Genomic DNA, 57,671 nt, shown 5'->3' on the forward strand with positions numbered 1-57,671 from the left:
CCGCCGCTCGGTCCGACCCCGTTAGGGGCAGGTCACCTGAATCTCGAAGGGCTTGGTCACCGGCTGCATCGGGTTGGCCATGTCCACACCCGTCGCGGTCCCGCTGATCTTGTAGGTGTTGCCGTCCTTGGTGGCCGTGGCGTTGGCCCCACCCGGCACGCCTGCCGTGTAGCCCAGCGTCACGCCGTTGACGTTGCCGAGGCCGACGGACTGCACCGTGGAGGCGTCGGCGGACAACACCGCGGCGATGCCGGTGGTCGCCTCGCCGATGGCGATGTTGATGTTGCCGCCCGCATTCGCGCAGACGACCTGACCCTGGATGTTCTGCGGCTGCCCGTCGATCGTGACGGTGGCGCTGCCGGGCCCGGCGGTGGCGCTGGCGGATGCGGACGCCTCCGCGCTCGTCGTCGCGGCTGCGGAGGTAGTTGTCGCGCTCGTCGTCGACTCAGTCTTCTTCTCGTCCTTGGAACACCCGGACAGTCCGGCCACCAAGATTGCGGCGCCGGCAACGGTCACCACCAACCCACGCTTCACCGATGTCTCCTTATGTTGGCGTGATCCGTCGCCATTGACGGATCATCGAGAGAAAGTATGGGTGTCGATTTGTCTCTGGTGGCAGATTTGGACGAAAAATTCGCCTGAGGGCCAACTGGCAGAAAGCGTTTCCCGCGGCGCGGCAAATCCCGACCGGCGCAGGGAAAGTCGGTATCTTCACCGGTATGCAGACAGTGCGCACACCCGATGACCGATTTGCTGAGCTCCCCAATTTCCCTTATTCGCCAAGCTATTGCGAGCTGGACGACGACGAGGGCGGTCGCGTCAGGGTTGCCTGGATCGACGAAGGATCCGCTGATGCCGACCCGGTCCTGTTGCTGCATGGCGAACCGTCGTGGTCGTTTCTGTACCGCAAGATGATTCCGGTTCTGGTTGCCGCCGGACATCGGGTCATCTGTCCGGATCTGGTCGGATTCGGCCGCTCCGACAAACCGACCCGGCTCGAGGATCACACCTACGCGCGCCATGTCGAGTGGATGCGCGCCTTGGCATTCGACGTCCTCGATCTGCATCGGGTCACGCTGTTCGGCCAGGACTGGGGCGGGTTGATCGGCCTGCGCCTGGCGGCCGAGAACCCCGACCGGTTCGCCCGAATCGTCGTCGCCAACACCGGGTTGCCGACGGGCGATTTCACCATGCCGGAGGTGTGGTGGCAGTTCCGGGAGGCGATCCAGACCTCGCCGAGCATCGACGTGGGACGGTTCGTCGAGTCGGGCTGTCAGCGGCCGATGGGCGATGCCGTGCGGGCGGCCTACAACGCGCCCTTCCCCGACGACAGTTTCTGCGCGGGCCCGCGGGCCATGCCCGGGTTGGTGCCGACCTCGCCGGACGATCCCGCTGCCGAGGCCAACCGGCGCGCCTGGACGGTGTTGTCGGCGAGTTCCACGCCGATGCTGGTGGCGTTCAGCGACGGTGATCCCATCACCGGTGCGATGGCCCCGATCTTCCAGCAGATGCCGGGAGCCCAGGGCCGCGAGCACCCGACCATCCAGGGCGCCGGACACTTCCTCCAGGAAGACGCCGGCGAACAGCTCGCCGGGTACATCGTGGAGTTCCTGCACCAGGGCGCTGGTTAGATACCGGGGTGCCGTTCTTCACCGTCGACACCGAACTGCCCGGTCGTCGTGGGCGCACCGGGGTGATCCACACCCCTCACGGCGACATCCGCACCCCGGCATTCATCGCGGTGGGCACCAAGGCGTCGGTCAAGGCGGTGCTGCCCGAGACGATGCGTGAGCTGGGCGCCCAGGCCGTACTTGCCAACGCCTACCACCTCTACCTGCAGCCCGGCCCGGACATCGTCGACGAGGCGGGCGGCCTCGGTGCGTTCATGAACTGGCCCGGGCCGACGTTCACCGACAGCGGCGGCTTCCAGGTGCTCTCGCTGGGGGCCGGGTTCCGCAAGGTGTTGTCGATGGACGCCGAGCGGGTGCAGGCCGACGACGTGATCGCCGAGGGCAAGCAGCGGCTGGCTCACGTCGACGACGACGGGGTCACGTTCATCTCCCATCTCGACGGGTCGACGCACCGCTTCACCCCCGAGGTGTCGATGCAGATTCAGCACAAGATCGGCGCCGACATCATCTTCGCGTTCGACGAGCTGACCACATTGGTGAATACCCGTGGCTACCAAGAGGAGTCGGTGGCCAGGACGCAAGCCTGGGCAGTGCGCTGCCTGACCGAGCACCGTCGCCTGACGGCACAGCGTCCGGAGCGGCCCAGCCAGGCCCTGTTCGGTGTGGTGCAGGGCGCGCAGTACGAGGACCTTCGTCGTCAGGCCTCGCGGGACCTGGCCGGCATCGTCGACGCCGATGGGCGCGGGTTCGACGGTTACGGCATCGGCGGGGCGCTGGAGAAACAGAACCTGGCCACGATCGTCGGCTGGTGCACCGACGAGCTGCCCGAGGACAAGCCCAGGCACCTGCTGGGGATCAGTGAGCCCGACGACCTGTTCGCCGCGGTCGCCGCAGGCGCCGACACCTTCGACTGTGTGTCACCGTCGCGGGTGGCGCGCAACGCGGCGGTCTACGCCCCGACCGGCCGCTTCAACATCACCGGGGCGCGATACCGGCGTGATTTCACCCCGATCGACGCCGACTGCGACTGCTACACCTGCGCGCACTACACCCGGGCCTACCTGCACCACCTGTTCAAGGCCAAGGAGATCCTGTCCGCCACGCTGTGCACGATCCACAACGAGCGGTTCATCATCCGGCTCGTCGACCAAATCCGGGCCTCGATCGGCGCCGGAGAGTTCGATGACCTGCGCGAAGACGTCCTCGGCCGGTACTACGGTCATTCGACGCGTGCACAATAGTTGGATGAGTGCTCCCGCCGCCCCGCAAGAGCTGCTGCTGAAACTGCTCGATCCCGCCAACCGGGCCGATCCCTACCCGGTGTATCGGCAGATTCTCGACGGCGGGCCGATGCACATCCCCGAGTCCACCCTGCACGTGCTGTCCCGCTTCGCCGAGTGCGACGAGGTGCTGCGCCATCCCGACTCCTGCAGCGACCGGCTGAAGTCCACCGCCGCCCAGCGGGCCATCGCCGCCGGCGAGCAGCCGCGACCCTTCGGAACACCCGGGTTCCTGTTCCTGGATCCCCCCGACCACACCCGGCTGCGCAGACTGGTCAGCAAGGCGTTCTCCCCCCGGGTGGTCAAGGCGCTCGAACCGGACATCACCGGCATGGTCGACCGACTGCTGGACGGGGCCGCCGCGACCGGCCGATTCGACGTGATCGAGACCCTGGCTCACCCGCTGCCGGTGGCGGTGATCTGCCGGCTGCTCGGTGTGCCGATCGAAGACGAGCCTCAATTCAGCGCGGCATCAACACTTCTGGCGCAGGGGCTGGACCCGTTCGTCACCTTCACCGGCGAGACCCAGGGTTTGGAGGAACGCCTGAAGGCCGGGTTGTGGCTGCGTGGGTATCTGCGCGAGCTGCTCGAACGCCGGCGTTCACAACCGGCTGACGACCTGATGTCCGCGCTGATCTCCGTCGAGGAATCCGGTGACCAGTTGACGGAGGAGGAGATCGTCGCGACCTGCAACCTGCTGCTGATCGCCGGTCACGAGACCACCGTCAATCTGATCGCGAACGCGATCCTGGCGATGCTGCGTCACCGGCAGCACTGGACCGCGTTGAGCGCCGATTCCAGCCGGGCGACGGCGATCATCGAGGAGACGTTGCGCTACGACCCGCCGGTGCAGCTGGTCAGCCGGGTCGCCGGCGCTGACATGACGATCGGCGCGCAGGCCATCCAGATTCCCAAGGGCGACATCATGATGCTGTTGTTGGCGGCGGCCCACCGCGATCCCGCGGTCGCCGATCGGCCCGACGAGTTCGATCCGACCCGAAGCCCGGTTCGGCATCTGGCGTTCGGCCACGGCCCGCACTTCTGCCTGGGCGCTCCGCTGGCGCGGATGGAGGCCGCGGTGGCGCTGTCCGCGGTGACCCGACGCTTCCCGGACGCCCGGTTGGCTGACGAACCGGTCTACAAGCCGCATGTCACGTTGCGTGGCATGGCGCGCCTCGACGTGGCGGCCCACTGACACCCCGGTGACCGTCCCCGCCGAGAAGGCTGTGAGCACCGCCCGCACGTGCTAAGAAATGGGGCGGATGGTGGCTGCGGGTGCGGCCGGGGCGGGGGATGAATGTCGCACACAACACGCGGTCTGCCGGTTCTCCGGTTTCTGCAGATCTCGGCCGCCGCGGCAGGTATCGGGCTGGCGTTGGCGGCGGCGTCGGGAACCGCCTACGCCGACGACGGTGCGGCCGGTGCGCAGTCCTCGGCGTCGGCCGGTTCGGCGCGTGAGCACACAGCCAAGCCGGCGCGCACTGCGCAGCGGAAGCCGGCCGCCCGGCGGGTGCCCACCACGACGGTGCGGGTCCAAGAGCGCAGACCAAGCCAAACCGTCGCCGGATCGGGCCGGCTTCCGCGCGCGTTGGTGCTGCGCTCGGCGCCTGCGGCGGCAGTCGTCACGGCGCCGGCCGCGCTCACCACATCGCCGATCGGTCTCGGGCTGCAGCAGATCCTCGAGAGCACCTCGACCTGGCTGGCCGGCTTTCCGCCGAACCCGATCACCGACCTGTTGCAGGGCGCGGTATGGGCGGTGCGCCGCACACTGTTCCCGGCCACCGTCGGCGTCGTCACCGCCCCCATCAGGGTTCCGCTCCAACTCGTGGACGTCTGCTTCGGCAAAACCGATCCGGACGGTTCCTGCAAGGGGACGACCGTCAAGCGGGTCGGCATCTATGCGACGCTGGGCTCCGGCAACGCGATCCCGCAGTTCTTCGAGTTCGACACGGGCGCGGCCGGTTTCCACGCAGCCTTTGCATCGAAGGATCCGACCGCATCACCGTGGTGGGGATCATCCGGTGTCACCACCGGCCCGACGATCAGCAAGTCGTTCGACAGCGGCACGGTGTACTCCGGGGTCGAGGCGACTACCACGGTGTCGTTCTACTCCTCGGCCACCAGCACCACGGCGCTGTTGACCACCGGGTGGGTCAAGGTCGGTCAGATGGACAAGATCGTCGACGGCAAGGACACCACGGTCTGGACCCCGGACGGATCCCCCGACGGCACCCCACCTATCGACGGGCAGTTCTACGGTGATTTCGGGGTTGCCCCGAGCTACGAAGAGAACGGAATCTCCGATCTTCTCAACGAATTGACCTTCGCGCGGGGGGTGACGCCGGGCTACCGGATCCACATCGACGAGGACGGGGAGTCCTGGCTCCAGATCGGCCTCACCGACACCGACACCGAAGACCCGACCGGCCTGTACTTCGCGATGACGCCCGATCCATCCGCCCCCGGCGGAGCGACCAATCCGCACAGCGGTACCCGCTACTTCGCCCCGCAATTGTTCGGAGCCACCATCCAGATCGCCACAGGATCAGGCACACAGCTGATTTCGGATCCCAACGTGGGAATCACCCCGGACACCGGCGCGGACACGACGCTGCACAACACCAACCGCAGCTCGCAGGCCAACGCCATCACCTACGCCGGGATCACCGAGTCCTCGGATGGGGGAAAGAACGGATTCCTGGACACCGGCCTGCAGTTCTCGCTGTCCGGGACAACTACGGGTGGAGCCACCGTCACGTACTTCAACCTGGTCACCGACAACGTCGACGGCGGTGTGTTCGTCAACGTGCAGAACGGGACGTCGAGCAAAGAGATTCACTACCTCAACACCGGGATCCAGCTGTTCTTCCAGAACGACGTCGTGTACAACACCGGACACGGCACCCTGGGTCTGATCCCATGAATGGTGGACGCCGACACCGGGTCGGGTCGTACAGTCTGCTCGGCGCAGGTCTGATGACGGCCGTCTTCGCTGCGATGGTGGCTAATTCCGCTGCAGCACAAGCAGATACATCGCAAAACGCGCATCGCGGCAACTCGGTGGGCCACGCCAACACGAAAGCGCCGAAGGCCCAGAAACGAACCGCATCGAGCACCCGCCCGGCGCCCAAGTCAGTGGTCGCCGCGTGGACCCCGGGCAGTGTGCTGTCCACCCTCATCGCCAACGGCACCGCAGAGCATCCCGATGCCGGGTTGCTGATCGGGAACGGATACAGCTACGACGCCGCCCGGTGCACCGGCTCGACGACCTGCAACGGCGGTCGCGCCGGACTGCTCCTCGGGTACGGAGGCAACGGCTGGAACGGTGGAAGTGGCGGAAGCGCAGGATATTTCGGCGGAACCGCCGGGGTGGGCGGTGATGCGCCCACCGGGTGCACAGCCAACTGCAGCGGCGGTAACGGCGGCAACGCCGGACTGGTCGGCGTCGGCGGCAACGGTGGTACTGGCGGCAGCGGTGGATCGGGCGGCTCGGGCGGGCGCGGTGGCCTGCTCGCCGGCACCGGCGGAGCGGGCGGCAAGGGCGGCGACGAGGCGGGGCGTGGCGGCAACGGTGGTGCCGCTGGGCTTGCCGGAACCGGTGGTGCGGGCGGCCACGGCGGTGCCGGTGGTGCCGGCGGAGACGGCGGCCGCGGAGGTCTGCTGTGGGGCGACGGCGGCGCGGGCGGCAATGGCGGAAAGGCCACGGAGCACGGGGGCGTCGACGGCACCGGGGGATCAGGCGGCGATGGCGGCAATGCGTCACCAATTGCGCTGTGGGGCAACGGTGGTGCCGGCGGCCGGGGTGGCGACGGTAAGGATGGCAAGGCGGGCAAGGCCGGCCAGGAGCCTGGTGACGACGGCGGCGATGCCGACGACGGCGGTGTCGGTGGCGACGGTGGCAGCGGCGGCGACGGCAGCTGGATCTTCGGCACGGGCGGCGCGGGCGGTACCGGCGGGAAAGGCGGTGCCGGCGGCGGCGGCGGCAAGGGTGCCGAGGGCGTGAAGGCCACCGTCGCCGGTGCTGACGGCGGCGCGGGCGGCGACGGCGGTGACGGGGGTGTCGGTGGGGCCGGTGGCAGCGGCGGCGAGGGTGGTTCGTCGCGAATCCTGTTGCTGGTCGAGCTCACCGCCATCGCCGGTAATGGTGGCGACGGTGGCAGCGGCGGGAAAGCCGGCGAAGGTGGTAAGGGCGGAAAGGGCGGCAAAGGTGATGCCGTCACGGTCGACGGTGGCACCGGCGGTGACGGTGGCGATCCCGGCAGCGCCGGTGCCGGTGGGGCCGGCGGCCTGGCCGGTGTGAGTTGCGGATGTGCGAACGACGGAACCGCGGGAGCAACCGGTCCCTGGGCGACCTCCGGTGGTGACGGCGGCGAGGGTGGCGACGGCTTCGACGCCGTGACGGTCGGTGCCGTCGGCGGTGACGGCGGGGACGGCGGCAACGGTGGCTCGGTCGGCAAGGGTGGCCGCGGCGGCGCCGGTGGTAGCGGGGCCGCGGGTGACGCGACGGTGCCCAACGGCGATGGCGGGGCCGGCGGAGCGGGCGGCTCGGGCGGCCAATCCCTCGGCGACGGCGGCGACGGCGGCGACGGCGGGCCTGGCGGGACAGGCTCCGATCTGACCCCCGGTGCCGTCGGCGGTGTCGGCGGCACCGGCGGCGACGCCGTCCCGGAGTTCAGCGACGGTGGTACCGGCGGTCGTGGCGGTGACTCAGTCGGCGACCACGGCATGGGCGGCGACGGCGGAAACGGCGGCAACGGCGGGTCGTTGGGCGCCGGCGGCCAGGGCGGCGACGGCGGCAAGGGTAAGGACGGCAACGACGGAACCCCCGGCGCCAACGGCACACCCTGACACCATCGGCTAACCGAACATCGCCGCCAGGCGGTTGCGGTCGACCGATCCCTTCGCCGTCACCGGCAGCTCGTCCACCGGCGAAATTCGCTCCGGCACTTCGAAATGTGCGAGACGCGCGGCGCAGAAAGACTCCAGCGCCGCGCTGTCGAAGATGGTTCCTGCCCGAGGCACCACGACCGCGGCCACCTGCTCGCCGTACTTCGCATCCGGCACCGGAAACACCGCCGCCTGCACCACATCGGGATGGGCGAGCAACACGTCCTCGACCCGCTCGGGCGAGATCTTCTCACCGCCGCGGTTGATGATGTTCTTGATCCGGCCGCGAAGTGTCAGCACGCCACTGTCGTTCACCGAACCGAGGTCACCGGTGCGCAACCAGCCGTCGGCGAATGTCGCGGCGGTGGCCGCCGCGTCGTCGAGATAGCCGCGGGCCACGGCAGGCCCGCGCAGCCACACCTCGCCGTGCTCGGCGATGCGCAGCTCGGTGCCGACCGGCGCCCCGACCGTGTGCAGGCGAGTTTCGGTGTCGGCGGCGGCGGTCACCGCGCAGGCCTGATGCGTGGCCTCCGTCATCCCGTAGGCGGGGAGCACGGGGGCGCCGAACGCCGCCTCCAGCCGCGCCGCCACGGCAGGCGGCAGCGGCGCGCTGCAGCTGCGCAGAAACCGCAGCCGGGCAGCCGCGGCGGCGCCGGTGGGTGCGACGTCCAACAGGACCTGATAGATCGTCGGTACGGCGGTCACCCAGGTGGCCGCGCTTGCGGCCAGCTCACCGAAGAACGTCTGGGGCGAAAACCGCTTCTTCTCAGGCAAACCCAGAATCCCGCCGCTGGACAGGGTGGCGAGCAATCCGGCCACCAGCCCGTGCCCGTGAAACATCGGCATCACCGCGACCGTGGCATCGTCGGCCCGTAACCCGTATGCGCAGACCACGTTGTTCATCGCCGCCGTCAATCCGTCGTGCGTCCAGGGCACCATCTTCGGCCTGCCGGTCGTGCCCGAGGTGAACATCACCATGGCGTCCTGCGACGTCAGTCCGATCGCCGCCGGGTCGCCGCCCGTCGCCGGTGACCCGCGCAGCGTGCACCGCGCTCCGTCGACGTCGACGGTGATCTCCGGTGCGCTGTCGAGCAGGTCTGCCGGGGTATCGGTGAGCACCGCGCGGGCCCCGAGCCGGTGCATCCGGTCCTGCTGCTCGGCCGCGGGCAGCGCCGGATCCAGCGGCGCCACCACCAGGCCCGCCCGGGCGGCACCGAGCAACCCCACGACGTAGGCGACGGTGTTGGCTGCGCGCAGCCCGACCACGTCACCGCCGGTCAAGCCGTTACTCGCCAGGGCGTCGGCGGCCTGCTCGATCAGATCGGCCAGCTCCCGGTAGCTGATGGACCGCTGCTCGGCCGTGACGATCAGCGCCCGAGCATCGGGGGTGGCCGCCGCGATGTCCGCGACCATGTTGCCCAACAACACAATCGGCCTCCGATCAGATGACGTGTGCGGTCTTGAGGTTCTCGATCTGGTCACTGCCGTAGCCCAGGGCGCTGAGCACCTCGACGGTGTGCTCGCCCAGCAGCGGAGCGCCGCTGATGGTGGGAGTGAAGTCGGAGAACTTCACCGGGCTGCCGACGGTCAGGTAGGTGCCGCGGTCCTCCTGCTCGACTTCGACGACGGTGCCACTGGCGCGTAACGCGGGGTCGTAGGCGATTTCCTTCATGCTCAGCACCGGCGCACACGGCACGTCGTACTTGCGCAGAATGTCGACGGCTTCGTACTTCGTCTTGTCGGCCAGCCACGTCTCGATGTCGGCGAAGATGTCGAAGATGTGCGGCTGGCGCGCCTGCGCTGTGCGGTAGGCAGGATCGTCGGCCCACTCCGGCTTGCCGAGCGCCTCGCAGGTGCGCTCCCAGTTCTGCTCCTGGATGGTGAAGTAGATGTAGGCGTTGGGATCGTCCTGCCAGCCTTTGCATTTGAGCACCCAGCCGGGCTGGCCACCGCCGCCGGCGTTGCCACCGCGCGGCACGGTGTCGCCGAACGGCGTATTCGGGTATTGCGGATACTCCTCCAGGTAGCCCAGTGCCTCCAGGCGCTCCTGGTCGCGCAGCTTCACCCGGCACAGGTTGAGCACCGCATCCTGCATGGACACCGAAACCTTCTGGCCCACACCGGTCTTCTCACGGGCCAGCAGCGCGGTGAGGATACCGATGAGCAGGTGCATGCCGGTGTTGCTGTCGCCGAGTGCGGCTGAGCTCACCGTCGGTGGCCCATCCCAGAACCCCGTGGTCGACAGTGCGCCGCCGGCGGCCTGGGCCACGTTCTCGTAGACCTTGAGATCCTTCCAGGGTGACTGGTCGTTGAACCCCTTCACCGACCCGAAGATCAGCCGGGGATTCAGGTCGTGGATGTGCTCCCAGGACAAGCCCATCCGGTCCAGGGCCCCGGGGGCGAAGTTCTCCACCAGCACGTCGGCCTCGCGGATCAGCTTCTCCATCACCTCCAGCCCCTCCGGGGTCTTGGTGTTGATGGCCAGTGACCGCTTGTTGCTGTTGAGCATGGTGAAGTACAGCGCGTCGTGGTCGGGGATGTCGCGCAGTTGATGGCGGGTGACATCGCCGCCGTCGAGACGCTCGACCTTGAGCACGTCGGCGCCGAACCAGGCCATCATCTGTGTGCAGGCCGGCCCGGCTTGCACACCGGTGAAGTCGATCACCTTGATTCCGGAGAGCGGGGCTGTGGTGGTCATCGGTCTTCCTTTCGTTCAGGCCGTGCCGGCGGCTAGCGCGCTGCGTGGGTTGAGGTTGGTGAGGTGACCGCTCTCGGTGCCCGCTGAGGGATCGAGTTCGCAGTCGATGAGTGCGGGCCGCCCCGAGGCGACCGCAGCGGCCAGTGCGTCGGCCAGGGCGCCGGGAGTGTCGACGTGGTAGCCGGTGCCACCGAACGCCTCGATGAGTCGTTCGTGGCGGGCGCGGGGCGCCAGTACGGTGGGCTCCGGGTCGGTGCCGTAGGGGTCGACCCCGTCGCCGCGGTAGACCCCGCCGTTGTTGAGGATGACCACGGTGATGGGAAGGCCGTAGCGGCAGATCGTTTCGATCTCCATGCCGCTGAACCCGAAGGCACTGTCGCCTTCGACCGCGATCACCGGCTGACCGGTCTCGACGGCCGCGGCGATGGCGTAACCCATCCCGATGCCCATCACACCCCAGGTGCCGCTGTCCAGGCGGTGGCGGGGCACTCGCATGTCGACGACGTTGCGGGTGACGTCCAGTGCGTTGGCGCCCTCGTTGACCAGATACACCTCGGGGTGGTCGCGGACGAAGTCGCGGATCGGGCGTAGCGCGTTGAAGAACCGCATCGGCCGGGGGTCTTCGGCGAGCCGGCCGGCCATCACGCCGGCGTTGTGCCGGCGGCGCTCGGCCAGCTCGGCGCGCCACTCGTGCGGGCACATCACCGGATGGCGTGCCAACCCGGCGCACAGCGCGGTGACGGTCGAGGTGATGTCGCCGGCCAGTGCGACGGTGGTCGGTTGATTGCTGTCGAATTCGCTGGGGTCGATGTCGATCTGGATGAACTTGGCCGCAGCCGACCAGTGCGGCGCCTCGCCGTGTTGCAGCAGCCAGTTCAGCCGTGCACCGACCAGTAACACCACGTCCGCCTTGGCCATCGCCAATGACCGTGCGGCGGCGGCCGACAACTCGTGGTCGTCGGGGATCAGGCCCTTGGCCATCGACATCGGCAGGAACGGGATGCCGGAGGTCTCGACCAGGGCGCGGATCTGCTGGTCGGCCTGGGCGTACGCGGCGCCCTTACCCAGCACGATCAGTGGGCGCTCGGCACCGGCCAGCAACTCCAGCGCCCGCACGATCGCGTCGTGTGCGGGGGTTTGGCGGGGTGCGGGGTCGGTGACCTTCCACAGCGATGCCGCGCCGGCGGCTGCGCCGATGGTCTGGGCCAGGACATCGCCAGGGATGTCGAGGTACACCCCGCCGGGACGGCCGGACACCGCGGTGCGAAACGCCCGGGCGACGCCGCGGCCGATGTCCTCGACCCGGTCGACTCGATAACTGGCCTTGGCAAGGGGTTTGGCGATGGCCAGCTGGTCGAGCTCCTCGTAGTCGCCGCGCTGCAGGTCCACGATCGCGCGCGTGCTGGAGCCGGCGATGTGCACCATGGGGAAGCAGTTCACCGTCGCGTTGGCCAATGCGACCATCCCATTGAGGAATCCCGGGCCCGAAACCGTCAGGCACACACCGGGTTTCCCGGTCAAAAAGCCCGCCGCGGCGGCGGCGTGGCCGGCATCGGATTCGTGGCGGAACCCGATGTAGCGGATGCCCGAGGCCTGCGCCAACCGGGCGAGGTCGGTGATCGGGATGCCGACCACCCCGTAGATGGTCGCGACGTCGTTGAGGGCGAGCGCGTCGACGACGAGGTGGAATCCGTCGGTGAGGGCATCGGGCGAAGTCATGGTCGAAGTCTGCTCGCCGCGGGTGCCCCAAGGCCAGAGCGCTAGCTGCAGATTGCGCGGTAGGGCTAGCCCCCAACGGGCAACGGGATCATCACGGTGATCGCGGTCCCGGCACCGTCCTCGCTGACGATGCCCAGGCGCCCCGAGAGCGCTTCGACGCGGTCGGTGAGTCCCACCAGACCGGACCCGCCACCGCGGGCCGCCCCACCGATGCCGTCGTCGGCGATCCGCAACGTCAGCTCGTCCCGCGTCGCCCGGGCCCAGACGGTGACCTCGGTGGCCTGGGCGTGTTTGGCTGCGTTGGTGAGCGCTTCGGCCACCACGTAATACGCCGCCACCTCCACGGACTCGGGAAGCCGCCGGTCGACCTCGACATCGAGGGCAATCGGGATCGCCGAGCGCCGAGCCAGCGTCTTGATCGCCGGTCCCAGCCCGCCGCGGGACAGGATCGCCGGGTGGATGCCTCGGGACAGCTCCTGCAGATCGGTGTGCAGGTGGGCCAGTCCGGCGATGATCGCGGCGAGTTGCTCGCGAACCTCGGGCGGTTCGGCGGGCGCGGACGCCTCCAGAGCGCGCAGCTCCAACCCCAGTGACACGATGCGCTGTTGCGCGCCGTCGTGCAGGTCGCGTTCGAAACCTCGGCGTGCCTGATCGGCGGCGGTGACGATGCGGGCGCGCGACGCCTGCAGCTCGGCACGGGTCTCGGCGTTGGTGATCGCGGTGGCCACCAGATCGGCAAAGTCGGCGACGCGGTCCTCGGTGCGGCCGGGTAGCGGTTGCTCGTCCTCGCAGTCGACGACCATCGCCCCCCATACGGTGTCGTTCACCAGGATCGGGGCGCCCACCCCGCACCGCAGTCCGTGCCGCCGCAAGCGGGCCGCGGTCGAACCGGTCGCGTCGCGGTAGCTGTCGATCCGCGATGGCTGTCCGGTGCGGCGGATCGCCCCTGCGACGGTGTCACCGTCCAGGGCGACGGTCTCGCCGAGGGGCAGGATTCGGGACGGATCGACGTCGTAGGTGGCAACGGGCACGGCGCCGTCGCCGGTGAACCGCAGCAGGTTCACGTGCGCGACCCCCAGCCCGCGGGCCAGTTCGGTGACGGCGACGGGATACAGCTGGTCGGGGGCGGCGCCGCGGGCCACCATCGTGGCGACCCGACGCAGCGCGGCCTGCTGGCCGGCCAGGGCGCCGGCGTCGGCGGCGGCGCGGTCGGCTTCGACGCGGCGCGCCATGGCCTCGGCGGCGCGCAGCCGGGCCTGGCCGACCAGGACGTTGGTCAACAGCGCCAGCGTCATGAACACCACCAGCGCGGGAGCCAGGCTGCCGCTGCCTTCACTGACGTGAAATGTCACGTAGGCCAAAGCGCTGGCCACCGAGGTGGCCAGCGCGACGCCGAATCCCCACCCGGCCGAGACCACCAAGACCCCCAGCAGGAAGACCGCACCGAATGCGTTGTCGGGGGCCACGTTCTTGAGCACGTGGACGATCAGCGTTTCGACCGCGATGAACACAACGGCCGTGAGCACGCCCCAGATCAGCGGCGGCGGCGTCGGGCGGATCAGTAACGCCAGCAGCCGCTCGCGCAGGCGCGCGCCGTGCTGGGAGTCGGAGGCCGGGGTCGCTGTCATGGTGTGCGATCGATGGTAGGAGAAGCGCTGGGATCAGGTATCTGCAAGCGCAGCTTTACGGCTAGCAGCAATGCCGAGGACCGATCCGGTCTGCCATGCTCGAACCATGTTCGGTTTCGGAGGTGTGCGATGCGCTGTTTGATCGTCGATGACAGCGCTCAGTTCCGCACCACCGCGAGCACGATCCTGGCCCGCGGCGGCATCGCTGTCGTCGGGATGGCGGCGAACGCGGCCGACGCGGTACGCACCTACCGGGAGCTGCACCCCGACGTGACGCTGGTCGATGTGGATCTGGGCGAGGAAAGCGGATTCGACGTCGTGCGGGCCTTGCACGACGCCGGGGCGCCGGCCTCCGCGATGATCCTGATCTCCACCCATGCCGAATCGGATTTCACCGACCTGATCGCGGTCAGCCCGGTGTCGGGCTTTCTGCCGAAGTTCGCGTTCTCCACGCAGGCGGTGCGGGAATTGGTCGGCTCGGGCTGAGGCCGGCGCTCAGAGCGATTCGAGGTAGACGATCACCGCGCGCACCCGGCGGTGGTCGTCATTGGTTTCCGGCAGGTCCAGCTTGGTCAGAATGCTGCGAACGTGCTTTTCCACCGTGCCCTCGGTCACGAAAATCCGTCGGGCGATACCGCTGTTGGACAGGCCCTCGGCCATCAGCGCCAGTACCTCGCGTTCCCGGCTGCTCAACGCCGCGAGCGGATCATTGCGCCGTCGTGCCGAGACCAGCTCGGTCACCAGTGCCGGGTCGATCACCGAGGCACCGTTGACGACTCGGCCGAGGGTGTCGAGGAAGTCGCTGACGTCGGTGACGCGGCTCTTGAGCAGGTAGCCGATCGCGTGCCCGCCGGACAGCAACTCCAGCGCGTGGTCGACGTCGACGTGAGCCGACAACACCAGGATCGCGGTGTCGGGTGCCTCCTGGCGGATCTGCCGGGCGGCGTCGAGACCTTCGGTGCTGTGGGTGGGCGGCATCCGGATGTCGACGATCGCCACGTCCGGGTGTTCCCGGCGAACCAGTTCCAGCAATTCCGTACCGTCGCCGGCCTGACCCACCACCTGCAAACCGGAGCGATCGAGCAGGCTGGCCAGTCCCTCCCGCAGCAGCACATCGTCATCGGCGACGACCACTCGCGTGCCAGCCATGCGTCCTCCTACCCCCGGCGTCGGGTCCAGTGTCTCATCGACAGGTCACCGGCAGGTATTACCGCTAGCCGGAACCGATGATGGCGGTCAGCGTTGACGACATCGCTGGGGAGCTCCGCGACAGTGAACCGTGGCGGACGTGCCATCGACGAGGGGAATCGACAATGCGAATCTCGGGCAACACCATCTTCATTCCCGGGTCCACCAGTGGGATCGGCCTGGCGCTTGCGCTGGCCCTGCAGGGGCGGGGCAACACAGTCATCGTCGGCGGTCGACGAACCGATCAGTTGGAGGCCATCACCGCCCAGCACCCTGGACTGGGTGCGGTGCGCATCGACATCACCGACCCGGCCGACATCCGGCGGGCCGCCGATCAGGTTTTGGCCGATCACCCGGAGCTCAACGTGGTGATCGCGATGGCGGGCATCATGCGGATCGAAGACTGGCACCAGCCCGCATCGTTCCTCGATTCGGCCGAAGCCACCGTCGCCACCAATGTGCTGGGACCGATCCGGCTCATCGCGGCGTTCATCGAACATCTGCGGCAGCAACCGGATTCGACGATCATGACCGTCTCGTCCGGACTGGCGTTCGCGCCGCTGAAGGTGACCCCCAGTTACAACGCCACGAAGGCGGCGATCCACATGCTCAGCGAGTCGCTGCGACTGCAGCTGGCCGATACCAGCGTCAAGGTAGTCGAGCTCGTACCACCGGCAGTGCGGACTGCGCTGCTGCCGGGACAACAGAACAGTGAATTCGCCATGCCGCTGGAGGAATTCGTCGACGAGGTCGTCGATCTGCTGGAGGCTGCGCCCGATGCCCACGAGCTCCTGGTCGAGCGGGTCAAGTTCCTGCGGTACGGCGAGGTTCGCGGTGACTACGACGACGTGGTGGCTGCCCTCAATGCCGCCGACCCGAACGGAAAGTGAGGAATCGGCCCGATGTGGCTAGCCCGCCAGGAATCGAGCGAATCGCGAGTCGTAGGCCTGCCGGCGTTCGGTCAGCTGCTGTGCCCGCTGTTCGGGTGTGACGTAGACGGTGGTGGGTGGCAGCGCCGCGGGCAGGTCCTGGATGCGGACCACGCGTGAGGTCACCGTCGGTGGGCCGGCGTCGGGGTTGGCCCCGGGCAGCTGCCACCGCACGAACAGACTGCCCTGGGAGAGCCCGGCAGTGTCGACCCAGTTGGCCACTCCCGGATCGGTTTTCGCGATCACGAGCGTGTAGGAACCGTCGGGGTTCTGAATCGCCTGCGACGAGTTGAGGCTGCTCTGGTGGTCGCGGTAGTCGGGGGTGATCGTCCAGGCGTCAGTGATCGGGGTGGTGAAATACCCGGCGTCGCCGAGGGTCACCGTGACGATCATGGCCTGGTCGTCGTCGAGGTGGAACAGCGTCGAGCTCTGGCGTTGTGTCGAGAGGGTTCCGAAGGTGTGCGTGGGTTTGCCCAGCGCGTTGACCGGCTGGACGAACGGCAACAGCATGAGGCCGTACAGCGCGAATCCGGAGGTGGTCGCCAAAGAGACCGCGTCGCCGACCAATTGGTCGTAGATCCGAGGAGCTCCGGCCGTCGGACCGTCGACGCGGACGACGGAGAGTTCGACGGGGGAGTCGGTCCACTGGCCGAGCGTGTCGCGAATGAACACCTGCCGGGCATCCGGGGTGAGCCGCAGGTGGTTGATCGCACCGTCATCGGCTGCCGAGTTGACGGTGATGGTGAAGGTGCCGTCCGGATTGACCACCAGATCGTGCAGTCCGATGTTGTCGACGGAGTTGGTGACGTTCGCGTCGGTGTAGACCGAGAAGTTCAGGTCGGCCGGCGGGTTGCCGACGAACCGCCCGGTGATCACATACGAGGATGCAGCGTCGACCGGGATGGTCCGATACACCGAATCCGGATTGTCGTACGCCCAGCGCCCACCGGGGATGGCCAGCGGCCCCCAGGTGTGTGGCGGGATCTCGTAGGTCAGGACCTGCGGCCGGTCGGCGTCGGTGTTCACCACACGCATGGCGACCCCGAAAGTGAACTCGTCGAGAGCCTGGTTCAGCCGGGCGACGGTGGTGCTGTCCAGGCCGCCCGCGGGCAGGTACTTCACGGCGGCCAACGCGAACCACCACGGCCGCAACACGTTCTTCATCCATTGCAACCGCGGGGCGTGTGCGATCTGTGCGGCCAGGGCCTCCAACTGGAGTTGCTCCGGCGGTGCGGTGGAACCGGGGGCCACCGTGACGGTCACCGTCGTCTGGCCGCCGCTCGGATCGGCGTGCAGGACGCCGGCGAGGTTGATGTGCGGTGGATTGCCGGTGTGGTCACCGACCCGGACGGTGAAGGTGTCGGTGCCGCCGGATACGGCGAACGCATCGGTGGGCACGTAGGCGAACGTGCCGTCGGACCTGAGGACCACGCTGCCGTGCGCAGGGGCGGCCGTCAGGACGTACGAGATCCGATCACCCTCGCGATCGGCGGCATTGAGATCGCCGTTGATCACGCCGTACTGCGAGGCGGTGTTCTGCGCGGGGTCGTAGTCGACTGTGGGTGCGGCGTTGAAGAGGGCGGCACTGATATGGCGGCGCAACAGCTGGGCGGCCGCCGCCAAAGCCTCGTCGGGACCCGGGAGCCGGGCAGGTGGGTTTACCGGCTTCACGCTGCGGGGCGCCGTCTTCTGGGCCGGCCGCGGCGAGCGCGCGCCGGCCGCGATGCCGGAGGGCGTGCGCGTCGCCGCACGAACACGTACGGGCGCCGTGGGTTTCGTGGCACGAGGGGAAGCCGCGACACCGTGGGCGGCCGATGATGTCCGATCTGGCGCCGGTCCAGCCGAGTCGGCACACGCGACTGCGGGCGCCGCTACCGCTCCCACCCCGAGGAACAACGCGAGTGCGCCGATCCTGCCGACGAAACGGCCCATCGAAGTACCCCCGGCACATCGTTGTGGTCAGATACGCTCCGTAGCGTAGCGGAAGCCCGGTGTGGTCGGCCGGTGGTTGCCGATGTCACCCCGTGAGTTCGGCGATCACCGCTTGGGCGGCCCGCTCGCCGGCGTCGACCGCGCCTTCCATATAGGCACTCCAGTAGGTGGCGGTATCGGTTGATGCCCAATGGATCACGCCGATGGGTGCGCTGAGCGCCGGGCCGTAACTGGTCCACACATGCGGCCCCAGGTTGGCGTTGTAGCAGCCGCGGGTCCACTGCCGGTCCGACCATTCGCCGTCCACGTAGAACTCCGGTTTCGCGGCCTTGCTTCCGTAGTGGCGTACCAGTTCCGCGGTCAGCGCTTCTCGGCGCTCGGCTTCGGGAAGACGTCCGAAGGTGCGGGCCTGTTCGCCCTCCAGAAACATGAGGATCACTCCGTGGTCGTCGCCGGGTATGCAGGTGTCATTGGACATCCGGGCCGGACCGATGTCGGAGATGAGTTGACCGTTGAAACCGTCTGCGCGCCAGAATGGTTCGTCGTAGACGAAGAACGCCTTCATCGACGAGCCGTTCGGCAGCCGCTGGGTGAGTTGATCGCGGACGCCGGACAGCGGCGGGTCGTACATGATTCGGCCTGCGAGTGTCGGTGAGATGGCGACGATGACCCGGCGCCCGCGCGCAATCAGTCCACCCCGGCAGGTCACCGTCACGCCGTCGGCGGAGTGCTCGATCAGCTGGACGGGGACGTTCAGCACGATGTGATCGGTGATCAGGGCCGCCAGCCGACGGGGAATCTCGCCCGTCCCGCCGACGAACCGGGTGGTCTGGGCACCGCCCTCGGACTCGGCGAAGAGCTCCGAGGTCACCCCGCAGGTCTGGATCGTGAACAGCAGATGCAGGAAGGACACTTCGGCGGTGGGCACCGCCAGGATGCCGACCGTGCAGATCTCCAGCAGGGTACGGGCGACCGGCGACAGCCCTTGTGCGTCGTACCACGCGCCGGCGGTGATCTCGTCCCACTCCTGTGCCCGCGCCGCCAGCCAGGGCGCTTCGACCGGAACGTCGGCGGCCAACTCGTCGAGGCGGCGCAGCACCCGTTCGAGTTCGGCCAGTTCCCCGGCGAACCGGGCGTGAAACTCGTTCTCCCGCAGCACCCCGGAGCCGACGAGATCGTAGGAGGTCTCACCGTCCTCGAACTGAGGGTAGGTCTCGACGCCGAGTTCGGCTGCCAGCCGGAACATCCGCTCGTGGGTGTCACCGATCCACTGGGCCCCGAGTTCGACGGGCAGACCGGGTAAGACTTCCTCGGTGAGGATGCGTCCCCCGACGCGTTCGTCGGCCTCCAGCACCACCGGTGTCAGCCCGGCCGCCAGTACCGTGCGGGCGGCGATCATTCCCGACAGCCCCGCCCCGACGATGACGACGTCCGCGTCGATCTCTTTCTGCTTCGGCATGGTGGACACTGTGACACAGGGTGGGTGCGGCTACAGGCGGACGGCAATGATGTCCAAGATGCCCGCCAAGGGTTGCGATCAAACCGGTTGATAAACCCACGGCTCGCGGGGAAGACCGGCCGGGTCGAACTGCGCGAGCAGGCCCGCCATGTCGGTGGCGGGCCAGCCCAGCGATGCCGTGATCAACGCGAACGCCGTGGGAACCCCGAGTTCGGCCAGTGTCACCGCGCCGTCGCGCTTGGCCAGCCGCTTGCCTTCGGCGTTGACGACCAGCGGCACATGGGCGTACACCGGCGCCGGATAGCCGAGCAAGCCGGCCAGGTACGCCTGGCGGGGGGAGGAGGACAGCAGGTCGTCGCCGCGCACCACCTGGTCGATGCCGGAGCGGGCGTCATCGACGACGACGGCGAGGTTGTACGCCGGGACCCCGTCCCCGCGGCGCAACACGAAATCGTCCACCAATCCGGTGAAGCTGCCGTGGACCAGATCGGTGACCGTGTATTCGGTGGCATCGGAGCGCAGCCGCAGCGCCGGCGGGCGTCCGGTCGCGCGATTGGCGCTGCGTTGGGCGTCGGTCAGCTCGCGACAGGTGCCGGGATAGGCCCCTTCTGGGGCGTGCGGAGCCCGGGGTGCGCTGAGGATATCCCTTCTGCTGCAATAGCATTCGTATACCAGGTCGCGGCTGGTCAGGGTGTCGATGGCGGCGTCGTAACGGTCGCGGTGCTGGGACTGCCACAGCGGCGGGCCATCCCACGTGACGCCGATGGCGGCCAGATCGGCGAGCTGACGGCGAGCCACGTCGTCGTGGGTGCGATCGTCGAGGTCCTCGACGCGCATCAGAAAGCGCCGCTGCGTCGACCGGGCGAACAACCATGCCAGCACCGCGGTGCGCAGATTGCCGATGTGCAGGTCGGCCGACGGGCTGGGCGCGAACCGGCCCGCACCCGGCGTTGGGCGGGTCACGCCCGCAATCTAACTCATGCCACTCGGCGCGGTGATCTGCCAGCCGGCGCTGGTCTCCTGCCGGCGCCAGAACTGCGCGAATCGCCCACCGCGGGCGAGCAGGTCCTCGACGGTGCCTTGCTCGACGACTTCCCCGTCGTCGACGAAGAGGACCTGATCGGCGTGGCGGATGGCGTCGAGGCGATGGGCGACGACGACCCGGGTGCGCTGCTGCGGATCCTGCTGGATTGCCTGGCTGATCGACGCCTCGTTCTCGGTGTCCAGCGCGCTGGTCGCTTCGTCGACCAGGAGCACCCCGGCCGGCTTCAACAGGGCTCGGGCGATGCTGACTCGTTGCCGTTCGCCACCGGACAACGCGGTGCCGGCCTCGCCCACCCTGCTGTGTGCGCCGTCGGGAAGCCGTTCGACGATGTCGTCGACCCGGGCCAGCGCCATGACGCGGGCCATGGCGTCCTCGCCGGCCTCGGGATCGCCGACCCGGATGTTGTCGGCGATGGTCCCGTCGAACAGATAGGGGTGCTGGAACACCACAGTGACCAGCGCCCGCCGGGATGCGGGATCGACCTCGGTGCCGTCGATGAGGATCTGCCCGCGCACGGGTCTGTGTAGCCCGGCGATCAACGACAGGATCGTGCTCTTCCCGGACCCGGAGGGGCCGACGACGGCGGTGGTGCTGGCGGGTTCCAGGGTGAACGTGACATCGCGCAGCACCTCGTCGCCGTGGTAACCGAAGGCCACCGAGCGGAATTCGATTCGCGGCGGCCGGGATTGGGTCGCGGGTAGCGCCGGCCGGTGGGTTTCCACGGGTGCGGTGGTCACGGTGTTCAGGCGGTCGAGCACACCGCGGGACGACTCCATGGCGCCGGACAGATCGGCAATCACGGTGAAGGGCTCCAGGAACCGCACCAGCACGATCGTCAGCGCCACCGCCACCGGGGCGCCGATGTCGCCGCGCAGGGTCAGCGTGGTGATCGTGCCGGCCAGCAGGATCAGGGCGATCTGACTGGCCACGCTGAACAGCAGCTGACCGGGGATCGCGAACAGCAACAGCCGCAACGTCGCTCCCCGCACGGTGGCGATGGCTTCCCCGGTCTGGCTACGGGCGGCAGTGACTCGGCGGCTGGCCCGTAACGCCTGCTGGGTGCGGGCGAACTCCACCAGTCGTTCGGTCAGTGCGCTGTGCGCGCTCGCGTCGGTGGCGTCAGCCTTGCGCACCAGCCGCTGGCTTACGGTGAGCGCGCCGAGCAGGACCGGCAGAGCGAGCGCGGCGGCCACGCCGACCTGCCAGGAGACGAAGAACAGTCCGGCGGTGATCGCGGCGGGCAGCAGCAGTGCGCCGAGGAACGGGCTGAGCAGATTGGCGACGAAGCCGACGAGTTCGGGAGCGCTGGCCGCGATCGCCTGGCGGGAGAGCGCGGTGTTGTCGGCGGTGAACCACCGGAGCGGGGTGTCGGTGAGCCGGTCGGCCATGGCGTGCTGGGTGGTGTCGGTCAGCGCGAAGCCGATGCCGAATCCGATTCGGGCCAGGGTCATGTCGACCATCCAGCCGCCGACGGTGACCGCGGTGAGCGCGCCGACCCAGGGCAGCGCGCCGGCCGGGTCCGGTCCGAACAGTGCGGCCAGCAGCGGAACCAGCAGCAGCGCGCTCGCCGCGCGCAGGACAACCGAAACCGCCGACAGCACAACATAGGTCCTGAGACGACCGCGAAGGTGCGCGGGCAGGAGCCGGATCAGGCCGGCGATCACCGGGCCGCCTCCATTCTCAGGGCATCGCTCGGTGCGGCGGTGCCGGCCCGCCTGCTCTCCCACAACCGCCGGTAGCGGCCGTCGCGGGCAAGTAGTCCGGTGTGGGTGCCGATCTCGGCGATCCGCCCGTGGTCGAGCACCACGATCTGGTCGGCGCCGGTGATCGTGTGCAGCCGATGTGCGATCACCAGCACGGTCCGGTTGTGTACCAGCGAGCTCAGCGCCTGTTGGACAAGGTATTCCGACTCCGGGTCGGCGAACGCGGTGGCCTCGTCGAGGATCAGGATGGGAGTGTCGGCGAGTAGCGCCCGGGCGATCGTGAGGCGTTGCCGCTCCCCGCCGGACAGCTGGCTGCCGGCGCCCAGGACGGTGTCGTAACCGTTGGGCAGCAGCATGATTCGTTCGTGGATCCGTGCCGCGCGGGCAGCCTCTTCAATCGCGGCGGCGCCGGCGTCCGGGCGGGCCAGTGCGATGTTCTCGCTGACGGTACCTGCGACCAGTTGCACATCCTGGAACACGAATCCGACGCGGGTGTAGAGCTCATCGGGCGTCAGTGACCGGATATCGCGGCCGTCGATGCGGATCGCGCCGCCATCCACGTCGTGGAACCGGGCGAGCAGCGCGGCCAATGTCGATTTGCCCGAGCCGGACGGTCCGACCAGAGCGGTCACCGTGCCTGGGTGCAGATCCAGCGTCACGTCGTGGATCACGGGAACACCGGGGCGGTAACCGAAGCTGATGCCGTCGAACCTCACACCGGGGGCAGCACGGTGTGGCGAGGCATCCGGCTGCGTGGTCAGCTCGTCCTCGTCGAGAACCACAGCGATCCGTCTGGCCGCCTGAGTGCCCTCGCGTATCCCGCCCAGGCCGTAGGCGATCCCCAGCAGGCGACTGCCGAAGGTGGTACCCAGGACCAGGAACGGCAGCAGCGTCGTCGGGCTGGTCCAACCGGCGAGGACGAACCCGGTGCCCGCCGTGACGATGAGCCACAGGAAGGTGGTCGGCCGGGTGACCAGATCCATGAACGTCTTCTTGCCGATGAAGGGACGCTGCCAGTCGTTGAGGAAGACCAGGTAGTCGTCCAATCGCCGGCGGAACGAGGAGGCCGCTGCCCCGCCGAAGATCCGGATCACCGGCTGACCCTCGAGGAATGCCGCCGATTCGCCGTTCATCCGCTCGGCCCAGCGCGACGCCTCGGCGATCTTCGGACCACTCTGATACACCATGGTCCAGGTGGTCACGATGTAGACACCGATCGGGAGGAACAGGATCAGCGCCATCCGCCAGTCGACGGCGAAAAGGTACACCAGCACGGCGATCGGCGCGATCACCGCGGCCACCGCGTCGCATACCGCGTGGGTCACCAGATAGTGCAGTGACAGGGTGTCGTCCTGGATGAGCTTCTTGACCGAGCCGGATCCCCGATCGGTGAACCAGCCCAACGGCATTCGAGCGAGTTTGTCCAGCAGCAGGCGTCGTACCTGCGCGCTGAATCGCATGTCGACCACGTGCAGCCACAACACCAGCACTGCTCCCAACGTGGTGCCGGCGGTCAGCAACACGACGAACATCGTCACGGTGCTCCAGACCCGCGCGTGATCGGCGCCGGTCAGCAGCAGCTGTGCCAACTCGACCAGGACCACGAACGGAGCCAACTGCAGCAGGGTGAGCAAGGCCTGGAGCACTCCGGCGGCGACGAGCCGAGACTTCACCGGTTCCAGTAGGTGCTTGCCCGCTTGCGACCGCCACGTCCCCTTGGCGGCCGGCGTGCGTGGGGGAGTGGGCGCGGCGGACGCCGGTGGGTCCTGGTCGCGGGTGCTGCCCATTTCGCGGCCCCGGGTCCAATAGGCCTGGGCGTGCAGATCGGTCTTGGGAAAGCCGAAGACGTCACGCAACGTCTTGCGTAGATGCTTGAGCGTGCCGGCCTCGGTGCCCGCCCACGCCGACCAGTTCGACCAGTCCCGATCCTCGATGGCCGCGGCCAGCGAAGCGTCGTCGATTCGGGTCACCCAGTGCACCCTGCGGCGCGGATGGTCGGTGAGCGGAATGAGTTCGTCCTCCTCGCAATGGCGTTCGAGGTACACCTCGACGTCGACATCACGAGGTAACGCGGCAACGATCGAGTTGATCGCGGGAATGGAGGCCGAGTCGCCGATGAGCAAGAAGCCCGCGGGTAGTTCGTCGGGCACCTCGAATCTCGATGAGCCGAGTGCGACCACCGGAACGGACATGCCCGGTTCGGCGGTCGCCGCCCACGCACTCGCCGGGCCGGCGGGCTCGTGCAAAACCACGTCGACGGCGAACCGGCCGGCCTCGGGGTCGGCCCACACGAGCGTGTAGGCGCGCTGGAATTCCGCGGTGCTGCCGGCCGGGTCGGGGAACCAGAACCGCAACCAGGCGGTCGGCTCCACGCTGAGGTCGTCGAACACCGTCGGTGCCGAGAAAGTGATCCGTACGCAGTGGGGGGCGACGGGGGCCACCTGTTCGACGGTCGCGGTGTGGTCGCGCCCTCCGAACCCGCGCAGCAGCGCGCCTTGGAAGCCTCGTCCCATATCGGTGTCCTCCGTCGGCCGGTGTCAGGTTAGTTAGCTTAACCTAAGCTAACTAACCTGTGGGGCGCCACGATCGCCAGATATCAGGACGAAGTCTGAAAATTGACGCGCGCGACGGCAGCGAAAATCGGCACGCGAAAATTCATCGCAACTCACGCATTGGTCGCTCAATTCCCCTGAGCGAGGGCGTGACTGGCGGTATTGCGGCAGGTTTAGCCTAGCCTCAACTAATTTGCCGGCCGTCCGGTCGATGTGCGAATGTGCAAGCGCGACAAGGTCGATTGACCCAGATGCGGCGCGCGTTCGGCGGTGCTGTACTAGATTCGTCGACTGCGGTATTGAGTAACTTTGGCGCAATTGTGCAGGCCGCTGATTGCGACATCGAGGGTATGACAGGAGAAATTCATGCAAGGCGACAGCGAGATTCTCACCCTCCTCAACCAGCAGTTGACGAGCGAGCTGACCGCGATCAACCAGTACTTCCTGCACTCGAAGATGCAGGACAACTGGGGCTTCACCGAGCTGGCCAAGCACACCAGGGACGAGTCCTTCGACGAGATGCGGCACGCCGAGGCGATCACCGACCGCATCCTGATCCTCGACGGGCTGCCCAACTACCAGCGGATCGGCACGCTGAACATCGGCCAGACGATTCGCGAGCAGTTCGAGAGCGACCTGGCCCTCGAGTACGAGGTGGTCAACCGGCTCAAGCCGGCGATCGTGGTGTGCCGCGAGAAGCAGGACTCGACCACGGCCAACCTGTTCGAGTCGATCGTGGCCGACGAAGAACTCCACATCGACTACCTCGAGACGCAGTTGGAGCTGATGAACAAGCTGGGCGTGGAGTTGTACTCCGCGCAATGCGTCGCCCGGCCGCCGCACTGATCGACGATCAGGCCGGCGGCTCCAGCCCCGGGATGATCTCGTCCAGGCTGAACAGCACCGGCCGTTCGAGCTGCTCGTAGGTGCACGAGCGCGGGTCGCGATCGGGGCGCCACCGATTGAACTGCGCGGTGTGCCGGAACCGCGCCCCCTCCATATGGTCGTAGCGCACCTCGACCACCCGCTCGGGCCGCAGCGGCACGAACGACAGATCCTTGCCGGCGTTCCACCGGGACCCGGCGTTCTTCTGCGGGGTGCGCTCGCCCGCTTCGTGCGCCGCCCAGTTCCACGGGTGAGAATCGAATTCGGTTACCAGTGGCTGCAATTCGGCAAACAGTCGGCGCCGCTGCGCCATCGGGAACGCGCCGATCACCCCCACCGACGCCAGCGTGCCGTCGTCCGAGTAGAGCCCGAGGAGCAGTGAGCCGATCGCGTCTTCGCCCGACTTGTGCACCCGATAGCCGGCGACCACGCAGTCCGCGGTGCGTTCGTGTTTGACCTTGAACATCACCCGCTTGTCCGGCTGGTAGGTGATCGTGAGCGGTTTGGCGATCAGTCCGTCCAGGCCCGCTCCCTCGAACTCGGTGAACCACCGTTGTGCAGTCGGAAGATCCGTGGTGGCCGGTGTGACGTGAAACGACGGGCCGGCCTTCGCCAGGGCTGCCACCAGCGCCGCCCGTCGCTCGCTGAACGGGCGCCCGGTGTAGTCGTCGTCGCCGAGCGCCAGCAGATCGAAGGCGACGAATGACGCCGGTGTCTTCTCGGCGAGCATGCGCACCCGCGAGTCGGCCGGATGAATCCGTTGTTGCAGTGCCTCGAAGTCCAGCCCGGCGCCGGTGGCGATGACGATCTCACCGTCGATCACACATCGCTGTGGCAGCTCGGCCAGTGCGGCAGCGACCAATTCGGGAAAGTACCGGGTCATCGGCTTCTCGTTACGGCTGCCCAGTTCGACCTCTTCGCAGTCGCGGAAACAGATCGACCGGAAGCCGTCCCACTTCGGTTCGTACGACGCGTCGGGCGGAATCGCGGACACCGACTTGGCCAGCATCGGGGACACCGGCGGATTAACGGGCAGCTGCATCAGGTCATTCTCGTCTCGTACACGTTGGCTTCGCCGGTAGGTTGGCAAGGGTGAGCGGACCCCAATTCAACCTGTCCCGCTGATGGCCGCCAAGGCCGAAGAGATCGACGTCGACGGTGTCGCCGTCCGGCTCACCAACCCGGACAAGGTGTATTTCCCTGCGCTGGGTGCCAAGGGAACCAAAGGCACGCTGGTCGACTACTACCGAACCGTGGGCTCGGGACCCCTCCTGACGGCGCTGAGGGACCGGCCGACGCATCTGCAGCGCTTTCCGGACGGCATCGAGGGCGAGGAGATCTACCAGAAGCGGGTGCCGGAGAAGCACCCCGAATACCTGCAGACGTGCCGGGTGACCTTCCCGTCCGGCCGCACCGCCGACGCGCTGAAGGTGACCCACCCATCGGCGATCGTGTGGGCCGCCCAGATGGGCACGGTCACGTTGCACCCGTGGCAGGTTCGCTGCCCGGACACCGACCATCCCGACGAACTGCGGGTGGACCTCGACCCGCAACCGGGCACCGGGTTCGCCCAGGCGCGCACCATCGCCGTCGACATCCTCAAACCGGTGCTCGACGAACTCGGACTGGTCGGCTATCCGAAGACGTCCGGCGGACGCGGCGTGCACGTGTATCTGCGGATCCGGCCGGACTGGGATTTCATCGCCGTACGTCGTGCCGGGATCGCGCTGGCCCGCGAACTGGAACGCCGGGCGCCGGATCTGGTGACCACCTCGTGGTGGAAAGAGGAGCGTGGGCAGCGGGTCTTTGTCGACTACAACCAGAACGCCCGCGACCGGACCTTCGCCAGCGCCTACTCGGTGCGAGCCACTCCGATCGCCACCGTCTCCACCCCGCTGACGTGGCAGGAACTGGCCGGCGCCGACCCCGACGACTACACGATGGCCACGGTGCCTGCGCTGATCGCCGAACGCGGCGACCCGATGGCCGACATGGATTCGGTTGCCCAGTCGATCGATCCGCTGTTGGCGATGGTGACCGCCGACGAGGAGCGCGGTCTGGGCGACCTGCCGTACCCGCCGAACTATCCGAAGATGCCGGGCGAGCCGCCGCGCGTGCAGCCGAGCAAGAAAGTGGCCGCCAACTGGGATGAACACGGCAACCCGCAGAAGTGAAAGCGATACGCGGACTGGTCATCACCGCCTCGACGGCGTGGCTTGTCGTGGCCTGCTCAGCGGAGGGCCAACCTGTGGTCGCGACGGAATCGAACACCACGGGTGCGGTCGCGACGATCCGGACACCGAGTCCGTCGACGCGCCCGCCCGACTCCCTGGTGATGCCGGACCTGCGGGGAATGTACTGGGTGGACGCGGAGCGGGCGCTCCGGACAGTCGGCTGGACAGGTGTGCTGTCGAAAGCCCCCGATCTGACGAATTCGCCATACCGGCGGAATCAAATTGCAGCGCAGGTGCCGGCGCCCGGCCAAATCATCGCCACCGATGCCATGATCACCCTGCAATTCGCCGCTGATTGAGATTGATTGAGCGTTCGCGTTCGGCACACGAACGAAATGGCAGCCATGAGCGCTCAATGAACGCCCATCGACAACAAGACTTTGTCGATTCGGCAAAGGCCGGTCCGGCTCCCTCGTTATCGTTGGGTCGCGTCTGGGGAGGGACGACCATGGCTGCGACGGCGAGTGCGGGGCGAATCAGCGGACTGGCGATTGCCGTGGGCCTCGGGGTGGCGATCGCCACCGCCTGCCCCGGTACGGCCTCGGCCGCACCATCGGACGGGACAGGGCACGCCAACAAGGCGACCGATAGCAGAACCGCTGCAAACCAACGGGTTTCGTCGACACCCCGGGTGAAAACCGCGAGCCGGGGGATGCCGCGGCCGCTCGCGCCTTCCCCTGAATCGCCCTTGTCCTGGACCGTGCTTGCGGTCGCTCGACGACCCGACGCGGCTGCCGCCGCCGTCAATCGGGCCCCGGTCATCCAGAACGTCGCCCTCAACACTCCGGCACCGGCCACCGGAGTGCTGACGGGCACGGTCGCCGCTGCGGACCCTGATGGCGACAAGCTCACCTACCGGGCCGGCACCGCGGGCAAGGGCAAGGGCACGGTGACCATCACCACCGCGGGCGTGTTCACCTACACCCCGACTGCGGCTGCCCGGCACAAGGCAGCGCTGGCGAACGCCGACGCGCTGCTCACCGCGGACACGGTCAACATCGTCGTCGCCGACCCGGCGGGACTGACGGCCACCACCGCGGTCACCGTACCCATCGCGCCGAAAAACGCCGTGCCCCTTGCCAAGACCACCGTCAATGCTCCGATCGCCGGCACCGGCATCGTCTATGGCAAGGTCGCCGGCACCGACGCCGACAAGGACCGCCTGCTCTTCAGCGTGACACCGACCAGTGTCAGGGGAGGCGCCGTCACCATCAACGGCGGCGGTGCGTTCACCTACACACCGACTGCGGCGGCTCGGCACACCGCCGCGGGCGGCACCGACAAGACCGACACGTTCACCGTCACCGTGGACGACGGGCACGGTGGCATCCTCTCCGTCCCGGTCACCGTGGTGATCAGCCCGAAGAACGTCGCACCGACCGGCAAGGCCGCCATCGGACCGCGCGACGTGAGCACCGGCGTGGTCACCGGTGCGGTGGTCGGCGCCGACGCCGACGGCGACGAAATCACCTTCGGCGGTACGGTCACGACCGCGAAGGGTGCCGTCGTCGTGAACGCCGACGGCACCTTCACCTACACGCCGACCGCAACCGCACGCGCGAAGGCCGCGGTGTTCAGCGCGCCGACCGCCGACAAGATCGACACGTTCTCGGTGGCGCTGTCCGACGGACACGGCGGCACCACCACCGTCGCGGTCACCATCACGGTCAGCCCCGGCAATACGATCGCCGCCAACGGGCTCAGCACGTTCTGCGGCTGCACGCTGATGCCGGCGGACACGATCTTCCACGCCGACGTCACCGACCTGCCGGTGCTCCCGAAATCGGGCACCTGGCTCGACGTGTTGGGGGCAAGCCGGGGGGCCACCTTGGGCGCGGGCTGGGGCAGCATGTGGATGAAGAGCACCGGCGGTATGCCGGTGAACGTGGTCGGTGCCAACCATCCCACCGAAACTGTGGTCTTCAACCGCGGCTATTCGACCAGCGGCCCCAGCATCGACAAAAGGCCCTACGCCATCCCTCACCGGCCCATCGTGGAAGGCATGCCGTCGCTACCCGCCTGGGATCGGCACTTGCTGGTGTTCCAGCAGGGCACCTGCATCTCACAGGAGCTCTACAACGTCGCCAACGGCGTCGAAATGCCGGCCAACAGCGTCCTCGACGGGGTGGGCAACGCGCTCTACCGCGTCCGGTACGGGTCGAAGTGGATCGCCGAGGCGGGGGTGCACTACGACATGAGCTCGCCGCTGTACCCGGCCAGCGGCTGGGCCAACGCGTCGCACCTGCCGTACCTGCCGCTCATCCTGCGTCCCGACGATCTGGCCCGCGGCAGCATCGACCACATGCTCGGCATCGTCATCGCCAAGGACAAGGGCACCGGCTACACCTGGCCCGCCGGCGGGGGCGACGGAACCGGGACCAATCCCGACGGTGTGCCGATGGGCAGTGTGCTGCGGCTGCGTACCGACTTCGACATGTCGGGATACTCCGCGGCGACCCAGGTCGTCCTGCGGGGGTTGCAGGAACATGGCGCGGTCATCTACGACTCGACCACCTCGGGCCAGGACGGCGCGAAACTGCTCGCGATGAGCAATGGTTGGGCCGGCACCGAGCATCTCACCGCACAGGCCGAACTCAACACCGTGCCGATGAGCGCTTTCGAGGTCGTCGACGTGTCGGGCATCCTGGTCGACCCGGCCGTCGGCTGGCAGATTCATAGCTGACACCTAAGGTGGGTTCGCGCTTGCCGCAGTGGTGCCTGTGATAGACACTCAGCAAACTCGTTAAGGAAAATCTCAGCCAAACGATGCTGGTGGACACGGGAGCACGATGAACCAGAGCGACAGTTCAGGCCGCACGCAGCGCACTGGACGGCGTCATCGGCAACCCTATGCATGGCTCGGTGCCGGCGCTCTGACAGTGGGCATCGGCGCCGCGCTGGCCAGCGGATCCGCGGTCGCGTACGCGGACACCGGTGCCGGATCGGGTGCGGGTAAGGCATCCGCGGCGAGTTCGGAAAGCAGCTCGGCATCCTCGACCGCGACCGCCTCGACGACCACCACGAAATCCACCGCACATTCGGCGCGCGCCAAGGAGGTGACCTCCTCGGGTGGAAACCTGAGCTCGCGCAAAGCCGCGGCCGCGGCGGCGAGCACCACCTCCGCGACCGCGGAGAGCACGGCAGCGGTCTCGTCGACCGGTCATTCCGCACGGGTACGCGTGGCGGCCAGCACCTCGACTCCCACCGCCGCCAATGCGACCCCCAGCAGCACCTCCTGGCTGCCGTCGACGCCCCCGACCGTGGCGAGCGTCGCGGTCGGCCTGGCCCAGGACCAGATCAGTCAGGCGCAGTCGCTGTTGCAGCAGCAGACGTGGGGGAGCGGCAACGTCGCCGCGGGACTCGTCGCGATCGCTCCGCAGATCCTGCTCGCCCAGGCGGCCTTGGCGCTGAACACCTGGGAGTCCTCGATCACCCCCGCCCAGTCGCTGTTCGCCAGGACCTCCGGCGTCCCGATCGTGCACGAACTGGCCGGGGTCGGTCTGCTGGGCACTCTGCTGCTGCCCACCCTGGCGACCACCGCACTGAACAGCGCGGGACTCTTCCTGCCACTGGTGGGCGCCCTGGACGGGACGGGCGGCATCACCCCGGTGCAGAACCTGGTCAGCACCGCCGCCAAGAACGGCCGGGTCTACGCGCTGGTCCCGGTGGTCATGCGGGCCACCACCGAGCCGATCGTCTACATCTCGGTCAACGGCGGACCCAGCACGCCGGTGCTCGTCGACAGCGGCTCCTCGGGCCTGGTGCTGACCGCCGCCTCGGTGGGCAACGCCGCCCCCCTCGGCGACCCGACCGGTACCGGCACCAGCGGCTACAGCGGGGGGCTGACCTACAGCTTCACCACCTACACGACCACGGTCGACTTCGGCAACGGCATCGTCTCCGGGCCCACCAGCGTCAACATCGTCGACGCCGAGGACGCGGCGACGGCGCTGGCCTTCTTCCACCGGCTCGGCGGCGCGTCCGGGGTGCTGGGGATCGGCGCCAACGCCGCGGGCCCCGGCCCGGTGGGCATCCCGACCACGGCGCTGCCCGGCGACCTCAGCCAGGGGGTGTTCCTCTACCAGGGCCTGTTCCTCGGCATCGCCGGCGTGATGGTCTTCGGACCGAACCCGCTACCCACGCGGACCTCGGTCGCGGGGGCCCCCGACGCCTATCTGAACGTCAAGATCAACAACGGGTCACCGACGACCGTCGGGGCGATCATCGATTCCGGCGGCGTGTACGGCACGATCCTGTCCTCGATGATCGGCGGTGCCACCAGTGTGCCGGTGGGCACCAGGATCTCGGTCTACACCACCGACGGGGTGCTGCTGTACTCCTACATCGTCACGTCGCAGAACCGCCCGTCGGTGATCACGAGCGGGCTGATCAACACCGGGTATGCGCCATTCCAGCACGGTCCGGTGTACATCGACTACACCACGCCGGACGGCATGGGTGCCACGCATTTCGACTACGCCTGAATCTTTGCCGCCCAACACCACTCGGTTGAATCTGCAAGGTCAGCAAATCCAACGCTGACAGTTTCGGCATTTCGTGAACCCGTGCCGCCCGGCGGGTCTACCCTCCGCAAAGGCGCTGTCGCCGTTGGTCGGGAGGTAGGCATCATGGGTGCTTCGAAGTTTGTCGGTCGGGTTGGCGGATTGGCTGTGGCGCTCGGTGTCGGCGCCGCCCTGTTCAGCACCGGATACGGGGTGGCGTGGGCCGATACCTCGACGGGATCGTCGGCGACAGGGTCGAATTCCAGTTCGCCGGGCGGCAAGTCCGCGACCGCAGGCTCGTCGGATTCCGGGGCGAAGGCGACGGCCTCGTCACGGCGCTCCGCCACCGCCGGCTCGGCCCGCGCCGCCGCTTCCGGCGGCGCCAAGACCGGCTCCAAGCACTCGAAGGCAGGCGCCGCATCGTCGGGTGCCGTGTCGTCGACCGCGTCGTCGTCGACGGTTTCCGCCGACGAGGCGGCAAACAATGGTGGATCATCCTCGACGCCGCCGAGTGGCGCCTCCAGCACCACCACCGTGTCGACGACTGCGGCGAGTTCTCCTGTCGCGGCGGTGACTTCGACCGCGTCGCGCACGCCCGCCGCGCGTATCGTGCTGCCCACGCCGGCTGCGATCTCCGGGGCGCTGACCACGGCGGTGCATGACGCGCTCGACCCGTTCACCGGCGGACTACCGCTCGCGCCGGCCAACTCACCCCTGGAGTTGGCGCTGGCCGCCTTCACCCGTCGTGAATCCGCCGCTGCGGCAACCAGTTCGGCGTCGGCGACCGCCAGCAACCCGATCATCATCAACCAGTCGCTGACCATCGTCGACGGCATCTACAACGGCACCACCGGGGCGACGACGTCGTCGGGCAATCAGCTCACCTACACCCTGATCAGCGGTCCGAGCGCGGGCGGCAAGATCACCTTCTCGGCGCCGGAGGACATTAACTACGTCCGCGGGAATTTCAGCTACCTGCCCTACCAGTCGGTCCTGGCCTCGGGCACCGAGACATTCAAGATCCTGGTGGCCGAGAAGACGCAGTTCGACAAGGCCCTCGAGAGCATTCCGATCCTGGGTGGGTTTGTGCCCCAGGTGCTCGTCGTCATTCACCAGACCCCGGTGCTCGGCACCCTGCTGGCGCCGATCATCGGGTACTCGCAGGTCGTGACGTTCACCCCGAACCCGTCGGTGGACAACACCACTGACGCTCCGCTGGCGTTCACCTACAAGATGCCGTCGTTCGACGGGACCTTGATCAGCGTCAACTGGTTCCCGGCCTCGACGCTGGGACCGGACGGCGTCCCGGCCGGCGACCTCGCCCCGACGATCCTCAACGGCCCGGGGCTGGCCAGTCCCGGCCAGACCGACCCCTACAAGAAGTTCGGCATCGACGAACTGACACCGGGGGTCAAGTCGTTGCGCGACGCCGGCTACAACGTGGTCACCTGGGATCCCCGCGGGGAGTTCGCCTCTGGCGGCATCCTGCAACTGGACAGCCCCGCCTTCGAGGGCCGTGACGTCACCGCGATGCTCAACTGGGTGGCCAAGCAGCCGACCTCCCAGCTCGACGCCCCAGGCGACCCGACGGTCGGTATGGTCGGTGGCTCGTACGGCGGCGGCATCCAATTGGCCTCGGCGGGAACCGATTCCCGGATCGACGCGATCGTCCCCGGCATCGCCTGGAACTCGCTGAACAACTCGCTCTACCCGGACAACGCGTTCAAGACGTCGTACGCCTCCCTGCTGCTGCTCAGCCTGGTGACGACTGCGGCGCGGATCAACAATCAGATCTACCTGGGTGTGATCACCGGCGACCTGCTGGGCGTCATCACCAACACCGCCCAAGCCGTACTCGCCAGCAGCGGACCGGATTTCGTGGTCCCGAACATCAGCGCGCCGACCCTGTTCATCCAGGGCACCGTCGACGTGCTGTTCACGCTGCAGCAGGCCATCGACAACGCCGCGGCGCTGACCCCGGGTGTCCCCGCCAAGATGATCTGGTACTGCGGCGGTCACGGGGTTTGCCTGGACACCGACACCACCGGGGATCGCAACCTGGACGCCAGCCTGGCGTGGCTGGACAGGTACGTGAAGGGCGAGGCGGTCACCCTCGGCCCGAACTTCCAATACGTCGACCAGTTCGGGAACTGGTTCGAGGCGGCGGACCTGCCTACGCCGGGCAGCGCGTTCTTCGGCACCGCGTTCGACGCGGCCACCGGCGCTGCGGGAGGGACGCTGGCCTTGGTCCCGGTGATCGGCGGCTCGGGTCCCGCGCCGCAGGCGTCCATCCCGTACTCGCTGGGGTTGGCGTCGAAGGCGCGCAATGCCATCAACGTCGACCTGGACCTCACCGGCCTGGATCAGACTGTCGGGGCGCCGACGCTGAGCTTCGACTACCAGGGCATCGGGACCAGCCGCTTCGTCTACGCCCAGCTGGTGGACAACAACACCGGCCGGGTGGTGGGCAATCTGGTCACGCCGGTGCCGGTCACGCTCGACGGGCGCAGCCACAGTGTGACCGTCAACATGGAGAACATCGTCTACACGTCGGATGACCCGGTCACCCCTGGCAGTTTGACGCTGCAGATCACCAGTTCGGCCACCGCGTACGAGAACTTCACCGCGTTCGGGGCGATCAACATCTCCAACATCGGCCTGACGCTGGCGCGGCCGGCGACGGTCACGCCGGAGCCCTGAGACCACTGGCGCTCGCGGTCAGCCGGCGTCGGATTCCAGCCGGCTGGCCGCGAACAACGCCGCCTGGGCGACCAGGCCCGAGCTGACGTATCTGCCGTGGGCGGACAGGTCGGTGCCATTCGAGCAGACCGGATCGCCGGTCAGGCAGACGTCGACCGCCTTGGCGCCGTAGGCGGCACTTCTGCTCGGCAGGGGGCCACCGCCGACCTTCCTGGACGGATTGCCGAAGACCACAACCGCCGCGACGTGGCCGGCGACGGCGTCGGGCATGGGTGTGGGCGTGCCGAACGCCGCGCCCCCGGTCGTGGTGAGCAGGTCGATGACGTCGGCGCCCTGCGAGTAGCCGCTGAGCACCACCCGGGTGTTCGGGCATGCGGCGACCAGGTTCTGGACGTGGACCCAGCCGTCCGCCGCGCCGGTGCTGGAGCCGCCGACAAGATCCAGGCTGGCCGGATAGTTGATGCCGTAGACCGACAACGATCTGCCCGGCACATGCGTGCTCAACGCGTTGACCAGTGCCTGCCCGACCGGATCGACCGGCGCCACGGTGTGGGTCCCGCGTGCGTACACGACCTGGATGTCGGCGCAGTTGTCGGCGTGGGCGACGGATGAAGGGGCCAGCGGCGCTGCGGTCATGACGACCGTGGCAGCAATGATCCGTGCGGTCCGGTGGGTGGGCACGGGTGCATGTTGACACCGGTCGAACCGGTGCACTCCAGGCGCGCCGACACCCAGGCAACCCGTGGGCAAACCCACAGCGTCGTTCGACGGTGGCGTGCACCACCTAAGTTGTTGGCGCACGCGGGAATTGGACTAAAATACGTCCCGTTGCAAAACGTGTGCAGACGGGTCGGGGCGGTAGAGGTCGTAAAGGAATCAACACGATGACACTGACGAAGATCGCAGCAGCAGCGGCACTGTCCACGGTGTTGGGTTTGGCCGGCCCGGGGGCCGGCGCCGGACTCGCGTCCGCCGACCCGGGCCACGGGCACGGCCCCGGTCATGGTGACTGGGGCTGGGACGACCATGGTCGCGGTGACTGGCGTGGACCGTATTACGGTCCGGCGTACTACGGACCGCCGTCGGCGTGCATCCAGGCCACCGGTCCGTTCGGCTTCGTGAGCGGCGGCGCCTGCATCTAGCCGGCCGGCATCACGCCCCGCGCCTTCGGCAGGGGGAGATCGTTGTAGGTCGCGATCCCGGGCGGAGCCGCGACCACGGCGGGGATGGCGTGGATCGGGGGCATCGCCGTCATGATGTGGCCGAGTACGAAGAAGTCTTCGAGCGCCGTCGCGTTCTCGATCATGTCCATCGGCGGCAGGAATCCGACTTGCATGTTGACCGTGGGGCGCCCGTCGATGGTGATCTTCCAGCCGTCGGCGTCGAGCTGCCAATCCGGCTGCAGCGTGGTGCCTTTCTTCCAGCGCACGTTGATGTCGATGACGGTCTTTCCGTTGGTGATGCCCTGCCAGCTGGCGTAGACGCCGGCCACGTGCCCGGCCTCGATGGTCCACGACGCCATTGGCAGGTCCTCGGTGGTCTGGGCGTATTCGGAGACGCAGACGATCTCGTCCAGTTCGATGCCCAGGGCGTCGGCAACCAGCTGAACGGCTTCGGCGAACACCGCGGTGCCCCTGGCCGCCATCGGCTGCAGATCGGGGTCGTCGATGGGCATGTCGAATCCCACCGGGCGCTCGGTCTCGGGGGAGTCGTAGAGGGTGGTGTCGGCGGACTCGGCGATGGTGATCTTGTCGACCCGGTCGCAGGCGGTGGCGGCGACGATGGCCAGCATCTCGGCGAAGCCGGGGCTCACGCCGGAGCCGAACATCGTGGCGCCACCGGCCTTGCACGCCTCGTCGATGCGGGCACGGCCGGCGCCGAGGTTGCCGCCGGTGATGAACGATGCCGAGGCGACGACGTTGACGCCGGCGGACAGGATCCGGACCAGTTCGTCCACGTCGATCCACATCGGGTTGTAGACCACACAGTCGGGCTTGAGGGCCAGCAGGGCGTCGATGTCGTCGGTTGCGGTCACGCCCAGCGGATCGATACCGGCCAGTTCCCCTACGTCACGGCCGACTTTGTCCGCTGACCAGGCATAACAGCCGACCAGCTCGAGGTTCGGGTTGGCGGCGATCGCCTGGACGGAGCTCTTGCCGACGTTGCCGGTGGTCCACTGGACGACCCGATGGCGAGGAATGTTGTGCACTCGCTCAGCATAGGGTGCGGGCCGTTCGCTCTGACCACCGTTTGGGTCCAGAAATTCGAGAGGAACGCGCCTGGCCTCGACGCGGCTAGTCGGCGTCGTCGACCGCGAGGCGATTGCGTCGCCGGAGGCGGTGGTTCGTCTTGCCGGTGGGCCGCTTGTTGCGCAGGCCACCGGCCTCTGGTGTTGCCACCGGCTCGGCCTGCGCCGAGACGTCGGCAGGTTGCTCGTTTTCGACGGTGGGCGTCTCCTCGGCGGGCTCGTCGACCGCCTCGGTCTCCTCCGGCTCGGCCACCTCGTCAGCCGGTTCAGCGGCTTCCTCGGTCTCGTCGGCCGCTTCTGCTTCGCCGGCCACTTCGGTGGAGGCCTCGTCGGCGTCGGCGCTCTCGCCCCGCTTCTTCTTCGCCTTTTTCGCTTTCTTGGGCTTCGGCGCCTTGGGCGGCAGCTCGGCGGTGTAGGCCAGGTAGAACGCCAGCAGCCCCAGGATCGCGACCGCGGCAGCCGCGCCATATACCCCGAACAGCCACGGCCCGCCGGCATCCAAACTGACCCAGATCTCGGCGACCGCCGTCCCCACGATCAGCACACCGGCCAGCAGGTGCAGGACGACCGCCGACAGCCGCAACCGCAGCGCCAGCGGCGGGGTCGCGTACTCGGGCTTGCGGGTGCGCAGCAGCGTGAGCAGCACCGGAAGTGCGGCCAGTGCGAACAGCACGCCGGTGACGATGCGCAGCACCGTGCCCAGCGTGTGGGTGGTGTCGCCCATCAGCTCCCACCACCGGGGCAGGACGAACAGGAAGTACAGGACGCCCCCGAGCACCCACAGCGTGAGGTGCAGTGCGGTCGCGGCGGCGCGGCCCATACCCCTCCTAGACGATAAGAATCCGAGGTGCGACCAGGCGCTTTGATCCCCCGATCGCACCTCGGACAGGTGCGGAGGATAGGGGATTTGAACCCCTGAGGGCTGTTAACCCAACCCGCGTTCCAGGCGAGCGCCATAGGCCACTAGGCGAATCCTCCGTCGGCAATGGTAGCCGACTTCAGAAGTGCCTCGCCCCGGCTGCCTGACAGGGCAGTGCCGCGCGGGTATTACACTCGCGATGGACCCCGCGCGGCGTCTATCCTGTGAACTCCCCCAGGGCCGGAAGGCAGCAAGGGTCAATGGGCTCTGGCGGGTGCGCGGGGTCCCCTTCTTGAAAGGCGCATGGTGTCGTTTTTGTCCCTGGGCCCCGACGAATTGCACGCCCAGCACGAATTGCAGCGGCAGAACTACGCCGAGCTGCAGGCCAAGAAGCTGTCGTTGGACCTCACCCGCGGCAAGCCGTCGGCGCAGCAGCTCGACCTGTCGAATGCCCTGCTGAGTCTTCCCGGCGAGCAGTACCGCGACGAGGACGGCACCGACACCCGCAATTACGGCGGCCTGCACGGGCTGCCCGGGCTGCGGTCGGTGTTCGGCGACCTGCTCGGTATCCCGGTGCCCAACCTGATCGCCGGCAACAACGCCAGCCTGGAACTGATGCACGACATCGTGGTGTTCTCGTTGCTGCACGGTGGGGTGGATTCGCCCCGGCCGTGGATCGAGGAGCCGGTGGTGAAGTTCTTGTGCCCGTCGCCGGGGTACGACCGGCACTTCGCGATCACCGAGAGTTTCGGCATCGAGATGATCAGCGTTCCCATGCTCGAGGACGGCCCGGACGTCGACCTCATCGAGGAACTCGTCGCCGCGGATCCGGCGATCAAGGGCATGTGGTGCGTCCCGGTTTTCTCGAACCCCACCGGCACCACCTACTCCTGGGAAGTGGTCCGTCGACTGGTGCAAATGCGCACCGCCGCACCGGATTTCCGGCTGTTCTGGGACAACGCCTACGCGGTGCACACGCTGACGCTGGAGTTTCCTCGTCAGGTCGACATCCTCGGCCTGGCCGAGGCGGCCGGTAATCCGAACCGGCCCTATGTGTTCGCCTCGACGTCGAAGATCACCTTCGCCGGCGCCGGGGTGAGCTTCTTCGGTGGCTCGCTGGGCAACATCGCCTGGTATCTGCAGTACGCCGGGAAGAAGTCGATCGGACCGGACAAGGTCAACCAGCTGCGTCACCTGGCGTTCTTCAAAGACGCTGACGGCGTCCGCCTGCACATGCTGCGCCACCAGCAGCTGCTGGCGCCGAAGTTCGCGCTGGCCCTGGACATCCTCGACAAGCGGCTGTCCGACTCCAAGGTCGCGTCCTGGACCGAACCCAAGGGCGGCTATTTCATCAGCCTGGACGTGCTGCCCGGGACGGCCAAGCGGACCGTCGCGCTGGCCAAGGACGCGGGCATCGCGGTCACCGAAGCCGGTGCCTCGTTCCCGTACCGAAAAGACCCGGACGACAAGAACATTCGTATCGCGCCGACGTTCCCGCCGGTGTCGGATCTGACCGATGCGATCGACGGCCTGGCCACCTGTGCGCTGCTGGCCGCCACCGAGTCCCTGCTGGGGTCCACCGCTGTCACCCCCGGTCGGTAGCCTTCACCCGTGGCGCTCTACCGCAAGTACCGGCCGGCAACCTTCGCCGAGGTGGTGGGCCAGGAGCATGTCACCGAACCGCTCTCGACCGCGCTGTCGGCGCACCGCATCAACCACGCCTACCTGTTCTCCGGCCCGCGCGGTTGCGGCAAGACGTCCTCGGCGCGCATCCTGGCCCGGTCGCTGAACTGTGAGCAGGGCCCGACGCCCACGCCGTGCGGGGTGTGCGACTCGTGTGTGGCGCTGGCGCCCAACGGCCCCGGCAACGTCGACGTCGTCGAGCTCGACGCCGCCAGCCACGGCGGTGTGGACGACACCCGCGAACTGCGCGACCGGGCCTTCTACGCGCCCGCCCAGTCGCGCTACCGGATCTTCATCGTCGACGAAGCGCACATGGTCACCACCGCCGGTTTCAACGCGCTGCTCAAGATCGTCGAGGAACCGCCCGACCACCTGATCTTCGTGTTCGCCACCACCGAGCCGGAGAAGGTGCTGCCGACCATCCGCTCGCGCACCCACCACTACCCGTTCCGGCTGCTGGCGCCGCGCACCATGCGCTCGCTGATCGAGCGGATCCTGGCCTCCGAGGACGTCGAGGTCGACGATGCGGTGTTCCCGCTGGTGATCCGGGCCGGTGGCGGCTCCCCGCGCGACACCCTGAGCGTGCTGGACCAACTGCTCGCCGGCGCCGAGGGCAACCGCGTGCACTACCAGCGGGCGCTGGCGCTGCTGGGCGCCACCGACGTGGCCCTGATCGACGACGCGGTCGACGCGCTGGCCGCCGGGGACGCCGCGGCGCTGTTCGGCGCGGTGGAGTCGGTGATCGACGCCGGTCACGATCCGCGCCGCTTCGGCACGGACCTGCTGGAGCGCTTCCGGGATCTGATTGTGCTGCAAGCGGTTCCGGATGCCGCCGCCCGTGGTGTGGTAGATGCCCCCGACGACGTGCTGGACCGGATGCGCGAGCAGGCCACCAAGATCGGTCCCGCGACGTTGGCCCGCTACGCCGAAGTGGTGCACGCCGGGCTGGGGGAGATGCGCGGGGCGACGGCGCCGCGGCTGCTGCTGGAGGTGGTGTGCGCCCGCCTGCTGCTGCCGTCGGCCAGCGACACCGAGGCGGCGCTGCTGCAACGGATCGAACGCATCGAGACCAGGATGGAGATCTCGATCCCGGCCGGCGAGGCCGCGATGAGCTCCGGTGCGCAGGCGCCGGCGAGCGGCCGACAGTTCGTGCGCAAGACCCAGCAGGCCGCGGCCGCGCCCGCCCCGGCCCCGGCACCCGAGCCGGTCGCCACGCCGGAGCCGGTTGCGCGGCCCGAGCCGGTCGCCAAGCCCGAGCCGGTCGCCAGACCTGAGCTGGTCGCCAAGCCCGAGCCGGTGCCCGAGCCTCCCGCACCTCCGCCGCCGGCTACCGAGCCCGCGGCGCCGCCGGCCCCACCGGCGCCCGAACCTGCCGCGGCACCGGCCGCTGCCCACGTCGGCGAGCCCGGCGCGGCGGCGGTGCGCAGCATGTGGTCGACGGTGCGGGAGAAGGTCAAGCAGCGCAGCCGTACCACCGAGGTGATGCTGGCCGGGGCCATCGTGCGCGCGGTCGAGGACAACACACTCGTCCTCGGGCACGAGTCGGCGCCGCTGGCCAAGCGGCTGAGCGAACAGCGCAATGCCGACGTCATCCGCGATGCGCTCAAGGACGCGCTCGGCGTGAACTGGCGGGTGCGCTGCGAGGTCGGCGTCGGCCAGCCGGTACCGCAGGCCGAGCCGCTGCCGCCGGAGCCCGAGCCCGACCCGGTCGAGGCCCAGCGGGCCGAAGAGGACAGCATGATCGCCGAGGTCGGCCGCGACGAGGACGCCGCCCCGCGCCGCGATCCCGAGGAAGTGGCTCTCGAGCTGTTGCAGAGCGAGTTGGGCGCCCGCAAGATCGACGGCTGAGGCTGTGAACAATCTGCACGGATGCTGGGGCTTTCCTGTGCCGTGAAGCGCTTGTGTGGCAACGCCCTTACGGTCGTTGCATGACCATCGACACGCGTCGGCTCGTGGCTTCGCTGGCCGGATGCGGCGCGATAGCCGTCGCTCTGTTGAGCCAGGCCCCCTCCGCGGCAGCCGATCCCGACGCACCGCCGCCTCCGCCCAACTGCACGGCGGCCGACATGGAAGGCGTCCGGATGGGTGTGCAGGCAGCCACCTCGGCGTACCTGTTCACCCACCCCGACGTCAACGCGTTCTTCACCAGCCTGGCCGGCCTGCCCCGTGATCAGGTGCGCGTTCGGGTGAAGGCCTATATGGCCGCCAACCCGCAGACCGCCACCGACATCACCGGCATTCGACAACCGTTGGTGGACATCAAGAACCGCTGCGGCGGGCCGCTGCCCGGCTCGGCGGTGTGACCGCAGCCCTCGGCTAGGCCGTCCACCACGGGCGCAGTGGCAGCCCGCCGTCGCCGCCCTTCTCGTCCAGCTTGACCGCCAGAACCTGGTGCAGCTGAACCACATTGGTGTCGAAGCCGAGTCGTGAGCCGGCCATGTAGAGACCCCACACCTTGGCGGTGGCCAGGCCGACCTCTTCGACGGCCTCGTCCCAGTGCTCGACGAGATTGCGGCACCAGTCGCGCAACGTCATCGCGTAGTGGTGGCGCAGATTCTCCTCGTGCACCACCTCCAGACCCACGTCCTGCGCCTCGGTGATGATGCGACCCGACCCGGTCAGCTCCCCGTCGGGGAACACGTAGCGGTCGATGAAACCGCCGGTCGCCGTCATCCGGTTGTCCGGGCGGGTGATGCAGTGGTTGAGCAACAGCCCACCGACGCGCAGCTTGGTCTTCAGGAAGCCGAAGTACGCGGGGTAGTTGGCCACCCCGATGTGCTCGGTGAGGCCGATCGAGGACACCGCGTCGAAACCGCTCTCCAGCACGTCGCGGTAATCGCTGTGGCGTACCTCGGCCAGATCGGCCAGGCCCTCCTCGGCGATCGCCTTCTGCGCCCACGCCGCCTGCTCGCGCGACAGCGTGACACCGATGGCTTTCACCCCGTGCCGCGCCGCGTAGCGCACCATGCTGCCCCAGCCGCAGCCGACGTCGAGCAGCCGGTCGCCGGGTTTGAGGCGCAGCTTCTCGAACACCAGGCGGTACTTGTTGTCCTGCGCCTCCTCCAACGTCGCGTCGGCGCTCGGATAGCAGGCGCAGGTGTAGGTCATCGACGGGCCCAGCACCCATTCGTAGAACGTGTTGGACACGTCGTAGTGGTGGTGGATGGCGTCGGCGTCGCGCTTCTTGCTGTGCCGCAGCCCCTCGGCGAAGCGCCGCCAGCGCGGCAGCGCCTCCTGCGGGGGCGGGGCGATCGGCTTGAGATGCTCGATGCCGATCGAGCGGACGATGTCGACGAGCACCCGGGCCGGTGGCCGCTTGAAGTCAAGGTTCTGCGACAGCGCCCGCAACAGCTCGTACGGGTCACCGGGATGCACGCCATGGGTTTCCAGATCGCCCGCGACGTAGGCGCGGGCCAACCCCAGATCACCGGGGGCGGTGGCCAGGTAGGTGGTGCCGCGCGGGGTGCGCAGATCCAGGCCCAGCTCGGCGTCGTCGGGCCCGGCGGTGCTGCCGTCGTAGGCGGTGAACCGCAGCGGAAGCTCGCCACCGGCGGCGAACATCTCCAGGATCTCGGCCAGGCTCAGCTTGCCTGGCGCGTGCGCGTCGTTCTCACGGAAGGTCGTCATTGTCTCTGCACCGCCTTTGCGTAGAGGTCAAGCAGCCGTGAATCCGGGTCGTAGGTCTTCTTTACGGTGTTATAGGGTTCGCCGCCGTAGAGTTCGTCAAACTCCTCGCGGGTGTAGAAGGCGTCGGAGTACAGCGACTTGTGCCCGTCGAGGTCGCTGATCGTGTTCTCGATCAGGCGGTTGGTGTACCCGGGGGTGGGGCCGGCCGGCACCGACGACCAGAACCCGACGTTGACGTAGCTGTGCCCGGCCCGCAGCGGGTACAGCGGCCAACCGGCCGGGTCGCGCAGCCGCAGCGGGCACAGCCAGACCGGTTCGATCGGGATCTCGGCCAGGAACCAGGTCAGAAACTCCTCGCAGCGCTCGATCGGCACCTCGACGTCCTGCACCACCCGTTCCAGCGGTGGGCGGCCGTGGCGGGCCTCGATCCGGTCGGCGATGTTGAACTTCTGGTCGTAGCCGATCAGCTTCCAGTAGAAGCTGCTGCGCCGGTAGCGGCGTGGCCAGAACCGGCGCAGCGTCGGGTTCTGGGCACCGAACGCCCGTGAACACCAGAACCAGTCGGTGTCCCAGCGCCACAGGTAGTCGTGGATGGTCAGCCGGTCGTCCTTGACCCCGTCGCGATGCTGAATCGACCGGTAGTAGATGTCCTGGCCGGTGTAGTCACTGACCGCACCCGCGGTGGGCGCCTGCATGCCCAGGCACAGGTAGCTCTCGTCGGCGCTGAACACGACCCCGTCGAGGTAGTCGACCCGGGTGCCGTCGTATCCGCCGGTCTCGATGATCCGGTCCATCGCGGTCATCAGGTCGGCCAGGGTGTGAAATCTCAGGTGCTTGAGCGCAACGAACGGTTTGACCGGTTCCAGCTCGATCCGCAGCCGAACCGAATAACCAAGGGTGCCATAGGAATTGGGGAAGCTGCGAAACAGATCCGGATGCTCGTCGCGGCTGGTGGTGATCACTTCGCCGGCACCGGTGAGGATGTCCATCTCGATCACCGACTCGTGGGGCAGTCCGTTGCGGAACGACGTCGACTCGATACCCAGCCCGGTGACCGCACCGCCGAGGGTGATCGTCTTGAGCTGCGGGACGACCAACGGCGACAGCCCGTACGGCAGGGTCGCGGCGACCAGGTCTTCGTAGGTGCACATGCCGGCCACGTCGGCGGTCTTGGCCTGCTGATCTATGGAGATCACCCCGGTCAGTCCCGAGGTGTCGAGCCCGGGGGCGCTGCGTTTGGCGCGGGCGCGGAACAGGTTGGAGGTGGGTTTGGCCAGGCGGACCGAGGCGTTCGGGGGTATGGCGCGGTAGCTGGCCAGAAGCCGGTCCACGCCCTCGGCGTGAGCTGTCAGTGCTGTGGAAACAGACACACGACTACGCTAGTCCGCAGCCCCAGCCGACGCGACCGCATGGCTGGCGGATCACACTCCACACCACCGTCACTCGAGGAGTACTACCTGATGGGACAGGTCAGCGCTGCCAGCTCGATCCTGATCGACGCCGACCCGGCGACCGTGCTCGCCGCGATCGCCGACTACCAGGGCGTGCGCCCGAAGATCCTGTCGTCGCAGTACAGCGACTACCGGGTGCTGCAGGGTGGCCAGGGCCAGGGCACCGTCGCGACCTGGAAGCTGCAGGCCACCAAGTCACGGGTGCGCGAGGTGCAGGCTGTCGTCGACGTCGCCGGTCACACCGTGATCGAGAAGGACGCGAACTCCTCGATGGTGATCAACTGGACCGTTGCACCCGCCGGTGCCGGCTCCACCGTCACCCTCAAGACCACCTGGAACGGTGCCGGTGGCATCGGGGGCTTCTTCGAGAAGACCTTCGCGCCGCTGGGGCTGCGCCGGATTCAGGACGACGTGCTGGCCAACTTGAAGACGGCCGTCGAGACCCGCTAGCTGGTGCGCGGCGGCTGGGTGGCCAGGAACGCCGCGATGCCCGACACCACGGCGGCGGCGTACTTCTGACGGCCTTCCGGGCTCTCCATCAGCGCCGAGTCGGCGGGGTTCTTCATGTTGCCGAGTTCGACGAGCACCGCGGGATATTGGGCCAGGTTCAGTCCGGCGAGGTCGGCGCGTCCGTACAGGCCGTCGGAGCCGATGTAGTTGGCCGCCGGCAGGCCGGACGCGACGAGCTGGTCGCGCATCACGCGGGCGAGCGCAACCGACGGCCCGGCCTGAGCCTGGTTCAGCGGCGGGCTGGAGTAGTTGACGTGGAAGCCGCGCCCGGTGGCCGGTCCGCCGTCGGCGTGGATCGACACGATCGCGTTGGGCGCCAGCGAGTTCGCCATCGCCGCGCGTTCGTCGACGCACGCCGCGACCTGGTTGTCGTTGCCGCGCGACATCGCGGTGCGCACCCCGAGCTGGGTGAGCATCTGGCGGACCAGCAGCACGGTGTCCCAGTTGAACGTGTGCTCGGGATAGCCGTCGTTGGTGCTGGTCCCCGACGTCTGGCAGTCCTTGGTGCCGCCCCGGCCGGTCGGGACCTGCTTGGTCATCGACGCGTCGTTGGCGCCGTTGTGGCCGGGGTCGAGGAACACGATCATCCCGGCGATGTTGGGTGCGGCGTGGGCGAGCGGCGTGGTCACCGTCGAGGCGACCAGCAACACGGCGCTGCATGCTGCGGCGACGACACGCGTGCGGGCGGACATAAGCACGCGCGTCACCGTAACTCGTCGCCGTCTAGGCTTGAAGTCACTGACCGCGCTAATCCGCAGGCGAAACCAAGTCGAGACCGAGACGCAAGGAGACCGTCATGCAACCCGGTGAGATTCCCAATCTGGAGGGCTTTCGCGACCAGGCGGAACAGATGCGCGACCAGCTGATGCCGGGATTGCAGGCCGCTTTGCAGCAGGCCCAGGAGATGCAGCAGAAGCTGATGGAGGCCCAGGCCGCATTGGCCGCTGCCGAGGTGCACGGCCAGGCCGGCGGGGGACTGGTGCAGGTGACGATGAAGGGCAGCGGGGAGATCGCCTCGGTGCGGATCGACCCGAAGGTCGTCGACCCCGCGGACGTCGAAACGCTGCAGGACCTCATCGTGGGGGCGATCGCCGACGCGGCCCGTCAGTTCGCCATCCTGGCGCAGACCCACCTCGGACCGCTGGCCGGCCAGGCCGCGCCGGGTCTGCCGGGGGCCTGACTTTTGTTCGAGGGCCCCGTCCAGGATCTGATCGACGAGCTCGGCAAGTTGCCGGGCGTCGGTCCCAAGAGCGCGCAGCGGATCGCCTTCCACCTGCTGTCGGTGGAGCCGCCGGACATCGACCGGCTGACCGCGGCGCTGGGCCGGGTTCGCGACGGGGTGCAGTTCTGCGAGGTGTGCGGAAACGTCTCCGACGGGCAGCGCTGCCGGATCTGCAGCGACGCCCGCCGCGACGGCTCGCAGGTGTGTGTGGTCGAAGAACCCAAGGACGTGCAGGCCGTCGAACGCACCCGCGAGTTCCGCGGGCGCTACCACGTGCTGGGTGGCGCGCTGGACCCGCTGTCCGGTGTCGGTCCCGACCAGCTGCGAATTCGTCAGCTGCTCAACAGGATTGGTGAGCGTGTCGACGGTGTGGACGTCACCGAGGTGATCATCGCGACCGATCCGAACACCGAGGGCGAGGCGACGGCCACCTATCTGGTGCGCATCCTGCGTGACATCCCGGGGCTGACCGTGTCGCGCATCGCGTCGGGCCTGCCGATGGGCGGTGACCTGGAGTTCGCCGACGAGCTCACGCTGGGCCGCGCCCTGTCCGGCCGCCGTCAGATGGTCTAGCGCCCAAACCGACACATGGGCGCGTAAGTGCGAGTAACTTCCGCCATTTCGTCGATCTCGGCAGGCTGTCGGACCCCGCGACGACGATGCCGACATGACCGAAGTTTTTCTGGGTAGGGAAGCACTGGGCGGTGGCCTCTCACGTCACGATCTGCGCCGCTGGTACCGGCCGCTGTACCGAGGGGTATACGTCCCGAAGTACACCTCACCGTCGTTGAGAGACCGGGCACTCGGGGCTTGGCTGTACACCAACCGCACAGGCGTCATCGCCGGCACGGCCGCCTCAGCGCTGCACGGTGCGCAATGGGTCGACGACGATGAACCGATTGAGGTGCTGGTCGAGGAACGGCGCAGGCAGGTGGGGCTCACCGTCCGAATGGACCGCTTTGCCGACGATGAAGTCGTGAGGATTGCCGATCTTCCTGTTACGACACCGGCCCGCACCGCCTTCGAAATCGGCCGGTACGCCAGGCGCGCAACGGCTCTGGCCAGGCTGGACGCGCTGATGCGAGCAGCGCCGTTCTCCGCCGAAAGCGTGGACCTCCTCATCCGGCGCTATGGGCCGGTCAGGGGCGTGCGACAGCTCCGCGAACTCCTGCCGTTGGTCGACGCGGGCGCCGAATCTCCGAAGGAAAGCTGGCTACGCCTATTGCTGATCGACGGCGGACTGCCCAAGCCCGAAACTCAGATCCCGGTGGTCGACGGAGGCGCCCCGATCGCATACCTGGACATGGGTTACCGAGATATCCGGCTGGCCTTCGAGTACGACGGTGACCAGCATCGCACCGATCGGCGGCAATACGTCAGAGACCTGCGACGTCTACCCGCGGTCGAACGAGCCGGGTGGGAAGTGATTCGCGTGATCGCTGAGGACCGGCAGGCCGAAGTTCTGGCGCGGGCGAGGGAGGCATATGTGCGCCGAGGAGGTGCCGAGATCGACGAAATGGCGCGATTTACTCGAGGTTTCGCTGCGTAATGTCGGTTTGGGCGCAGGAAACTACGCGCGGCGGGGCGCGGCGAGGCGTTCGCGGCGCAGCTGTTCGACCTCGGGCAGCGGTAGCGGCTCGAGCGGGCCGACCACCCGCGACAGCAGCAGATCCGCCAGTTCGGGATTGCGAGCCAGGCACGGTCCGTGCAGGTAGGTCGCGACCACGCTGCCCTGCACCGCGCCGTCGTAGCCGTCACCGTCGCGGTTGCCCGCGCCCTTGACGACCGCCGCCAGCGGTCGCGCGTCAGGGCCCAAAACCGTTCCACCGCGGTGATTTTCGAATCCGGTCAGGGGTTGGGTCAGCCCGTCCACCAGCGGCGTGGACACCACCTCGCCGATCGTGCGGGCCGGCTGCGGCGACGTGGTGACGTCGAGCAGTCCCACCCCCTCGACCCGTTCCCCGGCCGAGGTCTCATACCAGTGCCCCAGCACCTGGATCGCCGCGCAGATCGCCAGCACCGGAGCGCCGCGCGCAACGGCGCGCTGCAAACCCTGATGTGTCAGAAGATGTTTGGTGGCCAGCCGCTGCGCGTAGTCCTCGGCGCCGCCGAGCGTGTAGAGGTCCAGCGAGTCGGGCACCGGATCGCCCAGCGTGATCTCGACGATCTCGGCGGCGATTCCGCGCGCGCGCAACCGCTGGCGCAACACGACCGCATTGCCGCCGTCGCCGTACGTGCCCATCACGTCGGGCAACACCAGTCCGATCTGCACCGTACTCATCGCATGCGCCCCAATGTCCGGGTCAATTGCAGGAACGCGGTGTAGTTCGCGACCACCTCGACATGGCCCTTGGGGCAGGAGTTGATCGCGTCGATCGTGTTGTGCACCAACGTATGTGGCACACCGGCATAACCGAGCCGCACGGCCAGATCGGTGCCCCGCTCGCCGGCGGCGACGACGGGAACGCCTTCGAAGTGCTCGAAGTTGACGTCCCACAACCAGGACAGATCCTCACCGTCGGGTACTTGTCCGTTGACCGCGATCACCACCCCGTCGGCGCTCTGGTCGACCATCGACAGCGCCTCCTGCCACCCGGCCGGATTCTTGGCCAGCAGAATTCGGGCGGTGTGATCGCCCATCGACACCGTCTGATATCGCCCGGCGACCTCGTCCACCGCACTCACGGCGGCCACCGCGGCGGCCGGATCCGCACCCAGCGCGACGGCGGCCGCCACCGCCTGGGTGGCGTTGCCCCGGTTGACCTTTCCCGGCAGCGAGAGCCGCATCGGCAGCTCCAGACCGGCGGGGCCGTAGACGGTCGTATCGTCGAACCACCACTGCGGGCTGGGCCGCTTGAAATCGGTGCCGGTGGAATACCAGTCCACCCCGTCGCGGACGATCACCTCGCCGCTGCGCGGGCAGCTCACCGAGTCGTTGGCCCAGCCGCCGCCGGCGGCCACCCACACCACGCGGGGACAGTCATAGGCCGCCGAGGTCATCAGCACGTCGTCACAGTTGGCCACCACGATCGCGTCGGGGTGGCGGGCCAGCCCGGCTCGCAGGGTCCGCTCGATGTGGTTGATCTCACCGACCCGGTCCAGCTGGTCCCGCGACAGGTTCAGCAGCACGATCACCGCGGGGTCGACGGCGTCAGCGACATGCGGGACGTGCATCTCGTCGACCTCGAGAGCGGCCAGCGATGCGTCGCGGCTGCCGGCCAGCGCGGCGACCAGCCCGGCGTCCATGTTGGCGCCCTCGGTGTTGCTGGCCACCGGTCCCACTGTGGCCAGCGCCGCGGCGACCATCCGGGTGGTGGTGGATTTGCCGTTCGTACCGGTGACGACCACGGTGCGCCGGCCGGCCCCGAGTTGGCCGAGGATCGAGCGGTCCAGGGTCATCGCGACCAGGCCACCAATCATCGCGCCGGCGCCGCGACCCGTCACCCGGGATGCCCAGCGCGCGGCGGAACCGGCGGCCAGCGCGGCGCGCCCTCGCAATGTCATCGTCGGCCTGGGCATCGGAACGCAAGTTTAGGTGCTCGACGAGCGGTCGGCCGACACGGATTCGATGTCCCGGGCACTGTCGGACCTGCGTGCCATCCTGACTGTGTGAGCCACACCTGGGGTCGACCCGCCCGCGAGCCGGGGGACGGCTGGGTCGTGGTCGACGTCGAGACCTCGGGCTTTCGGCCCGGTCACGCCAGGATCATCAGCCTGGCCGCGCTGGCGCTGGACCCCGACGGGCGCGTCGAGCACTCGGTGGTCAGCCTGCTCAATCCCGGCGTCGATCCCGGGCCCACCCACATCCACGGCCTCACCGCGGAGATGCTGGAGGATCAGCCGACGTTCGCCGATATAGCGCCCGACGTCGTCGATCTGCTGCACGGCCGCACCCTGGTCGCCCACAACGTGGCGTTCGACTACGCGTTCCTGGCCGCGGAGGCCGAGCTGGCCGACACCGCGCTGCCGGTGGATACCGTGATGTGCACCGTCGAGCTGGCCCGCCGCCTGGACCTCGGGCTGGAGAACCTGCGGCTGGAGACCCTGGCCCGGCACTGGTCGGTGCCCCAGACCCGCGCCCACGACGCGTTCGACGACGCGCTGGTGTTGTCGCGGGTGCTCGCGCCGGCTCTGCAGCGGGCGCGCGAACGTGAGGTCTGGCTGCCGGTGCGCCCCGCCACGCGGCGCCGCTGGCCCAACGGCCGGGTGACCCACGACGAACTGCGCCCGTTGAAGATGCTGGCCTCGCGGATGCCGTGCCCGTACCTGAATCCCGGGCCGTACCGCCGCGGCGGCCCGTTGGTCCAGGGCATGCGCGTGGCGTTGTCCGCCGAGGTCAATCGCACCCACGAGGAACTCGTCGAGCGCATCATCCACGCCGGATTGGCCTACGCGGATGCCGTCGACCCGCAGACCTCGCTGGTCATCTGCAACGACCAGAAGCCCGAACAGGGCAAGGGGTACCTCGCGCGCGAGCTCGGAGTGCCGGTGGTGTCGGATCGGCAGTTCATGGAGTCGATCGATTCGGTGGCCAACGGCACCGGGATCGACGTGTTCGTTCCCTCGGTCGACCAGGGTCAGCAGTTCGCCCTGTTCTGACCCGCGGCTTCGCTAGCATCGTCCACCGGGTGGTGATGCAGTGGAAGATCGCATGAGCAGGCCACGGTCGGCTTTGCCGATCCTCGCCTCGGCGCTCTGTTGTGTCGTGCTCGCCCTCTGGTTCGGGTTCAAGTGGGGTGGCGAGAACACCGTACGGATCGTCGACGGATTGGCCTTCGCCGCATTCGGGGCGTGGGCGACGGGGTGCGCCGTGGTCGCCGCCCGTGCGGCTCAGGGCAGAAGCCGCACCGCATGGACCACGATGGCGATTGCGTTGGTCGCCTGGACCGTGGGAGAGCTGACGCGGGCGTTCTTGACGCTGGTAGTCGAGCGCAGCCTGTTCCCGTCGCCGGCGGACTTCCTCTACCTGATTTTCGTGGTGCTCGCGCCGGTTGCCTTCCTGCAATTCCCGGCCGAACCGATGCAAGGATCACGCACCCGGCTGCTCTTCGACGCGTTGATCGTTGCCGCCTCGCTGTTCCTGGTGTTGTGGGTGGTCGTGCTCGGCGACGTCTACCAGGCCAGGGGAGTGGACAGCGTGATGCAGGGCCGGGCGCTGCTGTACCCGTTGTTCATTCTGTTCGTGTTCGTCGGGGTGATGGTATTCGTCGTCCGCTCCGGTGCAGGTGACAGCGTCGTGATGTGGCTCCTCATGGGCGGGGTCACGCTCATGGCGTTCTCCGGGATCACGTTCGCCTTCCTGCAGGGCGCCAACCGGTATCACCCCGGGCACATCACCAGCATCGGCTGGGTGCTGGGAATGTGGTGCTTCGGTGCGGCCGCATTGCTGAGCCGCCGCCCGCGGCCACCCCAGCCGACGATGAACTCGCCACAATCCTCGATCGTCCTGTGGCTGCCCTATGTGCCCCTTCTGGTTGCCGGCACCGTTGCACCGGCAATCGTCATGTCCGGTCTGCTGCGAATTCTGGTGCCGATCGTGATGACGCTCATCTGCATCCGCCAGGTGCTCTCGGGCGTGGAGAACCGGCGACTACTGACGGCCGCGGCCGACCAGGCACTGCGCGATCCGTTGACCGGACTGGCCAACCGCACGTTGTTCCAGGATCGGCTCACGCACGCAATGGCCCTGCGTGGCCGCGACAATCGCTGTGTGGCCGTGGTGTCGCTCGATCTCGACGACTTCAAGCTGATCAACGACAGCATGGGGCACCCGGCCGCCGACGGCCTGCTGATCCGGGTGGGGGAGCGCATCGCGAACCGTGTGCGCGCCGGTGACACCGTGGCCCGGCTCGGTGGCGACGAATTCGCGCTGCTGCTCGAGGGGGATGTCGACGAGGCACATCTGGTGTGCGAGCGGGTGATCGCCGCATTCGACACCCCGTTCGTCATCGACGGCCACGACGTCCTGATGCGTCCGAGCGCCGGCATGGCGATCGCGTCGTCGGCCGAATCCGACCTTTCACCAGAAGAATTGGTAAAGCGGGCCGACATCGCGATGTATTTCGCAAAACGGTCCCGCAATTCGACCGTGCACACCTTCACTCCCGAGATGACGATGCTCGAGCCCGGCGCCGACGAGGTGGCCGGGGGAAGCGAGGACCGTTCGGTCGGCACCGGGGCGGCGCAGGTCCGGCTGCTCGGCGAATTGCGGCGCACCATCGAGCGCGGCGGCCTCGACATGGTCTACCAACCCAAGTTGGATCTGCGCACCGGCCGGATCGCGGGCGTGGAAGCGCTGCTGCGCTGGCCCCATCCGCAGCTGAAAGTGCTTCGGCCGGCGGCATTTCTGCCACTGATCTTGCGACACGGTTTGATGCGTCCGGTCACCGACCTGGTGTTCTCGAAGGTTCTCGACGACGCGGTCCGATGGTCGTCGACGGGACTGGAAATCCCGGTCGCGGTCAACCTTTTCGCGCCGTTGCTGCGTGACGCGCGGCTGCCTGTCACGGTGGGCGGTGTGCTCCAGGAGCATGGGCTGCCGGCCAGGCTGCTGACCATCGAGATCACCGAGGACGTGGTCCTCGACGAATTGGGCCGGGTCGCCGGGGTGCTGCAGCAGCTGCGCGACGACGGTGTCCGAGTTGCCATCGACGACTTCGGCAGCGGTTATTCGGCTTTGAGCTATCTGCGTGATCTGCCGATCGACGAGGTGAAACTCGATCGGCATTTCATCGCGTCGGTCGCCACTGACGCCAGGGCCGCGGTCGTGGTCAGCGCCGTCATCGAACTGACCCACAACCTCGGGATGACCGTGGTCGCTGAGGGTGTCGAGGACGCCGAGACCGCGGCGTGGCTGGCCGAGCACGGTTGCGACATCGGACAGGGGTACTTCTTCGGCCGTCCGGTACCGGCCGCCGACATCCCCGCCATGCTGATCCAGCGCGCCCAGTGACCCTCCGAGGGTCCTGTATGTTCCGACCCAACACCCTGAGGCCGGCGGACACCTGAATTCTGTTGAGGTACCGTCGAGTTGGGCCCACACCACTATTTGCGAACAAGGCGGTCCCGTCATGACGAAAAACAGGCTGGCCTCGGCCGCCGGGGTGGGGGCCATCGCGGTGCTCGCGATATTCGCCGTCACCACCGGCGTGAGCGACTCCACGGCGACCCGCACCTCGGCCGATTCCGGGCAGGAGTCGAAATTCCCGACCCCCACACCGCCGTCGCCGGCGATGGTGTCCGGGGCGGTGACCACCACCAGCGCCCCGGCCATCCGCTGACCAGCGGCTAGTGCAGCGCCTTGGCCTTCAGCGCCTCGAACTCCTGCTGGGAGATGGTCCCGGCGTCCAGGAGTTGCTTGGCGTGTTCGATCTCTTGTGCCGGCGACCGGCCCGCCGCTTCCCGGATGTAGGCGTCGGTGTCCTGTTTGGCCGCCAGCGCCGCTTCCCTGGCGCGTTCGGTCATCCCCTGGCCGCGCGCGATCAGATAGATCAGCGCGGTGATCCAGGGGAACACGATCAGGAAGATCACCCACACGGCCTTGATCCAGCCGGACGTCGTGTGATCACGCCAGAACAGGTCCACCAGAATCTGGAACAGCACCAGCAGGTAGGCGATCCAGGCGAAGATGATCAGGAAGTGCCACAGGAAATCCCATGTCGAGCCCCAGTCCATGGCCTACTCCTTATGTTGTTGGGATCACACCGATTCGGGCGGCGCGGTTCACCGCGGAGACCACGGCCCGCAGCGAGGCGGTGGTGATCGACGTGGCGATGCCGACACCCCAAACCGTGCGACCTCCGATGGACGCCTCGACGTAGGCCGCTGCCGCGGCTTCCTCGCCGGCCGACATCGCGTGCTCGGAGTAGTCCAGCACGCTGACGTCGAAGCCGACGGTGCCCAGCGCGTCGACGAACGCGGCCAGTGGTCCGTTGCCTCGGCCGTTGATCTCGGTCTCGACGCCGTCGATCTTCACGACGGCCTCGATGACGTCGGTGCCGCCGTCGACCTCGGCGCCGATCACCTTCTGCCGAATGCGTTCCAGCGGGCGGACCGGTGCCAGGTACTCGTCGGCGAACGCGTCCCACATCTCCTTGGGTGAGACCTCGCCGCCCTCACCATCGGTGATCTTCTGGATCGCCTGGGAGAACTCGATCTGCAGCCGGCGCGGCAAGACCAGCCCGTGGTCGGCCTTCATGATGTAGGCCACCCCGCCCTTGCCGGACTGCGAGTTGACCCGGATCACAGCTTCGTAGGTGCGGCCGACGTCCTTGGGGTCGATCGGCAGGTACGGCACCTGCCACAGGATGTCGTCGACATCCGAATCAGCCTCATCCGCAGCGACTTTCATCGCATCCAGACCCTTGTTGATGGCGTCCTGGTGGCTGCCGGAGAAGGCGGTGTACACCAGATCGCCGCCGTAGGGGTGCCGCTCGTGGACGCCCAGCTGGTTGCAGTACTCGACGGTGCGGCGGATCTCGTCGATGTTGGAGAAGTCGATCTGCGGATCCACGCCACGGGAGAACATGTTCAGCCCCAGCGTCACCAGACACACGTTGCCGGTGCGCTCACCGTTGCCGAACAGGCAACCCTCGATGCGGTCGGCCCCGGCTTGATAGCCCAATTCGGCTGCGGCTACGGCTGTTCCGCGGTCGTTGTGCGGATGCAAACTCAGGATGATCGAGTCGCGGCGGGCCAGGTTACGGCTCATCCACTCGATAGAGTCGGCGTACACGTTGGGCGTGGCCATCTCGACGGTGGCGGGCAGGTTGACGATCAGCGGCCAGTCCGGCGTCGGCTCGATGATCTCGGAAACCGCGTCGCACACCTCTTTGGCGTAGGACAGTTCGGTGCCGGTGTAGGACTCGGGGGAGTACTCGTAACGCCACCGGGTGCCGGGGTGCTTGGCCGCCTCCTGCAGGCACTTGCGGGCGCCGTCGGTGGCGATCTTCTTGATCTCGTCGCGGTCGGCGCGGAACACCACCCGCCGCTGCAGGATCGACGTCGAGTTGTAGAAGTGCACGATCACGTTCGGCGCGCCATGGCAGGCCTCGAAGGTCCGCTCGATCAGCTCGTCACGGCACTGGGTCAGGACCTGGATGGTGACGTCGTCGGGAATGGCGCCCTGCTCGATGATCTCGCGGACGAAGTCGTAATCGGTCTGGCTGGCCGACGGGAAGCCGACCTCGATCTCCTTGTAGCCCATGTTGACCAGCAGCTCGAACATACGGCGCTTGCGGGCCGGGCTCATCGGGTCGATCAGCGCCTGGTTGCCGTCGCGCAGGTCGACCGCGCACCACATCGGCGCGTGCTCGATGACCTTGTCGGGCCAGGTGCGGTCGGCCAGGGTGACGGGCTCGACCTCGGCCGCGAACGGGCGATACCGGTCGACCGGCATCGACGAGGCACGCTGGGTGTTCCAGGACGGCTGACCGTCACGGCGCGGACCGGCGGGGGTGGTGATGGTGCGGGCAGATACGTAGGCGTCCACGGAATCGATGGACGGCTTATGGGTGGTCACGATTGGGCTCCGGGTGTCTTGGATTGGACTTCAGACCGGCGCATCGCGAACACCCGCGACGGGAGGCCGGTCTGGATCAGACCCCGTCGCGGCGTCCGAGAAGGAGCACCCGCTGCACAAGTCCGTACTGTACTCCCGCGATGGCGGCGGACCAAAGCGCGGATTTTCGAGCTGCCGCGGACACGCCCACGATCTGGGCTTTTCCGCTGCCGCCGACCCGAACACTGCGGCGGAATCGGAGTCCCAATACCGGCATCAAGAGTTCGCTGGCAGGGTAAATTGGCGTCGTCGTAAGCCGTGATCGGGAGTAATTCGTGCCACTCAGCGTTCGCTCCATGCTCGCCACCGGGGTCTCGATGACCGCTGCCGCCACCATCGCCGTGGCCCCGCTGCCGGCCGACCCGCCACCGGTCGCGCACACCGCACCCGTCGTGCTCACCGGCGCCTGGCAGGACCTGGAAGCCACCACCAGCCAGAACCTACAAGTGCTGCTCAGCCTTCTCGTCAACTATCCGCCCGCGCCGATCCTCTCCCAGATCGCCGAGAACGTCGGCGTCTATGCGCGCTGGCTGCAAGGGCAGGATGGCGGTAATCCCGCGCTGATCGCCAAGACGATCAGCCAGCACCTCGTGGCGGTCGGCACCACCGTGGCCAATTTCGCGCTCCTGGCACCGCTCAGTTTCATCGGGCCGTTCATCGCGCCGGGTGTGATGATGGCTCAGTTGATTGCCGACACCGCCAAATACCCGTCGACCCCGCAGACCGTGCTGCAGGCGTTCATCGATGCCCCGGCCAACTATCTCAACGTCACCCTGAACTGCTGCTCCACCTCGGTGTTCAGCCTGGCCTTCGGCCTCATCAACCCCGGTCCGCTCGGCTATCTGCTGCAGATTGCACCGGCGATCGCCACCGCGCTGAAGATCACGCCACCCGCCGCCTCGGGAACCCGGCAACCGGCTGCCGCTCAGCAGTCCACCCCCGCCGAGAAGCCCGCGACCGGCAAGACCCCCGCAGTCGGCCAGAGCCGCCGGTCACAGTTGATCACCGTGCCGCAGAAGTCTGTCGCCGCGCGCAGCGCCAAGCGCCCCGCCGCGGCCGCTAAGCCCGCCGGGGCAGCCGGACGCGACGCGACATCGGGGGCGCAGGGCAAGTCGGCGCGCGCCGTCAAACCTGCGAGTCCGGGAACGCGATAACCGACAGGAACCGGATCGGCACCTCGATCAGGTCCGCCGGGCCGTGCGCGCCCTCCCCGTCGATCTGCAGTGAGTCGCCGGGGTGCAGCCGGTACACCGAGCGGCTGTGGGCGTAGTCCATGACGCCTTCGAGCACGTAGATGAACTCGGTGCCCGGATGCTGGAACAGCGGATAGGTCTTGCTCTTCTCCGACAGGGTGACCAGCAGGCACTCCAGCCTCTTGTGCTCGCCGCGCAGCGAGCCGAGCAGTTGGTATTCGTGGCCCTCCCGGGTGCCGGTGCGCACGATCCGGGCCCCGGTGCCGGCTTTCACGAAGGCCGCCGGCCGCTCGACGTCGGCGCCGCGGAACAACGTGGTCACCGGAACGTCGAAGCCCTTGGCCAGC

The 57,671-nt window shown here is 68.1% G+C and carries 49 protein-coding genes, 1 tRNA gene and 1 other RNA gene (1 of these 51 cut by a window edge); 26 read left to right on the plus strand and 25 right to left on the minus strand.

All coding sequences use genetic code 11. From position 1 onward, the window contains the following. Positions 1–21: 21 nt before the first annotated feature. Positions 22–534: a lipoprotein LpqH gene (locus tag MSZK_RS04085; protein ID WP_099245099.1), complete on the minus strand. Its 513-nt coding sequence runs from the start codon at positions 532–534 to the stop codon at positions 22–24. 185 nt (positions 535–719) lie between these two features. On the opposite strand from MSZK_RS04085, the gene MSZK_RS04090 reads away from it, so the two are divergent. From MSZK_RS04090 to MSZK_RS33480, 5 genes are all read left to right on the plus strand, one after another. Further along, positions 720–1,631 carry a haloalkane dehalogenase gene (locus MSZK_RS04090; protein ID WP_099245101.1) on the plus strand — a complete coding sequence of 304 codons (912 nt, stop codon included), beginning with the start codon at positions 720–722 and terminating at the stop codon, positions 1,629–1,631. Positions 1,632–1,639: 8 nt separating this feature from the next. Continuing rightward, positions 1,640–2,872 (plus strand): tRNA guanosine(34) transglycosylase Tgt, encoded by a 1,233-nt coding sequence (tgt, locus tag MSZK_RS04095; RefSeq protein WP_099245103.1) that lies wholly within the window; start codon positions 1,640–1,642, stop codon positions 2,870–2,872. Positions 2,873–2,876: 4 nt separating this feature from the next. Then, positions 2,877–4,106 carry a cytochrome P450 gene (locus MSZK_RS04100; protein WP_099245105.1) on the plus strand — a complete coding sequence of 410 codons (1,230 nt, stop codon included), beginning with the start codon at positions 2,877–2,879 and terminating at the stop codon, positions 4,104–4,106. A 102-nt stretch (positions 4,107–4,208) separates the two neighbouring features. Continuing rightward, positions 4,209–5,834 (plus strand): hypothetical protein, encoded by a 1,626-nt coding sequence (locus tag MSZK_RS04105; RefSeq protein WP_099245107.1) that lies wholly within the window; start codon positions 4,209–4,211, stop codon positions 5,832–5,834. A 53-nt stretch (positions 5,835–5,887) separates the two neighbouring features. Next, on the plus strand, positions 5,888–7,759 hold the full coding sequence (locus MSZK_RS33480) for a hypothetical protein (RefSeq protein WP_142389856.1): 1,872 nt from the start codon (positions 5,888–5,890) through the stop codon (positions 7,757–7,759). A 9-nt stretch (positions 7,760–7,768) separates the two neighbouring features. Here the strand turns inward: MSZK_RS33480 and MSZK_RS04115 are convergent, their stop codons facing one another. From MSZK_RS04115 to MSZK_RS04130, 4 genes are all read right to left on the minus strand, one after another. After that, positions 7,769–9,211, minus strand: a complete 1,443-nt coding sequence (locus MSZK_RS04115) for a FadD7 family fatty acid--CoA ligase (protein WP_371411287.1) — start codon at positions 9,209–9,211, stop codon at positions 7,769–7,771. A 28-nt stretch (positions 9,212–9,239) separates the two neighbouring features. Then, positions 9,240–10,496, minus strand: coding sequence for a formyl-CoA transferase (gene frc, locus MSZK_RS04120; protein WP_099245113.1), 1,257 nt, complete (start codon positions 10,494–10,496; stop codon positions 9,240–9,242). Positions 10,497–10,511: 15 nt separating this feature from the next. Next, positions 10,512–12,215 carry an oxalyl-CoA decarboxylase gene (gene oxc / locus MSZK_RS04125; protein ID WP_099245115.1) on the minus strand — a complete coding sequence of 568 codons (1,704 nt, stop codon included), beginning with the start codon at positions 12,213–12,215 and terminating at the stop codon, positions 10,512–10,514. Between the two features lie 65 nt (positions 12,216–12,280). Continuing rightward, a complete protein-coding gene (locus tag MSZK_RS04130; RefSeq protein ID WP_099245117.1) occupies positions 12,281–13,843 on the minus strand; it encodes an ATP-binding protein in 1,563 nt (520 codons plus the stop codon). 129 nt (positions 13,844–13,972) lie between these two features. On the opposite strand from MSZK_RS04130, the gene MSZK_RS04135 reads away from it, so the two are divergent. Next, positions 13,973–14,329, plus strand: coding sequence for a response regulator transcription factor (locus MSZK_RS04135; RefSeq protein ID WP_099245119.1), 357 nt, complete (start codon positions 13,973–13,975; stop codon positions 14,327–14,329). A 9-nt stretch (positions 14,330–14,338) separates the two neighbouring features. Here MSZK_RS04135 and MSZK_RS04140 read toward each other — a convergent pair whose 3' ends face one another. Beyond that, positions 14,339–14,992 (minus strand): response regulator transcription factor, encoded by a 654-nt coding sequence (locus MSZK_RS04140; protein ID WP_099245121.1) that lies wholly within the window; start codon positions 14,990–14,992, stop codon positions 14,339–14,341. Between the two features lie 164 nt (positions 14,993–15,156). Here MSZK_RS04140 and MSZK_RS04145 point away from each other — a divergent pair, with 164 nt between their 5' ends. After that, on the plus strand, positions 15,157–15,921 hold the full coding sequence (locus tag MSZK_RS04145) for an SDR family oxidoreductase (RefSeq protein WP_099245123.1): 765 nt from the start codon (positions 15,157–15,159) through the stop codon (positions 15,919–15,921). Positions 15,922–15,939: 18 nt separating this feature from the next. Here MSZK_RS04145 and MSZK_RS04150 read toward each other — a convergent pair whose 3' ends face one another. The 5 genes from MSZK_RS04150 to MSZK_RS04170 all read right to left on the minus strand — a co-directional run bounded on the left by MSZK_RS04150 (position 15,940) and on the right by MSZK_RS04170 (position 24,612). Continuing rightward, complete coding sequence (locus tag MSZK_RS04150; protein ID WP_158230544.1) at positions 15,940–17,631, minus strand: Ig-like domain-containing protein; 1,692 nt, start codon at positions 17,629–17,631, stop codon at positions 15,940–15,942. 346 nt (positions 17,632–17,977) lie between these two features. Beyond that, positions 17,978–19,351 carry an FAD-dependent oxidoreductase gene (locus MSZK_RS04155; protein WP_099245275.1) on the minus strand — a complete coding sequence of 458 codons (1,374 nt, stop codon included), beginning with the start codon at positions 19,349–19,351 and terminating at the stop codon, positions 17,978–17,980. A gap of 78 nt (positions 19,352–19,429) precedes the next feature. Next, the gene (gene gluQRS / locus MSZK_RS04160; protein WP_099245127.1) at positions 19,430–20,314 is read right to left on the minus strand and encodes a tRNA glutamyl-Q(34) synthetase GluQRS; all 885 of its coding nucleotides are present in this window, start codon (positions 20,312–20,314) and stop codon (positions 19,430–19,432) included. Positions 20,315–20,323: 9 nt separating this feature from the next. Then, the gene (locus MSZK_RS04165) at positions 20,324–22,060 is read right to left on the minus strand and encodes an ABC transporter ATP-binding protein (protein WP_099245128.1); all 1,737 of its coding nucleotides are present in this window, start codon (positions 22,058–22,060) and stop codon (positions 20,324–20,326) included. Further along, positions 22,057–24,612, minus strand: coding sequence for an ABC transporter ATP-binding protein/permease (locus tag MSZK_RS04170; protein WP_099245130.1), 2,556 nt, complete (start codon positions 24,610–24,612; stop codon positions 22,057–22,059). The genes MSZK_RS04165 and MSZK_RS04170 overlap by 4 nt, the downstream gene beginning before the upstream one ends. A gap of 405 nt (positions 24,613–25,017) precedes the next feature. Between MSZK_RS04170 and bfr the strand changes: the two genes are divergently transcribed. After that, complete coding sequence (bfr, locus tag MSZK_RS04175) at positions 25,018–25,497, plus strand: bacterioferritin (protein WP_099245132.1); 480 nt, start codon at positions 25,018–25,020, stop codon at positions 25,495–25,497. A gap of 7 nt (positions 25,498–25,504) precedes the next feature. On the opposite strand, the gene MSZK_RS04180 is transcribed toward bfr, so the two are convergent. Beyond that, on the minus strand, positions 25,505–26,578 hold the full coding sequence (locus MSZK_RS04180) for an ATP-dependent DNA ligase (protein WP_099245134.1): 1,074 nt from the start codon (positions 26,576–26,578) through the stop codon (positions 25,505–25,507). A gap of 82 nt (positions 26,579–26,660) precedes the next feature. Here MSZK_RS04180 and ligD point away from each other — a divergent pair, with 82 nt between their 5' ends. From ligD to MSZK_RS04205, 4 genes are all read left to right on the plus strand, one after another. Then, positions 26,661–27,710, plus strand: a complete 1,050-nt coding sequence (gene ligD, locus MSZK_RS04185) for a non-homologous end-joining DNA ligase (protein WP_199203181.1) — start codon at positions 26,661–26,663, stop codon at positions 27,708–27,710. A 74-nt stretch (positions 27,711–27,784) separates the two neighbouring features. Further along, positions 27,785–28,069, plus strand: a complete 285-nt coding sequence (locus tag MSZK_RS04190) for a PASTA domain-containing protein (RefSeq protein ID WP_142389857.1) — start codon at positions 27,785–27,787, stop codon at positions 28,067–28,069. 389 nt (positions 28,070–28,458) lie between these two features. Then, on the plus strand, positions 28,459–30,453 hold the full coding sequence (locus tag MSZK_RS04195; RefSeq protein ID WP_158230545.1) for an Ig-like domain-containing protein: 1,995 nt from the start codon (positions 28,459–28,461) through the stop codon (positions 30,451–30,453). Between the two features lie 196 nt (positions 30,454–30,649). After that, on the plus strand, positions 30,650–32,254 hold the full coding sequence (locus tag MSZK_RS04205; protein WP_142389858.1) for a PecA family PE domain-processing aspartic protease: 1,605 nt from the start codon (positions 30,650–30,652) through the stop codon (positions 32,252–32,254). On the opposite strand, the gene MSZK_RS31935 is transcribed toward MSZK_RS04205, so the two are convergent. Continuing rightward, positions 32,245–32,865, minus strand: coding sequence for a hypothetical protein (locus MSZK_RS31935; RefSeq protein WP_142389859.1), 621 nt, complete (start codon positions 32,863–32,865; stop codon positions 32,245–32,247). The genes MSZK_RS04205 and MSZK_RS31935 overlap by 10 nt on opposite strands. On the opposite strand from MSZK_RS31935, the gene MSZK_RS04215 reads away from it, so the two are divergent. Next, entirely contained in the window at positions 32,843–34,972 is a 2,130-nt protein-coding gene (locus tag MSZK_RS04215; RefSeq protein ID WP_142389860.1) for a S9 family peptidase, read from the plus strand. The two genes, MSZK_RS31935 and MSZK_RS04215, sit on opposite strands and share 23 nt — an antisense overlap. Before the next feature lie 18 nt (positions 34,973–34,990). Here MSZK_RS04215 and MSZK_RS04220 read toward each other — a convergent pair whose 3' ends face one another. Further along, positions 34,991–35,653: a cutinase family protein gene (locus tag MSZK_RS04220; protein WP_199203182.1), complete on the minus strand. Its 663-nt coding sequence runs from the start codon at positions 35,651–35,653 to the stop codon at positions 34,991–34,993. Between the two features lie 203 nt (positions 35,654–35,856). Between MSZK_RS04220 and MSZK_RS04225 the strand changes: the two genes are divergently transcribed. Next, positions 35,857–36,114: a hypothetical protein gene (locus tag MSZK_RS04225; protein WP_099245151.1), complete on the plus strand. Its 258-nt coding sequence runs from the start codon at positions 35,857–35,859 to the stop codon at positions 36,112–36,114. Here MSZK_RS04225 and MSZK_RS04230 read toward each other — a convergent pair. The 3 genes from MSZK_RS04230 to MSZK_RS04240 all read right to left on the minus strand — a co-directional run bounded on the left by MSZK_RS04230 (position 36,111) and on the right by MSZK_RS04240 (position 38,198). After that, positions 36,111–37,181 (minus strand): dihydrodipicolinate reductase, encoded by a 1,071-nt coding sequence (locus MSZK_RS04230; RefSeq protein ID WP_099245153.1) that lies wholly within the window; start codon positions 37,179–37,181, stop codon positions 36,111–36,113. The genes MSZK_RS04225 and MSZK_RS04230 overlap by 4 nt on opposite strands. Before the next feature lie 85 nt (positions 37,182–37,266). Continuing rightward, a complete protein-coding gene (locus tag MSZK_RS04235; protein WP_099245155.1) occupies positions 37,267–38,040 on the minus strand; it encodes a hypothetical protein in 774 nt (257 codons plus the stop codon). 72 nt (positions 38,041–38,112) lie between these two features. Next, a tRNA-Ser gene (locus tag MSZK_RS04240) sits at positions 38,113–38,198 on the minus strand. A gap of 79 nt (positions 38,199–38,277) precedes the next feature. Between MSZK_RS04240 and ffs the strand changes: the two genes are divergently transcribed. The 4 genes from ffs (at position 38,278) to MSZK_RS04260 (ending at position 42,065) form a co-directional block, all read left to right on the plus strand. Further along, an RNA gene (ffs, locus tag MSZK_RS04245) (signal recognition particle sRNA small type) lies at positions 38,278–38,372 on the plus strand. Between the two features lie 13 nt (positions 38,373–38,385). After that, positions 38,386–39,681: an aminotransferase class I/II-fold pyridoxal phosphate-dependent enzyme gene (locus MSZK_RS04250; RefSeq protein WP_099245279.1), complete on the plus strand. Its 1,296-nt coding sequence runs from the start codon at positions 38,386–38,388 to the stop codon at positions 39,679–39,681. A gap of 9 nt (positions 39,682–39,690) precedes the next feature. Next, positions 39,691–41,610, plus strand: a complete 1,920-nt coding sequence (locus MSZK_RS04255) for a DNA polymerase III subunits gamma/tau (protein ID WP_099245157.1) — start codon at positions 39,691–39,693, stop codon at positions 41,608–41,610. Between the two features lie 80 nt (positions 41,611–41,690). Beyond that, complete coding sequence (locus MSZK_RS04260; RefSeq protein WP_099245159.1) at positions 41,691–42,065, plus strand: heme-binding protein; 375 nt, start codon at positions 41,691–41,693, stop codon at positions 42,063–42,065. Positions 42,066–42,078: 13 nt separating this feature from the next. Here the strand turns inward: MSZK_RS04260 and MSZK_RS04265 are convergent, their stop codons facing one another. Both MSZK_RS04265 and MSZK_RS04270 read right to left on the minus strand, forming a co-directional pair. Beyond that, positions 42,079–43,389, minus strand: a complete 1,311-nt coding sequence (locus MSZK_RS04265) for a class I SAM-dependent methyltransferase (protein ID WP_099245161.1) — start codon at positions 43,387–43,389, stop codon at positions 42,079–42,081. After that, positions 43,386–44,759: an FAD-binding oxidoreductase gene (locus tag MSZK_RS04270; RefSeq protein ID WP_099245163.1), complete on the minus strand. Its 1,374-nt coding sequence runs from the start codon at positions 44,757–44,759 to the stop codon at positions 43,386–43,388. The genes MSZK_RS04265 and MSZK_RS04270 overlap by 4 nt, the downstream gene beginning before the upstream one ends. Positions 44,760–44,849: 90 nt before the next feature. Between MSZK_RS04270 and MSZK_RS04275 the strand changes: the two genes are divergently transcribed. Continuing rightward, positions 44,850–45,290, plus strand: coding sequence for an SRPBCC family protein (locus tag MSZK_RS04275; RefSeq protein WP_099245165.1), 441 nt, complete (start codon positions 44,850–44,852; stop codon positions 45,288–45,290). On the opposite strand, the gene MSZK_RS04280 is transcribed toward MSZK_RS04275, so the two are convergent. After that, entirely contained in the window at positions 45,287–46,042 is a 756-nt protein-coding gene (locus tag MSZK_RS04280; protein WP_099245167.1) for an Rv3717 family N-acetylmuramoyl-L-alanine amidase, read from the minus strand. The genes MSZK_RS04275 and MSZK_RS04280 overlap by 4 nt on opposite strands. A 158-nt stretch (positions 46,043–46,200) precedes the next feature. On the opposite strand from MSZK_RS04280, the gene MSZK_RS04285 reads away from it, so the two are divergent. From MSZK_RS04285 to MSZK_RS04295, 3 genes are all read left to right on the plus strand, one after another. Further along, positions 46,201–46,530, plus strand: a complete 330-nt coding sequence (locus tag MSZK_RS04285) for a YbaB/EbfC family nucleoid-associated protein (RefSeq protein WP_199203189.1) — start codon at positions 46,201–46,203, stop codon at positions 46,528–46,530. A 3-nt stretch (positions 46,531–46,533) separates the two neighbouring features. Further along, a complete protein-coding gene (gene recR / locus MSZK_RS04290) occupies positions 46,534–47,145 on the plus strand; it encodes a recombination mediator RecR (protein WP_099245169.1) in 612 nt (203 codons plus the stop codon). Positions 47,146–47,239: 94 nt separating this feature from the next. Continuing rightward, positions 47,240–48,121: a hypothetical protein gene (locus MSZK_RS04295; RefSeq protein ID WP_099245171.1), complete on the plus strand. Its 882-nt coding sequence runs from the start codon at positions 47,240–47,242 to the stop codon at positions 48,119–48,121. Positions 48,122–48,142: 21 nt separating this feature from the next. Here the strand turns inward: MSZK_RS04295 and MSZK_RS04300 are convergent, their stop codons facing one another. Both MSZK_RS04300 and MSZK_RS04305 read right to left on the minus strand, forming a co-directional pair. Continuing rightward, on the minus strand, positions 48,143–48,853 hold the full coding sequence (locus tag MSZK_RS04300) for a type 1 glutamine amidotransferase (protein ID WP_099245173.1): 711 nt from the start codon (positions 48,851–48,853) through the stop codon (positions 48,143–48,145). Further along, positions 48,850–50,091 carry a MurT ligase domain-containing protein gene (locus tag MSZK_RS04305; RefSeq protein ID WP_371411285.1) on the minus strand — a complete coding sequence of 414 codons (1,242 nt, stop codon included), beginning with the start codon at positions 50,089–50,091 and terminating at the stop codon, positions 48,850–48,852. The genes MSZK_RS04300 and MSZK_RS04305 overlap by 4 nt, the downstream gene beginning before the upstream one ends. 90 nt (positions 50,092–50,181) lie before the next feature. Between MSZK_RS04305 and MSZK_RS04310 the strand changes: the two genes are divergently transcribed. From MSZK_RS04310 to MSZK_RS04320, 3 genes are all read left to right on the plus strand, one after another. Continuing rightward, positions 50,182–51,171 (plus strand): DEDDh family exonuclease, encoded by a 990-nt coding sequence (locus tag MSZK_RS04310; RefSeq protein ID WP_099245177.1) that lies wholly within the window; start codon positions 50,182–50,184, stop codon positions 51,169–51,171. Positions 51,172–51,223: 52 nt separating this feature from the next. After that, positions 51,224–53,524: a bifunctional diguanylate cyclase/phosphodiesterase gene (locus tag MSZK_RS04315; protein ID WP_099245179.1), complete on the plus strand. Its 2,301-nt coding sequence runs from the start codon at positions 51,224–51,226 to the stop codon at positions 53,522–53,524. 118 nt (positions 53,525–53,642) lie between these two features. Next, a complete protein-coding gene (locus tag MSZK_RS04320) occupies positions 53,643–53,852 on the plus strand; it encodes a hypothetical protein (protein ID WP_099245181.1) in 210 nt (69 codons plus the stop codon). Between the two features lie 7 nt (positions 53,853–53,859). Here MSZK_RS04320 and MSZK_RS04325 read toward each other — a convergent pair whose 3' ends face one another. Then, on the minus strand, positions 53,860–54,246 hold the full coding sequence (locus tag MSZK_RS04325) for an SHOCT domain-containing protein (protein ID WP_099245183.1): 387 nt from the start codon (positions 54,244–54,246) through the stop codon (positions 53,860–53,862). Positions 54,247–54,256: 10 nt separating this feature from the next. Continuing rightward, the gene (leuA, locus tag MSZK_RS04330; RefSeq protein ID WP_199203190.1) at positions 54,257–56,071 is read right to left on the minus strand and encodes a 2-isopropylmalate synthase; all 1,815 of its coding nucleotides are present in this window, start codon (positions 56,069–56,071) and stop codon (positions 54,257–54,259) included. Between the two features lie 356 nt (positions 56,072–56,427). On the opposite strand from leuA, the gene MSZK_RS04335 reads away from it, so the two are divergent. Further along, entirely contained in the window at positions 56,428–57,285 is an 858-nt protein-coding gene (locus MSZK_RS04335; RefSeq protein ID WP_099245187.1) for a hypothetical protein, read from the plus strand. Here the strand turns inward: MSZK_RS04335 and MSZK_RS04340 are convergent. Beyond that, positions 57,257–57,671: the 3' portion of an XRE family transcriptional regulator gene (locus MSZK_RS04340; protein WP_099245189.1), read on the minus strand. 227 nt of this gene lie beyond the right edge of the window; the window shows 415 of its 642 coding nt (coding positions 228–642); its start codon lies off the right edge, out of view — the gene reads right to left on this strand; the stop codon is at positions 57,257–57,259. The two genes, MSZK_RS04335 and MSZK_RS04340, sit on opposite strands and share 29 nt — an antisense overlap.

This window comes from Mycobacterium sp. shizuoka-1, assembly GCF_002723835.1.
In the GTDB taxonomy this organism is placed as follows: Bacteria; Actinomycetota; Actinomycetes; order Mycobacteriales; family Mycobacteriaceae; genus Mycobacterium.

Bases quoted from the DNA above. Each gene is read 5' to 3' on its own strand.
- MSZK_RS04090 (WP_099245101.1), top strand. From the start codon at position 720: ATGCAGACAGTGCGCACACCCGATGACCGATTTGCTGAGCTCCCCAAT.
- MSZK_RS04100 (WP_099245105.1), top strand. From the start codon at position 2,877: ATGAGTGCTCCCGCCGCCCCGCAAGAGCTGCTGCTGAAACTGCTCGAT.
- MSZK_RS04105 (WP_099245107.1), top strand. From the start codon at position 4,209: ATGTCGCACACAACACGCGGTCTGCCGGTTCTCCGGTTTCTGCAGATC.
- MSZK_RS33480 (WP_142389856.1), top strand. From the start codon at position 5,888: ATGACGGCCGTCTTCGCTGCGATGGTGGCTAATTCCGCTGCAGCACAA.
- MSZK_RS04115 (WP_371411287.1), bottom strand. From the start codon at position 9,211: ATGGTCGCGGACATCGCGGCGGCCACCCCCGATGCTCGGGCGCTGATC.
- frc (WP_099245113.1), bottom strand. From the start codon at position 10,496: ATGACCACCACAGCCCCGCTCTCCGGAATCAAGGTGATCGACTTCACC.
- oxc (WP_099245115.1), bottom strand. From the start codon at position 12,215: ATGACTTCGCCCGATGCCCTCACCGACGGATTCCACCTCGTCGTCGAC.
- MSZK_RS04130 (WP_099245117.1), bottom strand. From the start codon at position 13,843: ATGACAGCGACCCCGGCCTCCGACTCCCAGCACGGCGCGCGCCTGCGC.
- MSZK_RS04135 (WP_099245119.1), top strand. From the start codon at position 13,973: ATGCGCTGTTTGATCGTCGATGACAGCGCTCAGTTCCGCACCACCGCG.
- MSZK_RS04140 (WP_099245121.1), bottom strand. From the start codon at position 14,992: ATGGCTGGCACGCGAGTGGTCGTCGCCGATGACGATGTGCTGCTGCGG.
- MSZK_RS04145 (WP_099245123.1), top strand. From the start codon at position 15,157: ATGCGAATCTCGGGCAACACCATCTTCATTCCCGGGTCCACCAGTGGG.
- MSZK_RS04155 (WP_099245275.1), bottom strand. From the start codon at position 19,351: ATGCCGAAGCAGAAAGAGATCGACGCGGACGTCGTCATCGTCGGGGCG.
- MSZK_RS04170 (WP_099245130.1), bottom strand. From the start codon at position 24,612: ATGGGACGAGGCTTCCAAGGCGCGCTGCTGCGCGGGTTCGGAGGGCGC.
- bfr (WP_099245132.1), top strand. From the start codon at position 25,018: ATGCAAGGCGACAGCGAGATTCTCACCCTCCTCAACCAGCAGTTGACG.
- MSZK_RS04180 (WP_099245134.1), bottom strand. From the start codon at position 26,578: ATGCAGCTGCCCGTTAATCCGCCGGTGTCCCCGATGCTGGCCAAGTCG.
- ligD (WP_199203181.1), top strand. From the start codon at position 26,661: ATGGCCGCCAAGGCCGAAGAGATCGACGTCGACGGTGTCGCCGTCCGG.
- MSZK_RS04225 (WP_099245151.1), top strand. From the start codon at position 35,857: ATGACACTGACGAAGATCGCAGCAGCAGCGGCACTGTCCACGGTGTTG.
- MSZK_RS04235 (WP_099245155.1), bottom strand. From the start codon at position 38,040: ATGGGCCGCGCCGCCGCGACCGCACTGCACCTCACGCTGTGGGTGCTC.
- MSZK_RS04260 (WP_099245159.1), top strand. From the start codon at position 41,691: ATGACCATCGACACGCGTCGGCTCGTGGCTTCGCTGGCCGGATGCGGC.
- MSZK_RS04265 (WP_099245161.1), bottom strand. From the start codon at position 43,389: ATGACGACCTTCCGTGAGAACGACGCGCACGCGCCAGGCAAGCTGAGC.
- MSZK_RS04275 (WP_099245165.1), top strand. From the start codon at position 44,850: ATGGGACAGGTCAGCGCTGCCAGCTCGATCCTGATCGACGCCGACCCG.
- MSZK_RS04280 (WP_099245167.1), bottom strand. From the start codon at position 46,042: ATGTCCGCCCGCACGCGTGTCGTCGCCGCAGCATGCAGCGCCGTGTTG.
- MSZK_RS04285 (WP_199203189.1), top strand. From the start codon at position 46,201: ATGCGCGACCAGCTGATGCCGGGATTGCAGGCCGCTTTGCAGCAGGCC.
- MSZK_RS04295 (WP_099245171.1), top strand. From the start codon at position 47,240: ATGACCGAAGTTTTTCTGGGTAGGGAAGCACTGGGCGGTGGCCTCTCA.
- MSZK_RS04300 (WP_099245173.1), bottom strand. From the start codon at position 48,853: ATGAGTACGGTGCAGATCGGACTGGTGTTGCCCGACGTGATGGGCACG.
- MSZK_RS04305 (WP_371411285.1), bottom strand. From the start codon at position 50,091: ATGCCCAGGCCGACGATGACATTGCGAGGGCGCGCCGCGCTGGCCGCC.
- MSZK_RS04315 (WP_099245179.1), top strand. From the start codon at position 51,224: ATGAGCAGGCCACGGTCGGCTTTGCCGATCCTCGCCTCGGCGCTCTGT.
- MSZK_RS04320 (WP_099245181.1), top strand. From the start codon at position 53,643: ATGACGAAAAACAGGCTGGCCTCGGCCGCCGGGGTGGGGGCCATCGCG.
- MSZK_RS04325 (WP_099245183.1), bottom strand. From the start codon at position 54,246: ATGGACTGGGGCTCGACATGGGATTTCCTGTGGCACTTCCTGATCATC.
- MSZK_RS04335 (WP_099245187.1), top strand. From the start codon at position 56,428: ATGCTCGCCACCGGGGTCTCGATGACCGCTGCCGCCACCATCGCCGTG.